This is a genomic window from Streptomyces filipinensis, from assembly GCF_014649495.1.
Lineage (GTDB): Bacteria > Actinomycetota > Actinomycetes > Streptomycetales > Streptomycetaceae > Streptomyces > Streptomyces filipinensis.
This window is the reverse complement of the sequence record NZ_BMTD01000024.1, coordinates 56077-113747: the sequence shown is the minus strand read 5'-3', so window position 1 is coordinate 113747 and position 57671 is coordinate 56077. Positions and strand designations below refer to the sequence as shown.

The 57671-nt window shown below is 70.4% G+C and carries 48 protein-coding genes and 2 pseudogenes (1 of these 50 running past the window's edge); 29 read left to right on the top strand and 21 right to left on the bottom strand.

The genetic code is table 11. From position 1 onward, the window contains the following. The first annotated feature begins 423 nt into the window (after positions 1-423). The 6 genes from IE244_RS36260 to IE244_RS36235 all read left to right on the top strand — a co-directional run bounded on the left by IE244_RS36260 (position 424) and on the right by IE244_RS36235 (position 10639). Positions 424-903 (top strand): HIT family protein, encoded by a 480-nt coding sequence (locus IE244_RS36260; protein ID WP_191877834.1) that lies wholly within the window; start codon positions 424-426, stop codon positions 901-903. 378 nt (positions 904-1281) lie between these two features. Further along, complete coding sequence (locus IE244_RS36255) at positions 1282-1944, top strand: peptidylprolyl isomerase (protein WP_229854639.1); 663 nt, start codon at positions 1282-1284, stop codon at positions 1942-1944. Positions 1945-2589: 645 nt separating this feature from the next. Then, complete coding sequence (locus IE244_RS36250; protein ID WP_191877832.1) at positions 2590-2937, top strand: CU044_2847 family protein; 348 nt, start codon at positions 2590-2592, stop codon at positions 2935-2937. A gap of 42 nt (positions 2938-2979) precedes the next feature. Next, positions 2980-5127, top strand: a complete 2148-nt coding sequence (locus IE244_RS36245) for a VMAP-C domain-containing protein (protein ID WP_191877831.1) — start codon at positions 2980-2982, stop codon at positions 5125-5127. Next, positions 5124-6098 (top strand): AAA family ATPase, encoded by a 975-nt coding sequence (locus IE244_RS36240; protein ID WP_191877830.1) that lies wholly within the window; start codon positions 5124-5126, stop codon positions 6096-6098. Before IE244_RS36245 ends, IE244_RS36240 begins: the two co-directional genes overlap by 4 nt. 2 nt (positions 6099-6100) lie before the next feature. Beyond that, positions 6101-10639: an SAV_2336 N-terminal domain-related protein gene (locus IE244_RS36235; RefSeq protein ID WP_191877829.1), complete on the top strand. Its 4539-nt coding sequence runs from the start codon at positions 6101-6103 to the stop codon at positions 10637-10639. 235 nt (positions 10640-10874) lie between these two features. Here IE244_RS36235 and IE244_RS36230 read toward each other — a convergent pair whose 3' ends face one another. After that, positions 10875-12197 carry an erythromycin esterase family protein gene (locus IE244_RS36230; RefSeq protein WP_191877828.1) on the bottom strand — a complete coding sequence of 441 codons (1323 nt, stop codon included), beginning with the start codon at positions 12195-12197 and terminating at the stop codon, positions 10875-10877. A gap of 282 nt (positions 12198-12479) precedes the next feature. Further along, a complete protein-coding gene (locus IE244_RS36225; RefSeq protein ID WP_191877827.1) occupies positions 12480-13103 on the bottom strand; it encodes a TetR/AcrR family transcriptional regulator in 624 nt (207 codons plus the stop codon). A 189-nt stretch (positions 13104-13292) separates the two neighbouring features. Here IE244_RS36225 and IE244_RS36220 point away from each other — a divergent pair, with 189 nt between their 5' ends. The 6 genes from IE244_RS36220 (at position 13293) to IE244_RS36195 (ending at position 20030) form a co-directional block, all read left to right on the top strand. After that, positions 13293-15497 (top strand): MMPL family transporter, encoded by a 2205-nt coding sequence (locus IE244_RS36220; RefSeq protein WP_229854636.1) that lies wholly within the window; start codon positions 13293-13295, stop codon positions 15495-15497. Positions 15498-15529: 32 nt separating this feature from the next. Then, positions 15530-16252, top strand: coding sequence for a DUF2993 domain-containing protein (locus IE244_RS36215; RefSeq protein WP_191877825.1), 723 nt, complete (start codon positions 15530-15532; stop codon positions 16250-16252). A gap of 222 nt (positions 16253-16474) precedes the next feature. After that, entirely contained in the window at positions 16475-16843 is a 369-nt protein-coding gene (locus tag IE244_RS36210) for a nuclear transport factor 2 family protein (protein ID WP_191877824.1), read from the top strand. A 485-nt stretch (positions 16844-17328) separates the two neighbouring features. Then, complete coding sequence (locus tag IE244_RS36205; RefSeq protein WP_191877823.1) at positions 17329-17802, top strand: carboxymuconolactone decarboxylase family protein; 474 nt, start codon at positions 17329-17331, stop codon at positions 17800-17802. Between the two features lie 170 nt (positions 17803-17972). Beyond that, positions 17973-18896, top strand: a complete 924-nt coding sequence (locus tag IE244_RS36200) for an RNA polymerase sigma-70 factor (RefSeq protein ID WP_191877822.1) — start codon at positions 17973-17975, stop codon at positions 18894-18896. Positions 18897-19085: 189 nt separating this feature from the next. Next, positions 19086-20030 carry an NADP-dependent oxidoreductase gene (locus IE244_RS36195; RefSeq protein ID WP_191877844.1) on the top strand — a complete coding sequence of 315 codons (945 nt, stop codon included), beginning with the start codon at positions 19086-19088 and terminating at the stop codon, positions 20028-20030. 298 nt (positions 20031-20328) lie between these two features. On the opposite strand, the gene IE244_RS36190 is transcribed toward IE244_RS36195, so the two are convergent. Then, positions 20329-20964, bottom strand: a complete 636-nt coding sequence (locus IE244_RS36190; RefSeq protein ID WP_191877821.1) for a helix-turn-helix domain-containing protein — start codon at positions 20962-20964, stop codon at positions 20329-20331. 126 nt (positions 20965-21090) lie between these two features. On the opposite strand from IE244_RS36190, the gene IE244_RS36185 reads away from it, so the two are divergent. Continuing rightward, on the top strand, positions 21091-22479 hold the full coding sequence (locus IE244_RS36185) for an MFS transporter (RefSeq protein ID WP_191877820.1): 1389 nt from the start codon (positions 21091-21093) through the stop codon (positions 22477-22479). A 556-nt stretch (positions 22480-23035) separates the two neighbouring features. Then, complete coding sequence (locus tag IE244_RS36180; RefSeq protein WP_191877819.1) at positions 23036-23869, top strand: PIG-L family deacetylase; 834 nt, start codon at positions 23036-23038, stop codon at positions 23867-23869. Positions 23870-24241: 372 nt separating this feature from the next. On the opposite strand, the gene IE244_RS36175 is transcribed toward IE244_RS36180, so the two are convergent. The 3 genes from IE244_RS36175 to IE244_RS36165 form a co-directional block, all read right to left on the bottom strand. Next, complete coding sequence (locus tag IE244_RS36175) at positions 24242-25057, bottom strand: class I SAM-dependent methyltransferase (protein ID WP_191877843.1); 816 nt, start codon at positions 25055-25057, stop codon at positions 24242-24244. Between the two features lie 187 nt (positions 25058-25244). Continuing rightward, the gene (locus IE244_RS36170; protein ID WP_191877818.1) at positions 25245-26396 is read right to left on the bottom strand and encodes an ARPP-2 domain-containing protein; all 1152 of its coding nucleotides are present in this window, start codon (positions 26394-26396) and stop codon (positions 25245-25247) included. Beyond that, entirely contained in the window at positions 26393-27832 is a 1440-nt protein-coding gene (locus IE244_RS36165) for a hypothetical protein (RefSeq protein ID WP_191877842.1), read from the bottom strand. Before IE244_RS36165 ends, IE244_RS36170 begins: the two co-directional genes overlap by 4 nt. A 648-nt stretch (positions 27833-28480) precedes the next feature. Here IE244_RS36165 and IE244_RS36160 point away from each other — a divergent pair. Beyond that, on the top strand, positions 28481-28753 hold the full coding sequence (locus IE244_RS36160) for a hypothetical protein (protein WP_191877817.1): 273 nt from the start codon (positions 28481-28483) through the stop codon (positions 28751-28753). 54 nt (positions 28754-28807) lie between these two features. On the opposite strand, the gene IE244_RS36155 is transcribed toward IE244_RS36160, so the two are convergent. The 3 genes from IE244_RS36155 to IE244_RS36145 form a co-directional block, all read right to left on the bottom strand. Then, positions 28808-29152: an ArsR/SmtB family transcription factor gene (locus IE244_RS36155; RefSeq protein ID WP_191877816.1), complete on the bottom strand. Its 345-nt coding sequence runs from the start codon at positions 29150-29152 to the stop codon at positions 28808-28810. Further along, positions 29149-29607: an SRPBCC domain-containing protein gene (locus IE244_RS36150; protein WP_191877815.1), complete on the bottom strand. Its 459-nt coding sequence runs from the start codon at positions 29605-29607 to the stop codon at positions 29149-29151. Before IE244_RS36150 ends, IE244_RS36155 begins: the two co-directional genes overlap by 4 nt. Before the next feature lie 309 nt (positions 29608-29916). Beyond that, positions 29917-30660, bottom strand: a complete 744-nt coding sequence (locus IE244_RS36145) for an SDR family oxidoreductase (protein WP_191877814.1) — start codon at positions 30658-30660, stop codon at positions 29917-29919. Between the two features lie 91 nt (positions 30661-30751). Here IE244_RS36145 and IE244_RS36140 point away from each other — a divergent pair, with 91 nt between their 5' ends. Beyond that, on the top strand, positions 30752-31594 hold the full coding sequence (locus IE244_RS36140; protein WP_229854634.1) for a helix-turn-helix transcriptional regulator: 843 nt from the start codon (positions 30752-30754) through the stop codon (positions 31592-31594). A gap of 445 nt (positions 31595-32039) precedes the next feature. Then, on the top strand, positions 32040-33053 hold the full coding sequence (locus tag IE244_RS36135; RefSeq protein WP_191877812.1) for a hypothetical protein: 1014 nt from the start codon (positions 32040-32042) through the stop codon (positions 33051-33053). 190 nt (positions 33054-33243) lie between these two features. Here the strand turns inward: IE244_RS36135 and IE244_RS36130 are convergent, their stop codons facing one another. Further along, a complete protein-coding gene (locus IE244_RS36130; RefSeq protein WP_191877811.1) occupies positions 33244-33981 on the bottom strand; it encodes a VOC family protein in 738 nt (245 codons plus the stop codon). A gap of 448 nt (positions 33982-34429) precedes the next feature. On the opposite strand from IE244_RS36130, the gene IE244_RS36125 reads away from it, so the two are divergent. Further along, positions 34430-35029 (top strand): hypothetical protein, encoded by a 600-nt coding sequence (locus IE244_RS36125; protein WP_191877810.1) that lies wholly within the window; start codon positions 34430-34432, stop codon positions 35027-35029. Positions 35030-35464: 435 nt separating this feature from the next. Continuing rightward, the gene (locus IE244_RS36120) at positions 35465-36658 is read left to right on the top strand and encodes a hypothetical protein (protein ID WP_191877809.1); all 1194 of its coding nucleotides are present in this window, start codon (positions 35465-35467) and stop codon (positions 36656-36658) included. A gap of 58 nt (positions 36659-36716) precedes the next feature. Here the strand turns inward: IE244_RS36120 and IE244_RS36115 are convergent, their stop codons facing one another. Next, entirely contained in the window at positions 36717-37184 is a 468-nt protein-coding gene (locus IE244_RS36115) for a GNAT family N-acetyltransferase (RefSeq protein ID WP_191877808.1), read from the bottom strand. A 51-nt stretch (positions 37185-37235) separates the two neighbouring features. On the opposite strand from IE244_RS36115, the pseudogene IE244_RS36110 reads away from it, so the two are divergent. The 3 genes and pseudogenes from IE244_RS36110 to IE244_RS36100 all read left to right on the top strand — a co-directional run. Then, positions 37236-37707, top strand: a pseudogene (locus tag IE244_RS36110) (helix-turn-helix domain-containing protein); the annotation flags it as partial. Positions 37708-37993: 286 nt separating this feature from the next. Next, a complete protein-coding gene (arr, locus tag IE244_RS36105) occupies positions 37994-38422 on the top strand; it encodes an NAD(+)--rifampin ADP-ribosyltransferase (protein ID WP_191877807.1) in 429 nt (142 codons plus the stop codon). Between the two features lie 271 nt (positions 38423-38693). After that, a complete protein-coding gene (locus tag IE244_RS36100; protein ID WP_191877806.1) occupies positions 38694-39605 on the top strand; it encodes an ADP-ribosylglycohydrolase family protein in 912 nt (303 codons plus the stop codon). 111 nt (positions 39606-39716) lie between these two features. Here IE244_RS36100 and IE244_RS43285 read toward each other — a convergent pair whose 3' ends face one another. Further along, a complete protein-coding gene (locus IE244_RS43285; RefSeq protein ID WP_373305811.1) occupies positions 39717-39932 on the bottom strand; it encodes a hypothetical protein in 216 nt (71 codons plus the stop codon). Positions 39933-40072: 140 nt separating this feature from the next. After that, positions 40073-40969 (bottom strand): alpha/beta fold hydrolase, encoded by an 897-nt coding sequence (locus IE244_RS36095; RefSeq protein WP_191877805.1) that lies wholly within the window; start codon positions 40967-40969, stop codon positions 40073-40075. A 101-nt stretch (positions 40970-41070) separates the two neighbouring features. Between IE244_RS36095 and IE244_RS36090 the strand changes: the two genes are divergently transcribed. Then, entirely contained in the window at positions 41071-41481 is a 411-nt protein-coding gene (locus IE244_RS36090; RefSeq protein ID WP_191877804.1) for a winged helix-turn-helix transcriptional regulator, read from the top strand. A 610-nt stretch (positions 41482-42091) separates the two neighbouring features. On the opposite strand, the gene IE244_RS36085 is transcribed toward IE244_RS36090, so the two are convergent. After that, positions 42092-42643 carry an SMI1/KNR4 family protein gene (locus IE244_RS36085; protein WP_191877803.1) on the bottom strand — a complete coding sequence of 184 codons (552 nt, stop codon included), beginning with the start codon at positions 42641-42643 and terminating at the stop codon, positions 42092-42094. Positions 42644-42884: 241 nt separating this feature from the next. On the opposite strand from IE244_RS36085, the gene IE244_RS36080 reads away from it, so the two are divergent. Beyond that, on the top strand, positions 42885-43256 hold the full coding sequence (locus IE244_RS36080) for a peptidase inhibitor family I36 protein (protein WP_308436309.1): 372 nt from the start codon (positions 42885-42887) through the stop codon (positions 43254-43256). A gap of 58 nt (positions 43257-43314) precedes the next feature. Here the strand turns inward: IE244_RS36080 and IE244_RS36075 are convergent, their stop codons facing one another. The 3 genes from IE244_RS36075 to IE244_RS36065 form a co-directional block, all read right to left on the bottom strand. Further along, the gene (locus tag IE244_RS36075; RefSeq protein ID WP_191877801.1) at positions 43315-44226 is read right to left on the bottom strand and encodes a GlxA family transcriptional regulator; all 912 of its coding nucleotides are present in this window, start codon (positions 44224-44226) and stop codon (positions 43315-43317) included. 10 nt (positions 44227-44236) lie between these two features. Next, the gene (locus tag IE244_RS36070; RefSeq protein ID WP_191877800.1) at positions 44237-44836 is read right to left on the bottom strand and encodes an isochorismatase family protein; all 600 of its coding nucleotides are present in this window, start codon (positions 44834-44836) and stop codon (positions 44237-44239) included. A gap of 194 nt (positions 44837-45030) precedes the next feature. Next, a complete protein-coding gene (locus tag IE244_RS36065) occupies positions 45031-45504 on the bottom strand; it encodes a hypothetical protein (protein WP_191877799.1) in 474 nt (157 codons plus the stop codon). Positions 45505-46051: 547 nt separating this feature from the next. Between IE244_RS36065 and IE244_RS36060 the strand changes: the two genes are divergently transcribed. Together IE244_RS36060 and IE244_RS43280 are read left to right on the top strand one after the other, a co-directional pair. Continuing rightward, a complete protein-coding gene (locus tag IE244_RS36060) occupies positions 46052-50116 on the top strand; it encodes a hypothetical protein (protein ID WP_191877798.1) in 4065 nt (1354 codons plus the stop codon). A gap of 148 nt (positions 50117-50264) precedes the next feature. Further along, a pseudogene (locus IE244_RS43280) lies at positions 50265-50477 on the top strand (pYEATS domain-containing protein); the annotation flags it as partial. Positions 50478-50567: 90 nt separating this feature from the next. On the opposite strand, the gene IE244_RS36055 reads toward IE244_RS43280, so the two are convergent. Next, positions 50568-51014 (bottom strand): MarR family winged helix-turn-helix transcriptional regulator, encoded by a 447-nt coding sequence (locus IE244_RS36055; protein ID WP_191877797.1) that lies wholly within the window; start codon positions 51012-51014, stop codon positions 50568-50570. Positions 51015-51091: 77 nt separating this feature from the next. Here IE244_RS36055 and IE244_RS36050 point away from each other — a divergent pair, with 77 nt between their 5' ends. Together IE244_RS36050 and IE244_RS36045 are read left to right on the top strand one after the other, a co-directional pair. Next, the gene (locus IE244_RS36050; RefSeq protein ID WP_191877796.1) at positions 51092-51544 is read left to right on the top strand and encodes a hypothetical protein; all 453 of its coding nucleotides are present in this window, start codon (positions 51092-51094) and stop codon (positions 51542-51544) included. Continuing rightward, positions 51541-53127, top strand: a complete 1587-nt coding sequence (locus IE244_RS36045; protein ID WP_191877795.1) for a multicopper oxidase family protein — start codon at positions 51541-51543, stop codon at positions 53125-53127. Before IE244_RS36050 ends, IE244_RS36045 begins: the two co-directional genes overlap by 4 nt. Positions 53128-53375: 248 nt before the next feature. On the opposite strand, the gene IE244_RS36040 is transcribed toward IE244_RS36045, so the two are convergent. Both IE244_RS36040 and IE244_RS36035 read right to left on the bottom strand, forming a co-directional pair. Continuing rightward, positions 53376-53969 carry a hypothetical protein gene (locus IE244_RS36040; protein WP_191877794.1) on the bottom strand — a complete coding sequence of 198 codons (594 nt, stop codon included), beginning with the start codon at positions 53967-53969 and terminating at the stop codon, positions 53376-53378. Positions 53970-54063: 94 nt separating this feature from the next. Continuing rightward, positions 54064-54210, bottom strand: coding sequence for a hypothetical protein (locus IE244_RS36035; protein ID WP_191877793.1), 147 nt, complete (start codon positions 54208-54210; stop codon positions 54064-54066). A 483-nt stretch (positions 54211-54693) separates the two neighbouring features. Here IE244_RS36035 and IE244_RS36030 point away from each other — a divergent pair, with 483 nt between their 5' ends. Continuing rightward, complete coding sequence (locus IE244_RS36030; RefSeq protein WP_229854631.1) at positions 54694-56343, top strand: immunity 49 family protein; 1650 nt, start codon at positions 54694-54696, stop codon at positions 56341-56343. A gap of 178 nt (positions 56344-56521) precedes the next feature. Here IE244_RS36030 and IE244_RS36025 read toward each other — a convergent pair whose 3' ends face one another. Then, on the bottom strand, positions 56522-57671 hold the final stretch of the coding sequence (locus IE244_RS36025) for a tetratricopeptide repeat protein (protein ID WP_191877791.1). It continues 1463 nt past the right edge of the window; only the last 1150 of its 2613 coding nucleotides appear in the window; the start codon falls outside the window, past its right edge; its stop codon occupies positions 56522-56524.

The window sequence follows — 57671 nt, the reverse complement described above, 5'->3', positions numbered from 1 at the left end:
CGATGTTGCTTTCTAGACACTCGGAGGTGTCCTTCGCATTCGTGGCACTGCCGGGCGGCGGCGTAGCCGAAGGCCCATTTGTCGGCCTGGGTACGGCGCGGGGGCGGGTTCTTCCTCGGTCGCGGGTTCGATCCCGAGGATGTGCTCGTACAGCCATTGCTGGGCGCCTGTGAGCTTGTCCGGCATCGCCAGAGACCTCCTCATCGCCGTCATGGATCAGGCCACCGCATCCTGCCGGGCCTTCGTCGCTGACCCAGTGGCTGAGCCGGTTGAAATGAGCGGCTCAGAGGTCGAAGCGCAAGCTGAGGGTGATTCTCGAGAACGGTCGAGGCCGTTCTTCGCTCGCCTGGTTGGTCCTTGAAGCGAGTGGGGAGGGTGGGGAGCGACGAGCAGGGTTTGATCACCTGTGGGTAGGCTCGGGTTATGACGGGTGACTGGCGGCAGGACCGGATCGGGGCTGCTCTGCGGGGTGAGAATCCGACTGTTCTGCGGCGGCTTGAGGCTGGCTTCGCGGTGATCGGCGACGTTCAGTTCCTGCCTGGGTACTCGGTTCTCCTTGTGGACGAGCCGGGTGTTCAACGGTTGTCTGACCTGCCGAGGGGCAAGCGGTTGTCGTTCCTGTCCGGCATGGACCGACTTGGCGAAGCGGTCGAGCGGGCCTGCAGGCGGCTGGACCCCGGTTTCCGCCGGGTCAATCTGGAGATCCTCGGCAATACGGACCCGTTCTTGCATGCCCATGTCTGGCCGCGGTTCGAGTGGGAGCCGGCCGAGGTGGTGAGCAAGCCGGTGTGGCTGTATCCGCGTGACCGGTGGAGTGATGAGCGGTTCAGGCTCGGCCCGCAGCACGATGCGCTGCGAGATGCGATCGGCAGCGAACTGGACCGACTGCATTCGATGGCCTGATGGAGTGGGCCCGCCGACCCCGCCGAGGCGCACTTCGGGCCGTTTCGGCAGTTCACCCTCGCCAACTCCAACGAGTACCAGCAGCACGAACCCTCCGAGCTGCGGGCCGCGCTCACCGACCACCGGCACGGCACCCGGCACCCCAAGGCCGTCCACCCGGCCGGAGGCACTCTGCAGGGCTGAGCCCGCCGACCGTTCAGGGCCCGGCCCTTCACCCGCGCCCTGTCCCACGACCTGTTCCGTGCCCTCGGCTTGCGAAGGCGTCCGCCCGCCCAAGTTGACGGTGCCCGGAGCAGGGGTTTCACCCGGACGGCGGAGCGGGCAGGATGAGGCGTCCATGACATGCCCGTCCGGTGTTGTCCCGAAGGGAACCGCCTAGTGCTCCGTAAGCCAAGCGCCCTGCTCGCCGTCTCCGCCCTGCTCCTCCTCGGCACCGCGACGCAGGCCGCGGCCGACACCCCGACCCCTGCCGCGCCGTCGGTTGCCTGCACCTACACACCGGCCGTTCCCGCAGACAACTTCAAGGGGATCCCGGTCTTCGACCCGGTGAAGGCCGCCAAGCCGTACAGCGCGACGCTGCGCACCGGCCAGGGCGCGATCACCTTCCGGGCACTGACCGACAAGGCTCCCTGCACCACGTACTCCTTCAAGTTCCTCGCCCAGCGCCACTACTTCGACCGCTCGCACTGCCACCGGCTCACCACCGCGCGCATCTACGTGCTCCAGTGCGGCGACCCGACCGGCACTGGGAGCGGCGGACCCGGTTACTCCTTCCCCGATGAGAACTTGACCGGGGCGACCTATCCTGCCGGGACGGTGGCGATGGCCAACGCCGGGCCCAACACCAACGGAAGCCAGTTCTTCTTCGTCTGGAAGGACACCAAACTCTCGCCCGCCTACACGCCGTTCGGCAAAGTCACCGCGGGTCTCGACGTGCTCCAGAAGATCGCAGCGGGCGGCGAGGACGACCAGAACGGGCCGGGAGACGGCTTTCCGACGCTGCCGGTGAACATCAAGCGCGTACAGATCAAGGGCAGGTAGTACGACCCCGACCCCGGCCTTGCCGGAAGCTTCGTCCCTCCCGGTCATGGTCGGTGTCGAGGACGTGTGTCCCCACGGTGGCTGGTCCAGGCTCGGCAGGCGGAGACCAGCCCCCGTCCGGCGGCCCATGGGGGGTATGGACGCCCTTGCCTAATGGACCAGGTCTGCAGAAACACCTGTCAAGCGAAGCACCCCTCGTTCCCCGCCGGCGCGGGCGTAGCCGGCGGCGGCGAGTAGCCGCACGGCGAGACTGATCCGTGGGCAGGGTTGACGCCACAGCAGGCCTGGCGCGACGAGCAGCGGAGACTCACACGTCGGACTGGCGGGGAAAGGCACGAGCAGCAAGGCAGACAAAGCGCACTCCTCACGACACATCCGGGTCTGGCACGGCATCGCACAGAGCGTGAACACCCACCACGCACACACCTCGACGTGCCACGGCCAACCGTGCACGAGCTCGTCAGGCCGCCCGTGCCCGCTCGCCCCCTCGTGCCTGGTCGACGCCCGGTGCTGCCCAGCCGCACATCCGGTGCTCAGCGGCAGGCCCGGCGCCTGCCCAGCCGTACCTCCGGTGGCCGCCGTGCGTCCGGTCGCAGTACCGTAAACTCCGTTACCCGGACAGCAGTTGGTCGACAGAATGGCTCCATGCCCGACTACATCGAACTCAGCCTCGCCGGGGCGGACGTGCGTCTGGAACTCGCCGACGTCGGGGAGCCCCTCGCGGACGGCGACGGCTGGACACCGGTGGCCAGCGGCGGCGCCAGGGTGACGGCGATGGCCGCCGACGCCCTGAAGGCGACCCTGCGGCCGCTCGGCCCGGTCCTGCAGCACGTGCACGACTCGGTCATGGGCGCCGAGAACCCGCCGCAGGACGTCTCCGTGGAGTTCGGGGTGCAGATCGGGCAGGACCTGAAGCTCGGGATCGTCGGCGGAAGCGGTCAGGCCACCATGAAGATCACGGCGACCTGGCGGCTCGGCAGCGGATCGAACTGACCGATGACGTGGTTCCGACAAGGCGGTTCCCCCAGACCCGTCGTGTCCGTGCTGCGGCAGGGCGCCGGGGACGCGGAGCAGCCGGGTGGCGGCAAGGAGGCGGGCGCCGCGGTGCTGCTGTCTCCCCGACAGGTCCTCACCTGCGCGCACGTGATCAACGACGCCCTCGGCGTGCGGCCCCTGAGCGCCGACCGCCCCGCCGCCGAAGGGCTGGACGTCGTCTTCCACACCCTCGGCACCCCCCGACGGACCGTCGCCCGGGTGACGGTGTGGGTGCCGCCCCGGCGCATGCCGTCGGGGGTCTGGCACGGTGACCTGTGCGTCCTGGAACTGACGGAACCCGCGCCCGAGCAGACCCGGCCCGCGGTGTGGCGGGAGATGACCGAGGGCCAGGCGGTCCGCGCCTTCGGCCCCGACGGCAAGGCCGGCGGCTTCGCCGACACCGAGGTCAAGCTGGCCGACGAGGGCATCTACTACCTCGACGGCGCGCTGTCCGGCGCGGCCATCGCCCCCGGCTTCAGCGGCGGACCGCTGTGGCACCGGCACGATCCTGCCGTGGTCGGACTGGTCGTCGCGCACCGCGAGACACACGGCCCGCTCACCGGCCAGCAGGTGGTGCGGCGCAGTTGGGCGCTGCCGTGGCAGACCATCCGCGCCGAACTGCTCGCCGCGGGCGCCGGCGACCTGATCGAGCGGTGCCCCGCACGCGACCCCCTGGCCGCGGACCCCGCCCGGGAGGCACTGGGCCACGCCCTGTGGGAACTCCTCGGCGATCCGCTGACCCGGGCCGACCACGCCAGAAGACTCTCGGACCAGTTGGGCTACCTCCCACCCGCGGACGCGTCGGCACCCGGCGTGGAGGAGCTGGCGGACCTGCTCATCACGGCGGACCGCGCCCTGGCCACCCTGACCGAGTCCCTGGCCTCCGCCCACCCCGGCAGCGGGCGTCCACACGCGCTGGACCGGCTGCTCGCGGCGGGCCGGCTGTCCGACACCGCCCGGCTGCTCTCCGTCGGCGAGCACCGGACGCTGACCGGAAAACTCAAGCAGGTCGCCGCGTACGATCCCGCCCTGCTGCCCCGCGCGGCCCGCGAGGCCCTGCGCTACACCCCGCTGCCCGCCGCGCTGCGCGGTGCGCGCCTGTCACCGGAAGACGTCGAGGCGGCACTGGGCGAGCTGGAGGCACTGCCCGACGGCGATCTGCCGGACGGCGGCCCCTCGGTGCCCGCGCTGCTCAAGCTGGTCGAGTTCACGGCGGCGGCACTGCCCGATCCGCCCCGCGAGGAGTTGCGCACGTGGAGCGGACGGGTGTCCCGTCGGCTCGGTGTCCACCAGGCCGCCCTGGCCCAGCGCAGAGCCGACGCGGCCGCCTGGGCGGGTCGGCAGCCGGCCGCCGTCACCCGTATCGTCGCGCAGATCAGCACCTTCGCCTCGGACCCGCAGGGGCAGTACCGGTGCCGGCTGTGGCAGGTGCGCGAGGACGGAACGCCGGTCCCCGTGTTCACCGAGGAGTCGGGACCCGCCACCACGGACCGCATCGGGCGGCTCATCCGACAGGCGGCGGAGCGCGCCGAGCTGGAGAGCGGCCAGGAGGTCAAGGACGTGGACATCCTCGTCGACAGGGAGGGGCTGCATCTGCCGGTCGACGAGTGGGACGCCGGGAACGCGATCGAGTGGCTGCCGGGCGAACCGCTCGGAGTCGGCCACCGGGTGGCGCTGCGCTGCCCCGACATCACCGGCCACAACCCCAAGCACGCGCAGATGCTGCGCGCCCGCTGGTCGGACGCCGACGCGGCCGAACTCCTCGTCGTGGACGAGGAGACGGCCGACCCCAAGCAGCTCTACAGCCTGCTGCGGACGTCCCACGAGCGCACCGGCCAGGTCGTGCTGCACGGCCCGGCCGTGACCCGCAAGATCCTGCTGGAGATCTGCCTGGCCTGCGGCGTCCCCGTGATCATCTGGGACCGGGCGGCCCGGTCGCACGCGGACGCCCGTGACCTCGACGAAATCGCCCCGCACGGACCGCTGTTGCAGCTTCCGGAGCGGGTGCGGACCTTCCGGGGCAGGATCTGGGCGGACCCCGAACACCACCGGGCGCGTCCGTCCCTGGTGTGGGAACCGGAGGAACCCTTGCCGCTGCCGAGCCGCCACCGTCTCATGGACCCAGCTGAAGGAGCGCAGACGCGATGACCGATACCGGCGGCGTGCGGGGAACTCCGGTACCCGGCGACGAGGAGTGGCGGCTGTTCCGGGGGGACGGCGAGGAACGGGAGGTCGCCCTCCCGCCGGCTCCGCCCTGGCGGCGCTTCCCCCGCACCACCCGGGCCACCGAGCGCCCGTACCTCATCGGCGGGAGGGAGGCGGACGTCGTCAGCGCCGCCCTGCACCTGCGACGGCCGCTGCTCGTTACCGGGCACCCGGGCACCGGCAAGTCCTCGCTGGCGTACGCCATCGCTCACGAGCTGCGCCTCGGTACGGTCCTGACCTGGTCCGTCAACAGCCGCAGTACCGTGCAGGACGCGCTGTACCAGTACGACGCGGTCGGCCGGCTGCGCGAGAGCAACCTCGCGCGCGAGGACGACGAACCCGGCCTGGGCATCGGCTCCTACGTGCGGCTCGGACCGCTGGGCACCGCGCTGCTGCCCACGGCCCAGCCGCGGGTGCTGCTCGTCGACGAGCTGGACAAGGGGGACCTGGACCTGCCCAACGACCTGCTGACCGTCTTCGAGGAGGGCGAGTTCGAGATCCCGGAACTGGCCAGGCTCCCCGACAGCCAGACCACCGTCGCCGTGATGACCTTCGACGCGGGAGCCCGGGCCGTTCTGGCGCGCGGCCTGGTGCGCTGCGAGGAGTTCCCCGTCGTCGTCATCACCAGCAACGGCGAGCGCGAGTTCCCGCCCGCGTTCCTGCGCCGCTGCATCCGCCTGGACCTGCCCGACCCCGACGAGGACAAACTGCGGGCCATCGTGGCGGCCCACCTCGGCGAGGCCGAGGTGGCGGGCATGGACGAGCTGATGGCCGCGTTCCTGAACCGGCGCGCCCGAGGCGAACTCGCCACGGACCAGCTGCTGAACGCGGTCTTCCTGCGCATGGGCGGAGTGAGCCTGGACGCCGACGGACTCCTCGACGCCGTGCTGCACCGGCTCGGCGGCACCGTGTAGCCATGATGCCCGAAGCGCTCCTGAAGGTACTGGCGGACGGCGGGATCCCGGTGTCCGCCGAGGAACTGCTCGACATCCTGTGGCTGGCCCGGCACATGCCCCCCGGCGGCGCGGCGCCGCTGGCCCGCGCGGCCGGGCGGACGGACGACACCGCACGCCCTGGAGCCGAGGGGCGGTCCGACGCAGAAGGTTCGCGGGACCCGGGCCGACGGCACCCCACGGCCCCCCGGCCGTCGACCTCCGTGAACCGGCCCGCGGAGAACACCGCGGCGGACCGGTCGGCCCGCACCTCCACACGGCCGCGCGGCCCGGACGGGTCCGGCGGCGCACTGCACGCGGCCGACGGCGCCGGGCACCAGCAGACCTCTCCCGCGCTTCCGCTCCGCATCCCGGAGGGCAAGGTGCTGACGCGGGAGGAACTGCCGTTGAGCCGGGCCCTGCGGCCTCTCAAACGCAGCCGCCCCGATCCGCGCGCCTGGGAACTGGACGAGCGGGCGACCGTGACGGCCGTGGCGGAGACCGGACTCCTGGACCCCGTCCTGCGCCCGGCCCGCACCCGATGGCTCGATCTGGTGATGCTGGTCGACGACGGCGTGTCCATGCTGCTGTGGCGCCGTCTGGTCACCGAGGTACGGCAGCTCCTCGAACGCAGCGGAGCCTTCCGCACCGTGCGCGTGCACGGTCTCGACACCCGCAGCCGGCGCGCCCCGCGGATCTCCGCGCGCCCCTACCTCGGCGACGACCACGGCGCCACGCCCACCGTGAACGCCACCGACGCCGCCGCCGGCAGCACGCTGCTGCTGGTGATGAGCGACGGCGTCGGAACGGCCTGGCAGGACGGGCGGATGCACGCCGTCCTCGCGCGCCTGGCCCGGCACGGCCCGACCGCCGTGATGCACACCCTGCCGGAACCGCTGCGCGAGAACTCGGGCATCCACGGCCGGCTGTGGCAGGTGACCACCCGGCGCGCGGGAGCCGCCAACCACACGTGGCAGATCCGCGATCCGGTCCTGCCGCCGGAACTGGCCCCGTTCGACGGACTGCCCGTCCCCGTCCTGGAACCGTCGGCGTCCGTGGTCGAGGCCTGGGCCCGGCTCATCGGCTCCACCGGTGCCAGCGAGCGACTGCGCCTCCTCGCCCCCCTACCGCCCGCCCTGCCCGCCGCGCCCTGGCCGGACCCCCAGGACGTCGGCCACGACGTGCTGCGCTTCCGCGCGGCGGCCACCCCCGAGGCCTACCGTCTCGCCGCCCACGTGGCAGCCGTCGCACCGGTGACCGTGCCGGTCATGCGGCTGATCCAGGACGTACTCGGGGACCACGTCGACACCAGCCACCTGGCGGAGGTCTTCCTCGGCGGCCTGATGCGCCGCACGGACACAGGCGGTGACCGCACCCACCCGGAACAGCGCGTCTTCGACTTCCCCGAGGACACCCGGCGCATCTTGCTGAGCACCGCACCGGCGAGTGAACTGCTGCGGACCAGCCGGGCGCTCGGCGCCCGTCTCACCGAACTGGGGGGTGGGGCACCCGACTTCGCCGCCTGGCTGGCACACGAGCACGGCCCCGGCCAGGTCAGCGCGACGGGACAGCCGTTCACGGTCGCCGACGAGCGCCTGCTGCGGCGCCTCGGCCTGTCCACCGCCCCGGCGCCCACGTCCCCTCTGCCGCCGTCTGCGGAAAGCGGCAGGGCCGACGTCCGCGGACTCGTCGACCGGCCGGGCTCGCCATGGCAGAACCTGCGGGAGGACGACCCGGCACGGCTGGGCCCGTACACCCCGTTCGCTCGCGGCAGCACCGTCCACGGGCACGTCGTGCAGTACCTGGCACGGTCCCCTCGACACGCACCGGACCCCGACCGCCTCGCGCTGCTGCGGGTCCCCCGCAGCGGGGACCGCACCGTCGACAGGGAGCTGGCCCGCACCGAGGCGACGGCACTGGTACGCCTGATCGGTCTCAGCGCGCCCAGGCTCTGGCGGCTGGAACTGGACGACGTGCCGTGGCTGGCGGTCGACCCCCACGTGCGGATCGCGAGCGGTCAGCCGCCCGAGACCCTGAAGGAACGGATCGCGATCGGGCAACCGGCCCAGACTCTCGAAGCGCTGCTGCGTGACGGGCTCCTCAGCGAGACGCAGTTCGCCCCGACGGGTGCCAAACTGGCCGCCGGAGTGGCCCGCGCGCACAGCAAACGGATCGTCCACGGCGCACTGACCCCGGACCGCGTGCTCGTCACCGAGAAGGAAGTGCTCATCACGGACTGGGCGACCGCCACGATCGACGGCGTCCCGAGCCGGCAGCACCCGGCGCCCGGCCTGGACGACGCCTACCTCGCACCCGAGCTGGAAGCCTCAGGCCTCACCCGGCCCACGGAAGCGTCCGACGTCTTCGCACTCGGCGTCCTGCTGCTCACCATGCGGCCGGGCTTCGCGGATGACGACGTGCAACGCGTCCTACGGCGGTGCGTGGACCCGGATCCGCGTGCACGGCCTTCCGCCGCACACGTCTCCCGGGTCCTCCGAGCCCACGCGAACGCATCCGCCCCGCGCTTCTCCGACGGGCGCCCCGGATATCCGCCCGGGCCGGAGACCACCGCTCCCCGGACCCTGCTGATCAGCTACGCCGGTGTCGACCGCCCCTGGGCCGAGTGGATCGTCTGGCACCTGAAGGCGGTGGGGCACGACGCCGTCCTGGACGTGGCCGAGGTTTCCCCGGAGGACGCGTTCGCGCGGCACCTGCACAGCGCCGCGCGGAGCGCCGACGCCGTGATCATGCTGCTGTCCAAGGCCTATGCCGCACCGGGACGGGGCGGACTCGGTACCGGCTTCTTCCTGAGCGGGTACCGCGTCATCCCGCTGGCCGTGGAGGACTTGGCTGCCGAAGACCTGCCAAAGTCCCTGCGGGGCGTGCCGCGCCGCGACCTCTTCGGTCTTGACGAACCGGCCGCGCGGGCCGCCCTGCTGGACGCGGTCCACAGCGCGGTGGCCGGACCGGGTGCACCTTTCCCGTCCCCCCTGCCGCCCCCGTCTTTCCGACGCCCCCCTCTGCCCACCCACCTGTCGGCGCCCGGCACCTGGAACGTCGGGCGCCGCGATCCGGACTTCACCGGACGGGAGGCCGTACTCGCGTACCTGCGTGATGTCTTCACGTCGGAGGACCGGGGCGCCGTGCAGGTGCTGCACGGCCAGGTCGGCGTCGGCAAGACCGACATCGCGGTCGAGTACGCCCACCGTTTCGCCGGCCTCTACCACGTGGTCTGGTGGATCGACGCCGAGGACCACGAGCGGATCCCCCGCCAGTACGCGGAACTGGGCTTCCACCTCGGTATCCGGATGACCCGCAGGGTGGTCGCCGACAGGATGCCGGCGCTGTTCGAGCATCTCCGGACGCGTGACGACTGGCTGATCGTTCTCGACGGCGTGGAGGACCCGGAGGCGGCCGACCGATACGTTCCTGACGGGCCCGGCCACGTCCTGATCACATCGAGGAACCCCGCGTGGGCGGAGCACGCCCGTCCGACTCGCGTGGAGGGGTTCACACGCCTCGAAGCAGTGGAGTTCCTCACCGAGCGGCTGGGAGTGACCTCTGGGGAGGCCTACCTGCGCGCCGAAGAACTGGGAGACCACCCCCTCGCTCTCGCCCGAGCCGTCGAAGCCCACAGGACAGGTGTGCCCGACTACCATGACCTGCCTCCTGTCTCACAGGCCGTCACCCGCCTGGGCCAGGAAGACCTCGTCGCCATGGACCTCCTGCGCATGACGGCGCACCTCGGCCCCGAGCCCATCCCCGTGACCTGGGTGCCGGGTCTCCTTCAGCAGTACGCGCTCCCCGCGTTCCCGCTGGATTCGCCGCCGCCCGACGCAACCCTTCGGCAGCTGGCTCGTCGGGGCCTGGCGGACGTGGAGGACGACACCTTCCGGGTCCACCGGCTCACCCAGGCGCTGCTCCGCGCCCGGACCGACGAGGAAGCGGTGTCGCGCAAGGTCGCCGCCTTTCTCGCCGCCGTCGACATCGGCCGGCCCGACGTCCCCGACGCGTGGCGCATGTGGTCCCTGTTCACCGCGCACCTGACCACCGGCCACCTCAGGGCGGCCGAGCGGCCGGAACTCCGCCCGCGACTGCTGCAAGCCGTCGACTACCTGATGGCGAGCGGACAGCACCAGCCGGCACACGACCTGATCGTCTCACTGCGGCAGACCTGGTCCCGCACGCCGGGAGCCGAGCACCCCGACTCCCTCCGCCTGTCCAACGCCCTCGCCGTCACACTCAACTATCTGGGCAGGCACCAGGAGGCGTACGGCGTCCACGAGGAAAACGTGGCCCGGTCCCGGCGGGTCCGCGGCGACGACGACCCCGACACGCTCGCCGCGGTCCACAACCTCGCGCTCTGCCTGCACCGACTGCAGCGCGTGCCGGAAGCCGTCCCCCTGCTCCAGGACGCACACCGGCGCGCCGTACGCGAGCTGGACCCCGCGCACCCGGTGACCGAACGCCTCACCAAGACCCTCACCGCCCTGCTGAGACTCGTAGGTGAGGGCGATTCGTGAAGTCGGCTCTGTCCGAAGCTCTGTGAAACCCCAGGTCAGCGCGTAGAGGCAGGAACCCCCGCGGTGTAGGACCCGTCAAGAAAGGCACCCAGACGCCAGGGCAGTCGGCTGTTCCTCCCGAGGGGGCATCGGCAGGGAGAGTCCGGCGGTGACGGCGGGGAGGTCCTGGCGCAGGAAGCCGACGTAGCCCTTCATCGGCTTCGGTGCGTCCTTCTCGGCCTGCCGGATCCATTCCTCAAGGGGACGGCCGGGGCACGTTCTGCTCGCCGAAGTCCGCCGTGAGCGTGGTGCGGGGCACGCTGGCCGCCGCGTCGTAGGCGTCCAGGGCGGGAACGGGAAGAAAGCCGTCGTCCATGCGGATGCGGGTGGGCTCCGGCAGGTCGTGGCGCCGGGCGTGCGCGCGCAGTGCGCGGAGGTCCACCAGTGCTGGTGCCTCCGGCACCGCCGAGAACAGGGCCTCAAGGCTGTCGGGGGTCGCCGCCGGGGCGTCGGCTGCGGACTGGCGCATCCCGGCGGGATGCGCCGGATCGGGTACGTTCCGCACGGTCCGGCCGCCGCCGCTGGTCAGTGCCACGGACACGTAGTCCGTGCCGAGTTCCCGGGCGAGGGCGTGCCCCATGGGGATACGCGGAAGCGGGCTGCCCTCGGGGCTCGTGGTGCGCTGAATGTGGGCGTTGTGCGCGGTGACCACGATGCGGGTGCCGGGTGCGGACCGGTCGAGCAGCTCCAGCACACTGTCGGCCAGGTAGCGGTCGCGGGCGGCGAGATCGGCGGCGTCCGGTGCGCCACTGAGCAGTTCGGACATCGCGCGCTGCATCTGGTCGGTGCGCCAGGCTGCCCAGACGTCCGAGAGTGCGCGGTCGTAGGCGTGGTGGCCGCCGCGCTGGATGTAGATCTCGCGCATGGCCGTGACGCGGTTGAGCAGCCGGCCGAGCGTTGCCGAGAGCCGGTCCTGCGGCTCGGGGCCGAGGGCGACGCGGGCGTGGGCGGAGACGAGGCCCGAGCCGCCCGCGAGCGGCTCCGCCAGTTCCAGGGCGGTCCGGGCGTAGCGCACTGCGCCGGGATCGACTTCACCCAGATACCTGGCGACCGGCTCCAGGGCGGGCGCCAGGGAGCCGCCGGCTGCCGGGATGTCGAGTCCGGCGAAGCGGACCGGGTGCGGTGCCGTGGCGTTGTGGGAGCGCAGCCATCGCAAGGTGTCGCGGCCCTCTGCGGACTGGCCGGGGTAGCCGTCCGCACGGGGCGTGAGCAACGTGTCGAGGTCGCCGTCGCCACCCTGAACCCAGGCATCGACCGCCCGGCCGGAGGCAGCCCCGAACTCCACGGCGTAGACGGTGAATCCGCATTCCCGGACGAGGAAGCGCAGTATCCGTTCACGGAGCAGTCCGAACTCACGTATCTGGTGGGAGTTCTCGCCGAGAGCGACCACTCGCGCGTCGCCGACGAGTCGGTGCAGCATCGCCAGGTCGTCGAACGGGGCATCGGGATCGTCAGCGGTGAGACGGACCGCGTTGCGGGTCGTCCATTCAGCGAGGGTGAGTGGATGACTGGTGCCCATGATCGCGACCTTAGCAGCCTGCTCTCACGCGAGCGGAACAGGGCGTAAGTCGTCTGTGGCGGCTGGCTGTTCGCGCCCCCGCCGTCATGTGGTGCGAGGGCCGGGCCGGCTGACGAGTGGTGGTGAAGGAACTGGTCGCCGTGTCCGCCGCCGAGCCGACACCCGGTTCCGAAGTCCGTACGACGAGGGAGCCGGGCGACGAACGTGCCGCGAACTGCACCGTGGACAGGCGGACGATGCGCCGTGCCGGTCCCGCCCCGGCCACCAGCCCCTGGCTCGCTGTCAGGGGCGTTCGTGAGAGGCGATCCCGCGCAGTATGCCGAAGGCACGCGGCAGGGGCGCTGGGCCCGTGTCCGTGAGGCCGGACGCCCGGCGCGCCCTGCGGGTGCGTAGCACGGCACGCACCGCGGACAGGGCGGCGCACGCGATCACCGCGGCCGTCAGGTCGGCGTCCGGTGTGTCCGGTGGCAGTCTGCGCTCCACCAGGACGGTGAGGCGCTCCTCGAAGTCGGAGAAGGCCTGGACGAGCCGGGCCGTGACGACGTTCTCGATGTCCTGGACCGGATGGCTGAGGGCGGTCAGAGTGGAGGCGGCGAACGGCTCGGCCGCCTCCAGCAGGGCGTTGCACACCGCGTCCAGGGGCTCCTCGTGTGCCGGACGCCGGGCCAGAGCGTTCTCTACGTAGGCGAAGATCTCGACGCCGTCCGGCAGCAGCAGCGCCTCCTTGCTCTCGAAGTAGCGGAAGAAGGTGCGCACGGAGACGTTGGCGTATGCGGCGATGTCGGCAACCGTGGTGGCCTCGAAGCCACGTTGCCCGAACAGGCGCGCGGCCCCTTCCAGCAGGCGGCGCCGCGTCTCCTCTTTCTTGCGTTCGCGCAGTCCGGCGGGGGCGATCTCACTCGGCATGTCCGAAGCCTCCCGCCATGGTGGCGTGACTGTCAATTGACACACGTGCCATTCCCCCCGGCCGTCGCGCCTGGTGCGTATGCCCTCCCAGGTGCGTCGCACCTGCGAATGGCACGACTGCCAATTGTCATCAGTGCCACTTTGTCTCTAGAGTTCGTGTCACTCGTGACACTTTCCTTGGAGGCCACAGTGGCCCGACCTCTGCAGCACCCACCCACGCCGACCGGAGCGCACACCGCCGCGCGTCCGGCGACGGACTTCGCCGCGGCCCGCCGCGGACTCGGCCGCATCGGCGGCTTCTGCGCCCGCCACCCGGCAGCGGTGATCGCCGCCTGGCTGCTGGTCCTCGTCGGCGCCCTGGCCGGACGGCACCTCGCCGCGCCCACCTTCAGCGACCAGGTCAGCCTGCCCGGCACCGCCTCCCACACCGGCTCCGACCTCCTCGCCACCTCGATGCCGCAGGCGGGCAGGCCGGGCGGCAAGATCGTGTTCCACACCGGGTCCGGCACCCTGGCCGACCAGCGATCCGCGCTCGACCGGACCCTGGCCGACCTGCGCGATCTGCCGCACGTCACCGCCGTCTCCACGCCCGTCACCAGCACTGACGGACGTACCGCGTACATCACCGTCTCCTTCGACGAGCAGCTGAAGAACCTCGGCCACGACTACACCGGGCAACTGGACAAGGCGACCGGGCCCGCCCGCGCGGCGGGACTCGGCGTCGCCTACGGCGGCGATCTGGATCAGGTGGTCCGTGCACCGGCCGACGACAAGCTGAGCGAGGGCGTAGGCGTCGTCACCGCCCTGGTCATCCTGCTGCTGGCCTTCGGCAGCGTCCTCGCCGCCCTGCTGCCGCTGATCACCGCGCTCATCAGCGTCGGCGTCGGCCTCGGCATCGTGGGCATCGTCGCCGCCACACTCTCCTTCGCGACCTCGGCCACCACCCTCGCCGGCATGATCGGCCTGGGCGTCGGCATCGACTACGCCCTGTTTCTGACGACGCGCTTCCGCCAGGACCTCATCGACGGGCGCGACCCGGTCGACGCCGCGGCCCGCACCGCGCACACCAGCGGACGTGCCGTCCTCATCGCCGCCCTGACCGTGGCCGTCGCCATGCTCAGTCTCTACGCCTGTGGGCTGACCTTCATCGGCAAGATCGGCCTCGCGGCCACCCTCGCCGTCGTCGTCACCGCCGCTGCCGCCCTCACCCTCGTACCGGCAGCCCTGGGACTGGTCGGCGGGCGCATCGACCGGCTCCGGCTGCGCCGCCCGGTCGCGGAGGGCACGGCGGCCGGCGACGGCCGAAACCGCTACGCGAACCGCGTCGCCCGGTCCCCGTGGATGTTCCTCGCCGCGGGCGTCGCCATCCTCGGCGTGTGCTCCCTGCCCTTGCTCTCGATGCGCCTCGGACACGTCGACGCCGGCGCCGACCGACCCGGCAGCAGCACCCGAACCGCGTACGACTGGATCGCGCACGCCGACGGGCAGGGCTTCGGGGCGGGGGCGAACGGCCCGATCGTCGCCGTCGTCGACGTGAGCGGTGCGAAGGCGTCCGTCGACCGGATCACGGACGACGTGACCACGGCCCTGAGGACCACCCACGGCGTGGCCGCCTTCACCCCCGTCAAGGCGAGCGCCGACGGGAGGGTCCTCGTGACCACGCTCACCCCGACCACCGGCCCCCAGGACGCCGCGACCGGCGACCTGCTCGACACCCTCTCCGAGCAGGCACTGCCGAAGGCCCTCCACGACACCGGCGCCGAGGCCTACCTCACCGGAACCGTGGCCGGCCAGGCCGACTTCCGGGACACGGTCGGCACACGGCTTCCCATCGTCATCGGCATCGTCCTGGTCCTCGCCTTCCTGCTGCTCATGACGGTCTTCCGCAGCCTCGTGATCCCGCTCAAGGCCGTCGTGCTGAACCTCTGCACCACGGCCGCGTCCTACGGCGTGCTCGTCGCGGTCTTCCAGTGGGGCTGGGGCGACGCACTGCTCGGGCTCTCGGAGCCGGTACCCATCGAGTCGTACGTGCCGATGATGATGTTCGCCATCGTCTTCGGGCTGTCCATGGACTACGAGATCTTCCTGCTGTCCCGGATCGCCGAGGCCTGGCACCGCACCGGTGACAACCGGCTCGCCGTGGGGGAGGGGCTGTCGGCGACGGCGCGCGTGATCTCCGCGGCGGCCTTCATCATGACCGCGGTGTTCCTGTCCTTCACCGCCTCACCGACCGTGGTCGTGAAGATGCTCGCCCTGGGGCTGGCGATCAGCGTGATCATCGACGCCACGGTGGTCCGCCTGATCCTCGTGCCGTCCGCCATGTTCCTCATCGGCCGGGCGAACTGGTGGATACCTCGTCGGCTCGACCGGGTCCTCCCGCGCCTGCACGCCTGACCGCCCCCCGACCGATCCGGAGCAGTGACCACATGACATCGAACCGCCGCGGGAGGATCCGCGTCATCCTGGTCGCGACCGCCGCGACCCTGGCCCTCCTCACCTGCGCGACCGACCTGCTGGTCGAGCACCGGACCGAGGAGCGGGTCGTCGCCCAAGCCTCGCGCCGGCTGAAGCCGCAGGGCCCGGTGCACGCCGATCTCACCAGCCCGCTCGCGGGCCTGCGTACCCTCGGCGGGGAGGTCGGAGACGTCGAGGTGAGCGCGAAGGGCGTACACCGTCAGCACGCCGTACTGGATGTGACCGCCCGTCTGAAAGACGTCACGACGAACGGCGACAGCGCCGGCGGGACGGGGACCGCCACCTTGGGATACGACCAGGTGACCCGGCGCCTGGGCGCGCTGGGCAAGGGCCTGACAGCCGGCGGCCAGAACGGCGACCTGGTCCTCACCGGGAGCGTCGGCCGCCTGGGACTGCCGGTCACCGTGCGGGCGATCCTGTCCACGACCGCGCACGCCTTCACCATCACTCCGACCACGGTGAGCGTCCTCGGCCGCAGCGTGGCCATCGACGACCTGGCCGGCCTGCCGGCCACCTCCGGGCTCCGCGACGAGCTGAGGCCCAGGACCGTGGCCGTCACCGAACTGCCCCACGGCGTCGCGCTCACATCGGCGCACGCCGCCGGCGACGGCCTCGTCCTCGGCTTCTCCATCGCCGCCGGGCCGACGCCGAGCGCGGGCGGGGCAGCCGTCTGAACGTCCGAGCGGCAGGTGGCCGGAGGGACTTCAGGACTCCGTACAAGAAGGAGGGCTGGTTGCTGGGTGGGCCGGCGCCGTCATTACCTGGGCGGTAATCGTCCGGTCGGCGCAGACGCGGCAGAGTGGAGTCATCGGGCTCCGGACCGGCGCACTCCGGCCCGGAGCCTGATGCAACTTCCCTGACCCTCAACCCACTTCACCACCAGAGGAGCTTCTGGCATGTCGATGTACGCCGCCGCTGTCGCCCGCTACTTCGAGGCGTGGAATGCCACGGATGCGGACGCGCTCACCAAAACGGTTGCCGCGGCATGGTCCGAGGACGGCACCTACACCGACCCGCTGGCCGACGTGCGCGGCCACAAGGAGATCGCCGCGGTCATCCGGGGCGCGCACGAGCAGTTCCCCGGCTTTGAGTTCAGGCTGGCCGGTGACGTGGACGGCAACCATCACATCGCCCGCTTCAGCTGGGAGCTGGTGTCCACCGCCGACGGCTCCGCGCCGGTCGCCGGCTCAGATGTGATCACTCTGGCTGAGGACGGCCGGATCGCCTCCGTCCTCGGCTTCCTCGACCGGCTCCCTGAGGCCTGAACCCTCGGAAGACGCTCCGGATCCTGGCCGACCCCTCCGCGTCGGTCCGCAGCATGCCCACGGCAGGCGGCAGCGTCTGATCTCCCACGGCAGCCCCCGAGCCCGCGTTCACAGCCGCCCGTCTTAGCAAGACCTGCGCGGGATCCGCGGACACCGCGCTCGGGGCCTCTTCGTCACCACGACGACCCCGACCCTGGCCCGCTCCTCACCGCGATCACCGTGGACCGGCTGGGGGCGCCGGTCCGCGCCCGCGTGGCCTTCACCCAGCCGTCACCGTCCGTCAAAGGGTCGGACTCGGGAACCAACAGTCCGTGGGGTGTGGGATGCGGCCTGGTAGGAATCCTGTCGTCCAACTGCCAGTGGTCACTGCTGCTTCCACCGAACCCGATCCGCGTAGAGACATGGCTCACACCCTGGCATGTCACAGGAGCGGGGGCCGTCTCGTCTCGGGGGTGAAGGCATCGACAAGCGTGGAGGAGCACACGATGGACGCGCGACTGGACTACTTCGCCAGCCCGACCGCCGGCAAGGCCCTCAAGTACTTCATGTCAGCCGGCCGGGAACTGAAGGAATCGCCGCTGCCGGCCGCGACGCAGGAGCTGGTGGCGTTGCGCGTGAGCCAGATCAACGGCTGCGCGGTCTGCATCGACATGCACACCAAGGAAGCCGCTGCTGCCGGCGAGAGCCCGGTGCGGCTCAACCTGATCGCGGCCTGGCGGGAAGCAACGGTCTTCACCGAGGCCGAGCGCGCCGCACTCGCACTGGCGGAGCAGGGGACCCGGGTCGCGGACTCGGCCGTCGGAGTCAGCGACGAAGTGTGGGCGCGTGCCGCCCAGCACTACGACGAGGAGCAGCTCACGGCCCTCGTGCTGTTCGTCTCGTTCATGAACGCGGTGAACCGGCTGAACGTCATCACCCAGCAGCCGGCCGGCGATTACCAGGTCGGCCAGTTCCACTGATCGCCGCCGTATCCTGTCCGGTCCGGCACGCCGGGCCAGGGCGGCGTGACCAAGGTGGGCGGGGCGGTCGAGGTGCGAGCGTCGCCTGCTCCGCCCCTGTCAGATGATCTTCAGAGGGTGCCTCGCCGGCGCGGGTCCGGCCAGGGCACAGACCGCAAGGGGGAGTCGGCGTGGGCAAGGTCGAGGAGTTCGAGGAGCTGCGGCCGCTGCTGTTCTCGATCGCGTACCGGATCCTGGGCAGCGTGGTCGAGGCGGAGGACGCGGTGCAGGAAACGTGGCTCCGCTACGACGCCTCGACGACCCAGCCCGCGTCGATCAAGGCGTTCCTGTCAACCACGGTGTCCCGGATCGCGATCGATGTGCTGCGCTCCGCCCGGGTGCGGCGGGAGGAGTACGTCGGACCGTGGCTGCCCGAGCCCCTGCTGGACGATCCGTACGAGGACCCGGCCCGCGCAGCGGAGTTGGCCGACTCGGTGTCGATGGCGGCGCTGCTGCTCCTGGAGCGGCTCAGTCCGCTGGAGCGGTCGGTGTTCGTGCTGCGGGAGGTCTTCGCCTTCGGCTTCGACGAGATCGCCGCCGCGGCGGGGCGCTCGGAGGCGGCGTGCCGGCAGCTGCTCGTGCGGGCGCGCCGCCACATGAACGAGGGACGGCCCCGGTTCGAAGCGGACGACCAGGAGCGGCAGGAGCTGGCGAGGCGGTTCTTCGAGGCGCTGGCACAGGGTGACGTGGACGGGCTGCAGAGCCTGCTGTCCGCCGACGTCCAGCTCGTCGGGGACGGCGGTGGCAAGGCCCCACAGCTGGCCAGGGCCGTCGTCGGCGCCCAGAACGTGGCCAGGCTGCTCGCCACCGTCTATCCGCTGATGGCCCGGGTCGACATCTCGTTCGAACCGCGCGAGGTCAACGGCCAGCCAGGCGCGCTCTTCCGCGACCGCGACGGCAAGGTCCTTCACATCCTCGCCCTCGATGTCCTCGACGGGCAGATCCAGACGATCCGCTCGGTCATCAACCCCGACAAGCTCGGCCACCTCGGCCCGGTCGCCGACGCCTGGGCTGTCGACCAGGAAGTGAAGCGGGCCCGTAAGCGGACGAAGTGACCTCCCGACCGGCTTGACAGAGGCGCGCTGTCAGGGCTGACCCGGATGCGCCGGATGCAAGCCGCGGCCGTTGCCGCCACCCGGGTCCTTGGGCCTCGGCATGACGCGTCCGGGAGAACCGGCCAAAGCAACAAGAATTCCATACAGAAGGAGCATGTCGTCGTGGCCCAGACCACCATCGCCCGCACCATGCGTGCTGTCTTTCAGGGCGCCGCCGGTAGAGCCCCCGAGGTCCTGAAGGTCATCGAGACCAAGCGCCCGGAGCCGGGCTGGGGCGAGATCCTGGTCCGGGTGCATGCGGCGGGTGTGAATCCGGCCGACTGGAAGATCCGGGAGCGGGGCGTGTTCGCCGACGGTACGCGGCTTCCCTTCATCCTGGGATTCGACGTCTCCGGGGTGGTCGAGGAGACCGGACCCGGTGTGACTCTCTTCCAGCCGGGCGACGAGGTCCTCGGAATGCCATGCTTCCCGCACCCGGCCGGCGCCTACGCCGAATATGTCACCGCCCCGGCCCGCCAGTTCGCTCCCCGTCCTCAGGGCCTGACCCACATAGAGTCGGGGGCCCTGCCCCTGGCGGCGCTCACCGCCTGGCAGGCTCTCGTCGACACCGCAGACGTACGGCCCGGCCAGCGCGTCCTCATCCACGCTGCCGCGGGTGGCGTCGGCCACCTGGCCGTCCAGATCGCCAAGGCCCGAGGCGCCCACGTGATCGGCACAGCCAGCGCCGCCAAGCACGACCTGCTGCGCTCCCTCGGCGCGGACGAACTGATCGACCACCGCACCCGGAACTTCGCCGAGACCGTACGCAACACCGACGTCGTGCTGGACATGATCGGCGGCGCCAACTGGGCCCGCTCCCTGTGTACCCTGCGCCCAGGTGGAAGGCTGGTCTCGATGCTGCCGCTGGACGACACCTTCCCCTACAAGGAGGCCGAGGCGGCCGGGGTGCGAGCGGAGTTCATGCTCGTGGAGCCCGACCGGCAGGGCCTGGGCGAGATCACCAAGCTGGTCGAGGACGGCCGCCTGCGGGTGATCGTCGACGCGGTCTTCCGGCTGGAGGACGCCGCCGTCGCCCACACGCTGGGCGAGGCCGGCCGCACCACCGGAAAGATCGTCCTCTCCGTCACGCCGTGACCGGCCATTCTGTGCCAGCTCCACGCGCGGACTTCAGCACCGGCAGTTCCGTCTGTTCACGCCGTCAGCGCCGCCTCCACCGTCAGCTTGCCCGCGAGCAGGCGTTCAGCGCGGACCCTCGGCTGCCGTCCGGTACCACTGGTCGCGCGATGCGGGCCTGCGCAGCGCGCCGTAGAGCTCCGCGAGGCCGTACGCCGCCTGTGGGTCCCCGGCCGGCGCGGCGGGCTCGATACACCGGTCCAGGTGGCGGTCGTCCCCGTCCTCGGCGGCTTCGGCGGCGTCGAGCCCCTGTTGCGGGTCATGCCGTGGTCGACGGTGGGTTTGGGGCGATCGGCGGGGTCGGGTCGGTTGTGGAAGGTCCGGCGCGGACGACGGCTTGGTCTCCTCGCGGACCGAACAGGTGCAGGATCTCCACGGCGCTCGTGTCCGCGGGGCCGAACCAGTGGGGCTCGCTGGTGTCGAACTCGGCCACCTCGCCGGGCCGCAGCGTGAAGTCCTGCGCCCCGAGGATGAGACGCAGCCGACCGGCGAGGACGTAGAGCCATTCGTAGCCCTCGTGGGTGACCAGTTCCGGCTGGCGGGGTGCCAGTACCTGCTTGAAGACCTGCACGCGGCCCGGGTACTGCGTCAGGGGTACGAGGACGCTCCCGCGCTCCTTGTGCAGGGGCCGCAGGTGCACCCGAGGGTCACCGCTGGCCGGCGCCGCCACCAGCTGGTCGAGTGCGACGCGGTGAGCCCGTGCCAGCGGGATCAGCAGGTCGAGAGTCGGGCGCCGATGGCCCGATTCCACCCGGGACAGCGTGCTGACCGAGATCCCGGTCGTGGTCGCGAGTGCCTGGAGCGTGAGGCCCCGTTCCCGGCGCAGCCTGCGCAGCCGGGGCCCGATGCCATCGAGGATCTGCTCCAGCTCCGCGTCCCCGGATCCTGTGTTCATGGATCCATTTTTGCAGTGTTCGCACAATCGATGGGCTTCGGCCGTCGCCCGGACCGAGCCTTGCCGGGCACTGTCCCCGGAGATCAGAGGTAGACCGTGACCGCGACGACACACCCTGTCCAACCCATGCTGAGTACACGCAGACGCTGGACGGTACTGGCCGTCTGCTGCCTGAGCATGTTCCTGGTGGGCCTGGACACCACCATCGTCAATGTGGGGCTGCCGGCCATCGGGCGCGGTCTGGATGTCGACACGCGCGGTCTCGAATGGGTCGTGGACGCCTACACCCTCGTCCTGGCCAGTCTCCTGATCTCCTCCGGCGCACTGGCGGATCGCTTCGGACGCCGCCGGGTGTTCCAGTGTGGGCTGACCGTCTTCGGCGCGGCCTCACTGGTCTGCGCGCTCGCCCCGTCGGCGGGCGTACTCATCGCGGCCCGTGCCCTGCAGGGCGTCGGCGCCTCGATGCTCAGCCCCGTGGCGCTCGCGATCGTGGTGAACACGATGCCGGACCCGAAGGAACGGGCGCAGGCGATCGGGATCTGGGCGTCAGTGTTCGGACTGAGCATGGCCGCCGGACCCGTCACGGGCGGCGCGCTGCTCGGAGGGCTCGACTGGCGGGCGCTGTTCTGGGTCAACGCACCCGTCATCGCGGCCGCTCTGCTTCTCAGTGCGGTGTTCGTGCCGGAGTCCCGGGCACAGCGGGCCCGGCGGCTCGACCTGCCCGGCCAGGTCCTGCTGACCATGGTCCTCGCAGTCGTGGTCGGCGTCCTGATCGAAGGGCCGCGCATCGGCTGGACGTCGCCTGCCGCGCTGGCGGGATACGCGTGGGCTGCCGTGGCGACCGTGGGATTCGTGTGGGTCGAGTCCCGCCGACGTGAGCCGCTGATGGACCTGCGGCTCTTCGGGCGCCCGGTCTTCAGCGGTGCCGTCGTGGGCGCTGTGGCGGTCTTCGTCGCCCTGAACATGACACTACTGCTGAACACCCTCTACCTGCAGCACACCCGGGAATGGACGCCACTGGCCGCCGGCGTGGCCACCTTGCCCTTGGCCGTCGGAGCGACCGTCTGCGCCCCCTTGTCCGGCCGCATGGTCGGCCGCACGGGACCGCGGCTGCCGCTGCTCCTCGCTGGCGGTTTCATCACGGTCGGCGGGCTCTGCCTGGTCCGGCTCACCCCGCACACGAGCGTGCTCCTGCTTCTGGCGGCATATGCGCTCATCGGTATCGGGTTCGGCTTCGCCAACGCCCCCATCACCAACACCGCGGTCAACGGCCTGCCACCCGCCCGTGCCGGCGTGGCCGGGGCGATCACCTCCACCGCACGGCAACTCGGCTCCGCCCTCGGCATCGCTCTCGCCGGTGGGCTGGTCTCGGCCACCAGCCCTACGGGGCTCGCCCACGCGTCCCACCCGGGCTGGATCCTGGTCGCCACCTGTGGAGTACTGCTCTTCCTCATCGCCCGCGTATCACGGCCGAAGGAGGCCACCATGGGGCACACCTCCCCACAGAGGCGGTGAGCGGCGCGGCTCACCGCAACGCACTGTTGTCCCTTGAAGGGGGCATCCCCCTCCGAACGTGGCGGAAACGCATACCTGCGCCCACCCATCGGCGGATTCAACCACCCTGACTGGCTTTTGAGAACAGGCCCCCGGTAGCTCAACCATGTGGCGGCGCCACCACCATCATGGCCTCGTACAGCCAGGCCGTTGCCCCGCTTCAGGCTTCCGTCATGGGTCACAGGGGGAGGCCGCGGACCCTCTGTCAGGGGTCGCGATCCGCGCATCAGCCTGCCGCGGCCCGGCCGGTGCAGCACACAGGCGCTCTCGCGAAGGCCAGGGCCCAGGTGTTCCGGCGCGCGGGCGGGAACAACCGGTCCGGCCGACGCTGTTGCACCGGCCAGGAGACCGGCACCACGCGGGTACGCAACACAGGCCAATAGGCCGTCCCGACGTGATCCGAGGGCCCTCGGGTCCGCGGTACGCCCGGTCATCCGACATCCGACAGTGGGGGGCGAGCACTCGTAGCCCCGTCGCGGACTCGGACCAAGGCCCTTTCACACAGGAGGACTGATTCATGAATGACCGGCCCTTGACGCTCATGGCGGTGCACGCCCACCCCGACGATGAGGCCACCGGAACAGGAGGTGTCCTGGCGCGGTACGCGGCGGAGGGCATCCGCACGGTCCTCGTGACGTGTACCGACGGGGGTTGCGGCGACGGACCGGGTGGTGTCAAGCCGGGCGATCCCGGACACGATCCGGCGGCCGTTGCCTTGATGCGGCGTCAAGAACTGGAGGCGAGCTGCGAAGTCCTGAAGGTCAGTCACCTGGAGACGCTGGACTACGCAGACTCCGGGATGATGGGCTGGCCAACCAATGACGCCCCCGGCTCCTTCTGGCAGACACCCGTGGAGGAGGGCGCTGCACGACTTGCGGAACTCTTGCGTCGCTACCAGCCCGATGTGGTCGTCACCTATGACGAGAACGGCTTCTATGGCCACCCCGACCACATCCAGGCCAACCGCATCACGATGGCGGCGCTGGCCATGACCGAGCAGACACCGAAGGTGTACTGGACGACGGCGCCCCGCTCGATGATGCAGCGGTTCGGGGAGGTCATGCGCGAGTTCGGTGGGGACTGGCAGGAGCCGGATCCCGCTGAGGCCGCCGCTGTGGCCGAGATCGGCCTTCCCGACGAGGAGATCACCACCTGGGTGGACACCACGGCGTTCAGCGGCCAGAAGTTCGATGCGCTGGCCGCGCACGCCAGCCAGGGCGAGAACATCTTCTTCCTCAGGATGGGCCTGGAGAGGTTCACCGGTTTGATGGGCGTCGAGACCTTCGTCCGCGTCCAGGACACCACCGGCGCGGCCGTACCCGAGAACGACCTCTTCGCCGGACTGCGCTGATCCGCCCACCCGCCGGGGCAGAAAGCTCATGGTCCGTACGGCCAGATCGGGTGTGCCCGCACGCCCGAAGGACTGTTCCCATGGGTTCCGCCCCGGCGGGTGGATCCGGCCTGCGCCAGCTAGCCGGGGAGCATCCGACACCACGTCGTCGAATCCCAACTCCAGCCGCAGCTGGGTCCATTGGTCCGTAACCCACCGCCGCAGTGGCCAGCTCGCTTCCCGAGAAGCCGCACGGGACTGATCGTCCTCACGGACAGCGTCAGTGGTCGTAGGCGGTCAGTGCGCACATGACCCGCCGGCCGCACACGAAGCTGACTCCACCCATCAGGCCGGCCCCCTTGGAATCGATCATTCAGGGAACCGGGAGGCGCTCTATCGGCGGACCGCCGAGATCAGTCCGCCGGGCCGCTCCTCGCGCTGCGGCGGGGTGCTGATCGGGCGGCCGTAGGCGGCAGCGCACTCGCGCAGGGTGTGGCTGTCGGCCTCCCAGCCGTGCCCGGCCAGCCAGCCCACCGGGTCGTCGGGCATCTCCGAGACCCACATGGACGCCGCCGATCCCGGCACGGCGTCCGCGCCGAAGCGCTCGATCACACCGCGCGAGCCCAACGTCAGCCCCATCCGACTGCCTGCCGCCGACTGCGCGCTGATCCGGGCCAGCAGCAGCTCCACCGCGTCCTCGGGCAGGTAGATCAGCAGTCCTTCGGCGATCCACACGGTCGGCACGGCCGGGTCGTGCCCTGCGGCGGCCAGGGCGCCTGGCCAGTCCTCACGCAGATCCACCGCGACGGTGATCCGCTCGCAGCGTGCGACGGCCCGCTCCTGGCGCAGCACCGAAGCCTTGAAGTCCAGTGGCGCGGCGGTGTCGACCTCGAACAGCCGGGTGCCCTCGGGCCAGTCCATCCGGAAGGCCCGGCTGTCCATGCCGGCGCCGAGCAGCACGACCTGCCGGACCCCGGACGCGGAGGCCCGCTGCAACAGGTCGTCGAGGAACTTCGTCCTGATGACGATGGAGAACGACACGGCCAGTCGGCGGCGTCGCGCCGCCTCGTCATCGGGCAGCGGCGGCGAGGAAGGCCACAGGCCGCCGGCGGTGGCGAAGGCCTGTGCCAGTGGGTCGCGGAAGAGCGCGTTCTCCCGCTCGGTCTCCAGCGCCCGCACCCTGGCCACCCCCACCGCGGTGGCCCACACTCCCGACGGCTGCACCCGCTCCTGCTCATCAGTCACCACGCCAGCCTAGATGAGTCGTCCACCAGCTCGTCAGCGGTCCCAGATCAGAAACAGGTACTGCCGCTGTACCGCGCGAGATGGTCACCGTCGAGGCCCTGCCGCAGTAAATCGGGCAGTCACTGCGGCAGAACAGCTGAACGCTCCGCCTTCATCCGGTCCGAGTTCGTCCTCGCTTGCGGTATCCGTCCAAGACGTCCTGGCGGAGCAGATAACCGAAGCCAGCAGATTCCAGACGCAGCCCCAGCTGGGCCTCAGTGATGCCAAGTTCGGCAGCGGTGTCCGCCAGGTGCCAGTCGCTGGCGGCAAGCTTGCGGAGAAGGTGACCGCGGCGGACCTGCGTCTCCGACAGGCGAAACGTCTTGAGGTAGGTGATCCTGCCCCTGTCGTCGGTGATGGCCTCGCCGATGTGGTTCTCCTGCTTGGGACGGAACGCCGGCAAGAAGCGGGAGAGCGTGAAGCGTCCCATCCGGTAGACCGTCTGCCAGGTGTACGCCTGCTCCAGCAGGCCCGCCAGCATGGTCGTGTCATGAAAATGCGTCCAGGCGTGCTCCTGTTCGGCAACTGCCGTGCGCAGGTCGGCCAGGGAGCGGATGCGCGCGTCAGGGATGCGAGCCCGGAAATCCTGCACCGGCGGCATCAGCGTCGCGTAGTGGTGGATCAGTTCGCCGTACAGGTCCTGCACGAGTGTGGGGTGGAGTGCGCGGTAGTCGTCGGGATGCGAGACGGTGAACGCGGCCGCGAGTGCGTCGGCGACGTAGACCAACACGCCGCACTGGCCGGGGTGGATCTCGAAGATGCGCAGCGCGTCGGTCAGCCCCCGTACTTCGGCGCCCACATAGGCTTCCTCGACGCGCGGGGAGAGCCCTTGGCGGATTGCACGCTGCGACCACTCCGTCCAGGCGAGCGAGGGGCCACCGAAGTGCAGTGCCAAGTAGCCTTCCAGCGCCAGGTGCATGGGGAGGAACCGTAGCCGGTCCTTGGCCTGGCGGCGGGCCATTCCGCGGTGGAAGCGCAGGCCCATTGTGGCGGTAGGAGCCGAGTTGCCGTCGACGGAAAGCTGGGTGCCGTAGGCGGCCGCCGGCGTGCCGTCACCAGTCCACGTGGCGACGAATCCGTGCGGGATGTAGGAGACATAGGCATCGCGCGGGCCGACCTCGACCAGCCCCGCCCCCTCACCGTAGAGCTGCGAGCGCAAACGCAGATCGTCGACAGGTTCGTCACGCACGAGCGGCACCAGACGGACGGCACCCCAAACCTGTGCGGGACGGGTGGTCAGGCCGGTCAGGTCCAGTGTGGTCATCGCGCCCGCTCCTGGTTCCGGCCGCCCATCATGCGGGCCGCGCGGGTGTCCATGTAGGTGATCAATTCGGCCAGGCCGGTCCGGCCCTCCGCGAACTGGGCGAGCTCCACCAGTGCGGGAAGGTCCTCGGCGTCGCGGACACCCGCGGTGGGCACCGTCGGGGACAGCCGGCGCACGTCGAAATCGGCCGCGTCGTAGACGGGGTTGAGATGCACGATGCTGGTGCGACGCCCGGGGTCGAGCCGGGTCCGCCAGATGCGCAGCACCTCGGCGGCCAGGCCGGGAGGAGCGTTGTCCCATCCATCGGAGACGATCACCAGCCTGGACGGTGTGGTGTCCAGCGCGTCGAGGATCCGCCTACCCACCGGCGTCGGGCCGTGCGGACGGGTCAGCAGCGCGTCAGTCCGCCCGGACGTCCACAGCCCGGTGTAGTTGCCGGCAAGGGCCGCGAGCAGATAGTGGCAGGCCAGGGCCACCGCCAGCGGCCGACGACGCTTGTGAACCGAACCGAAGGTGGAAAAGCTGTCGTCCAGGACGGCGGTGACCCTGCCCCAGCTCCCCTGGTGGGATCCAGCCACCCGGCCGGCGGCCGATTCCAGGGCGTGGGTCAGCTCGGCACGTCGGCGCAGGCGGTCCTTGACCGGCAGTGAAAGCACATAGGTCGCCAACCGGGTCAGCGGCATCCTGGCCAGGTCCGCCTGTACTCCCGTGGTCCCGGTCTTGTGCGCGGACTCCTGCAGCCGCAAGGTCTCCAGGCGGGTCATGCGTGGGGCTATGCGCTCCAGGAAGACGTCCCGGGGGATGCCGTGCTTGGCGGCGAAGCCCTCGGCAGCCGTATAGGGCAGCTCATACAGGGCGGCCTGCTCGTAGTGCGCGCGGCGCCACGTCTCCAAGAGAGGCGTCGCGTAGTGCTCGCGGGTCAGCGGCGCGAACACGAACGCCCCCAGTTCTTCGGTGGCGGGGGCCAGGTGCGCGTGGCGAAGGGCCCGCTTGAGTCCGCTGCGGTACTTCACGGCGTCGAACGCCAGGTCGGGGCGGGCGGCAAGCCAGTCGCGCATGATCGCGCGGGTCCGGCGGTTGTTCACCCCGGCCCGGCGCAGGGCATCGAACAGCCCGTACACGCGTTGGGGTGGCAGCGTCGCCAAACGACACGCGATCAGTCGGCCCTCGCTGCGTCGCTGGCCGGCAGTGGCCTCCCCGGTGGTTTCCAGCAGCCGTCGGATGATGAGGGCTGCGTTGTGGTCGTTGATGTCGAGCGCGAGGACCCCGGCGTACAGGTCACGGTAGTTCCCCAGCATGTACGCATGGAGGAAGTCCAGGGACAGCCGCTGCTCGCCCGCGTCGCTGTGAAATTCACGCTGGCCGGTGGACGTGATCGCCGCGTTGACAAAGAGCAGCACATCATCGGCCGCAATGAGGTCCCCGTACGAATCCATCCGATTCTTCCCCCATAGACGTGGACGCCGGCCGGGGAATGGGGGCACGAGCTGCGAATCATTGCTTTAGAGGCAGGTTCCGGAAGTCGCACCGGAGTCCCGCGGCCGGCCCCAGGACCGTAACAGAGCAGGCCACAAGCCTTCTACTGACTTCCTTTCCGTGCTGGCCGGGGCGCTCTCCGGACGCCGCCCGTGCGCGATGACGGGGCACGGCAACCGGCTCCCCGAGGTCGGCCGGCCCGTTCAGCATGGCGGTGATCTGCTCGGGAGAGTGCCCGAGCCAGTCCTTGGGCTTTGAAGCCCACCATCAGCGAGTACCTGTGGATGGATGCGACGCGCGGCGACGACGAGGACGCCGCCCGGCATCTCGATGAGCAGCTGAAGGTGCTGCTCCGGGCGACCGGGTTGCCTCTCGCTGTCCGCACGCGATGACGCCGACCCAGACCCCATGCCCAGGCCCCCGGGTCACAGGGAAGCCGGTCGGCGCCTGGCCGCACAGGGCGTCCCAGTCCGTCGGGTGGAGGACCTCTCCTGGGCGCACATGGTCCGCGGCGAGGTGCACTGCGCGAGCAATGTGCTGCGGGAGGTCCCCTGAGGGGGCCCGGAGCAGGGCCCCGACTGATCCCGCTCCTCCAAGCCGGACTGACCGTGCGGGGCAAGCGCGTCCGGCCCCGGCGCCGCCCCGACGTGGTGCTGGGCGACCGCGGCTACGACCGTGACAGGTACCGCCAGCTGATCTGGGACCTCGACGTGAAGCCGCTGATCGCCCGCCGGGGCGCCGAACACGGCTCCGGCCTGGGCGCCCAACGCTGGGTCATGGCAAGCGAGTTCGCCCACCCGCACTGGTTCCGCCGCCTGCGGATCCGCTGGAGATACGCGATGACATCCACGAAACCCTCCGCGCCCTGGGATGCGCACTGATCTACTGGAGAAGACTCCGCTCTGCGATGAGCCCTTGAGGCGGCACTGCGCCGTTCAGGGTCCAGTGGACCCCTCCGCCAGATCCTTGATTGCGTTGAGGCGGCGCTCCCACTGGGTGGCGAGGGTGTCCATCCACCGCGTTGTCCGCCTCAGCGGCCGCAGGTCGGCTTCGTAGCGGACCTCGCGTCCGGCCCGGTGGGCGCGTACCAGTCCGGCGCGGCCGAGGACTGCCAAGTGTTTGGCGACCGCCTGGCGGGTGACAGGGAGGCTTGCCGCCAGGGACGTCGAGGTCGCGCCGCCGTCGCGGGCAAGGACGGCCAGGACCTCTCGGCGGATCGGGTCGGCGAGGGCGACCAGCACATCATCGGGGGCTTGTTCGCCCTCTGTGGTGCGGGTCATGCTGTGCTCTGTTCGCAGTCCGCGCGCAGTTGGTCGAGCTTGCCGGGCCAGTTCAGGCTGTTGGCGCGGTGCCGGTCGATGGCCGCGTCGGTGGGCAGCCCGAGGTGCGCGAAGCCGCTTTCGACCAGGGTGAGCCGGGTGCCTCCCGTGGAGGCGTCTTCGGTCAGGGTGAACTCGACCAGAGTGGCGTTGGTGTCGTCCGGCTCCTCGCCGGCGGCGCCTTGGGACCACCGCCAGGACAGCGCGCGCGGCGGCTCGACCGTCTGGATACGGGCGGGAATGACGCCGTGGATGCCGTGGTCGAAGACCAGGAGACCGCCGGGGCGAAGGTCGATCTTGACCGGCTCTCCATTGCCGAACCAGCGGCCGAGGAAAGCGGGTTCGCTCAGCACGGACCAGACCCGTTCCCTTGGGGCATTGATCAGGATGGCGCGTTCGATCGTGTTGGGGATCACTGCAACCTCATCTCATCCGGATGCGCTACCCAAAGGTTGCACAACCAAAGGCCCATGTGCAACCGATTGGTTGCACCTGGGCAAGTGGTGCCGCTCGCGTCCCGCCAAGATTCGAGCACCCGCTGCTCATTCCGTTAGGAGGTCTCCCTGGTCGGCCGCCTGCCACGGTATTCGGCCCGGATCCAGCTCGGCCTGGCCGACGGGGGAGTTACCCGGCGTCCCGTTGCCCCAAGCCACCCGCACCGGCGCCCAAGCCGGCCTCGTCACAAGACCCCAACCCGCAGGCACGCAACGCAACAGCCATTGGCCCTAGACCTCCTTCGAAGGCTGGATGATCAGGCGTGGCAGGTTCACGTTGCGCGGGCGGCTCACGACGTACGAGACCAGCTCGGCGACCTCGCTGACCGGGACTGCCGGGAGGGTGGTGCGGAGGTCGTTCACCATTGACTGCAGTTCGGTCGGGAAGCTGTCGGCGAGTTCGGTGCCGCCGATCATGCCGGGCTCCAGGTCGGTGACGCGGATCCCTTCGCCGGCCAGTTCGGCGCGCAGCGTGCGCGTCAGGTGGCTGACGGCCGCCTTCGAGGCGCCGTACGTCGCCATGCCGGGGTTGATGCGCTCGCCGGCGATGGACGACACGTTGATCAGGTCGGTCGTGCGGGTCGCGGCTGACCTGCGAAGGGCCGGGAGGAACGCATGCGTGACGTTGATGACGCCGGTCAGGTTGACGTCGACGGTACGGCGCCAGTCGTCGAGCGGGCCGTCCGCGAACGGGACGACTCGCATCAGGCCGGCGTTGTTCACCAGCAGGTCGAGATCGCCGAAGCGGTCGTGCACTTCGGTCGCCGCCGCGGCCACGGACTCTTCCGAAGTGACATCAGCCGGTACGACGAGCGCCGTACCGCCGGTCTCGGTGATCTGCGCGGCGACCTTCTCGAGGCGGTCGCGGCGACGGGCGAGGAGCGCGACGGAGGCGCCGTCGGCGGCGAGACGGGTGGCGATGGCCGCGCCGATTCCGCTGGCGGCGCCGGTGACGAGTGCGATGCGGTTTGTCATGGCAACAGCCTCGGCCGGACGACGCGTGCGCGGAAGATCCGCTGCGACCATAGGTCCGGCAGTACCACCCAGTGCTTGGGATACTGGTCGGGTGAGCGCGTTGGGAGAATTCCTACAGAGCCGGCGGGCACGGGTACAGCCCGATGAGGTCGGGCTGCAGCCGGGTCGGGATCGGCGCGTCAGCGGACTGCGCCGCGAGGAGGTCGCGTTGCTGGCCGACGTGAGTGTCGACTACTACATCCGGCTAGAGCAGGGCCGCGCCGGGAACCCGTCGACCGCGGTGCTGGCAGCCGTCGCGGACGCGCTGCGCCTGGACCGGACCGAGCGGGCCCATCTACGGCAGCTGGCCTGCCCGGCGCCGCCCGCAGTACCGCCGAAGACCGCCGTACGCCCGCAACTCAAGGCAATGATCGACGCGATGCACGAGCTCCCGGCGATCGTCGTCGACCGGCTGAGCAATATCCTCGCGTGGAACGCCGCCGCGTTGGAGGCCGTCGCCGACTTCGAGGGCTCCGCCCACCGGAACCTGGCCCGCCTGTACTTCCTCGATCCGACGTCCCGCGCGTACTACACCGACTGGGAAGCCGTCGCGCAAGACGCGGTCGCCCTGCTGCGAAGGGCTTCGGCCGAGTACGCCGACGACACGGAACTGGCCGCGCTGGTCGACGAACTCCGCACCGTCAGCGCCGAGTTCGACCGGTTCTGGGACTCCCACGACGTCCAGGACCGATCTCACTGCGCCAAAGTCCTCAACCACCCCACGGCCGGCCAACTCACGTTCACCCTGGAGTCCCTGCAGCTCCCCGACGAGGACGGCCAGTACGTCATCATCTACACACCCGCAGACCCGACCACCGAGACCTGGCTGACCACCCGGGCAGCCTTCAGGTTCGCACCCCGCGATGGGCAGGTCGCTCCACCACTGCCTCGGTAGACCTCCGGCGATCAGGGGGAACCCACCACACGAGATGAAGCGGCGGCTGGTGCGTGTATCTCCTCCGCCCACCCAGCAGGCGCTCTGCCGACGGCCGCGGGTCACTCAGGCTGGTGGCGGCGCTCCGGGCGTCGCGCTCGGTGGGCAGCAGACCACGCTGGCGGGGGAGCGCCGCACCAGCGGTGGAGTTGGTCGCGGGTCAGCGATCAAGTACGCGAAGGCCGAGATGACGGCACGGCACGCACGGCGTACGGTGGAAATGCGCCGGTGCGCACCCGCCCCGAGTCAGGGCACCCAAGAGCTGCGTCATGAACTCGCTGCCGGCGCCGTGCGTGCTGTCTCATTCCCGAGGTTCCACGAGCAGGGGACGGAGACCTCGTCGGCTGCTGCTTTCGATCTCATCATCGGCCCCCGTGCACGGAACACGGCGAGGAAGGAGTCGGCCATGGTCTGGGGACTGCGCGAGGCTGTGGGCCTTACCGACGAGGGCACCCAGTGTCCCAATAACGCATCAGACCAGCAGCAGGTCGCCGAACTGCTGGACGCTGTCGGCCTGCCCGCCGGCGGGACATCATTGGACGAGCTCCCGCCGATCGGGGAGGGCGAGGCCTCGGAGCAGCTCTGCACGGCAATCCAGGACTTTCAGTCTGTCCAGGGCCTGACCGCCGACGCGCGGGTGGACGTGGGCGGGGCCACCTGGACCCGCCTGATGGAGCTCGTCCAGCCGGGCAGCGCCCCCGCCGGACAAGCCGTCCCGCTGCTGCTCACCGTGTCCGACTACGAGGTCACCGAACTGCCACAGAGCGTCGCGCCCTGGCCGTCCCTGGTGTACACGCTGCGGGGAAAGGTCGCGGAATGGGACGGCGCCGGCATTCACATGGAGCTCTGGGTGAACGGCCCGCTGAAGGTCGCCTGGACCAAGGAGGCCTACGACATCGGCTGCGAAGTCTCCCCCGACTTCAAGGCCTTGGACGAGGCGGTCGCCTCCGGCAGCGCCCGGACCATCGGCGGCGTCGCCCTGGACCAACTGTGCACCCGACTACGGTCGGAGTCACGGGGCGCGATCGGGAACCTGTTCGCGGCCGTCAGTTTCAGCGGGGGCCCGGACGGAACCCCCAGGATCGGGGGGACCATCGGCGACGAAACGGCCTTCCTCCGGGTCGATTTCGACCCGGTCGAGCGGGCCGTCATTTACACCGCCAGTGTTCACGTCTTCAAGTCGCAGACCGTCACGCAGGGCGAGGCACAGGTGTCCGGCGACCTCCAGGTACAGCTGAGGATCACCACCGCCGCCGAACAGGACTACGAAGCCAGCGTCGCGGCGGCCATGGCTGTGCTGGCCATCGCGGCGGTGGTCCTGGGCCCCGTGGCGGAGTGGGCAGGGAGCACGGCGGTATCCGGCCTGGGGGAGGGCGTTCAGCAAATCCTCACCCGTGTCCCCGTCAGGGCGCTCCCATAGCCGCAAGGGGTTGTGAGTGGTCATTCAGCCGGTCGGTCGGTTGAGAAGGCCGCTTCGCTCAGGGCTCTAGCGGACAGCACTGCCGAATTGCCAACGGTGATCGCGACGGGAAGGCGCGGCGAGGGCAGCACGCGCTTACGCCCCGCGGTACCTGCCACTGGCCCGAAACCGGCCGGACCGTTGCTTAAGGTCATCGAGGGCTGAGGAGGCAGAACTCGTTGCCTTCCGGGTCGGCCAGAACCGTCCAGGAGATTGCGGACCGATCGATATCAGGGTCGGTGGCGCCCAGGGCGCGCAGTCGGGCTGCCTCGGCGGCCAGGTCGTCACCGGGGTAGGGGCACACGTCGAGGTGGACGCGGTTCCACACGCTCTTGGTGTCGGGGGTGCGGAGGAATTCCAGGTAAGGGCCCACGCCTTGGGCGGAGCGCATGGTCGCGTGGTCCTCGGTGACCTCATGCAGCGTCCAGTCCATCGCCTCGTTCCAGAACCGGGCCATCCCTCGTGGGTCGGTGCAGTCGACCACCACCGCGGCGATCGGCCCGGTGCCCTGGTAGATCGGGCGGGGCTCCAGGACACAGAACTCGTTGCCCTCCGGGTCGGCCATGACCGTCCAGGGGACGTCGCCCTGACCCACGTCGGCGAGCGTCGCGCCGAGCTCCTTCAGACGTGCGACCAACTCCGCCTGATGCGCGGTGGAAGTGGTGGCCAGATCAAGGTGCACCCGGTTCTTCACCGTTTTGGGCTCCGGCCGGGCGACGATGTCGATGCAGACGGCCACGGGGTCGGGGTAGGCGAAGCCCACGGGTTCGAGGTTGGTCACGCCGGGTCCCTCGCTGTCGACACCCCAACCGAGTGCCTCCGCCCAGAACCGGCCGAGCGCGGCGTCGTCCTGGGCCTTCATATTGATCTGCACAAGTCGTGTCGCCATGCCGCAGATACTAGAACCTGCCACCGGTCCGGGCCGCCGGCCGGTTCGTGGACGTGCTGTCAGACCTCACCTCAAAGACGTTCGCGGCCTGGTTCACCAAGCCCACAAGAGCTCCCGCAGATCGCTCAACCCCTCCCGGGCGACCCCGCCTGTCTCGACCCGGGCGTGTTGGACTCCGTCTGCGCCCGTGGCCAGGCCCAGCAGAGGGACGGTACGCGACTGAGTGACTCAAGGCCACGACCATGCTGGAGACCCTGCACCGTCTGACGTCTGACGGGACATCCGCCGCCGGCCACGGCGCCCTCGCTCATCGGATGTGCACCCCCCGCTCCGCCGCGCGGCGGAGCCCTATCGGCCTGAGGTGTGATGTGTCGGTACGGCCGCGGTCGGCATCGTGGTGATCGGCCGGGAAACCCCGCCCGCAACATCCCTTCCAGTGGAGGAAGTCATGCAACGCATGCGCCTGAGCCGCCCTCTCGCCGTCGCTGCCGCCGCCCTCGCCGTGAGCGCGGCGACCACGCTGACCCTGGGGGGTACGGGCGAGGCCACCGCGGCCGAGACCGTTTTGCAAACCGGTGCTCAAACCGTCCTGCACACCGTCGACGAGCCCATGCTCAAGGGATCCGCCAAGCTCAAGCGCGGTGCGGGCGACAATGCCTACTTCTCCGTCGACGCCCACGGATTCGCCGGCAAGGCGCGTGGCACCTTCTACGTCAGCCACCACGTTGGCCCGGAGTGGGGCGGTAACTTCAAGGGCCATGTCGACTGCCTGCTGACCGGCGGCCCGGTCGCCGTCGTCACCGGCGTCGTGTCCGAGTCGCACTTCAAGGACGCATCGGGCATGCCACATGTCGGTGACCTGAAGGGCAAGCGGTTCGGCTTCACCGTGCTGGACGACGGCAAGAAGGACCGGCTGGGCTACAGCTGGGCCATAGACGGCTTGCCCAAGAAGAGCGTCGGCAAATGTGAGAGCAGCGCGCCGTTCGAGACGCTGGAGAAGGGCGACTACACGGTTCACCACTGGATGCCGCCGCGCGGCAAACACTGAGCCGCTGATCCGGCGGACGTACGACGTCGCCCTGCCGCGCCCGCCGAACAGCCTGCTCGATCGCTGCCCCGCTCCGCGGCCTGGGCCCCGAGGCCGGCCGCCGCGCGCACGGCGCAGGGAAGCGACACGGCTTCTGGAAGCTTCCCTGACGACGACCTGGCCCCTGGGCAAGTCCCATCGCCCCAGTTCAGTGGCACTTCTCGCTTCTCTCATCACGACCTGGACAGCCCAGCCCTCCGTGAAGGAAGGAAGTCAGCGTCACGTGTCCAGGCGGCGGTCACGAGAGCCCCACCTGTGGCCGACCGCCCACTGTTTGGCCGATCGCAACTGCTGTACAAGTGAAGGCTGTGCAGCATCCGGTGGGCCCGTGCCTGGGGAAAGCACAGCGGTCTGCCGAACCGTCCTCGTTTCGATCGATCGTTTCAGGGGGGCATCATGCGCATACGTTTACGTGCCTGGATCCTGGCGGGCGCGGGCCTGCTCGCCGTGGGCGCCGGTCCCGCGTACGGGGCTGACACGTCGTCGGCCGCGTCGGGGGCGGGGTCCGTGAAGTACACCGTGCGGGACCTCGGAACCCTGGGCGGCACCCGCAGCGAGGCGACCGCCATCGACGGCAACACGGTCGTCGGGAGCTCACGGACGAGCGGCGACGCCGCCGAACACGCCTTCGCCTACGACCTGTGCAGACATACCATGACCGATCTCGGCACACTGGGGGACTCCAGCAAGGCCACCGGCGTGGAGGGGGATTACGTCGTCGGGGAGTCAGACCTCTCCACCGACGGCCCGACCCATGGATTCGCCTACAACCTCCGAACCCGCCGGCTCGTCGACATCGGCACCCTCGGCGGCAGCAGCACCAACATCACCGGCCTCAGCGGTGACACCGTGGTGGGGACGTCGTCGCTGACCGGCGACGCGGTCACCCACGCGTTCGCGTACAGCCTGCGCACCCGGGCCATGACCGATCTCGGCAGCCTTGCCGGCTCCTCGGGCGACAGCACCTCGGCGGCCGTCAGCGGGGCGATCGTCGTGGGCAGCTCCTCCCTGCCGAGCACGCCTGCCACGACAAGGCACGGGTTCGCGTACGACCTGCGTACCCGGACGATGACCGATCTCGGCACCCTCGGCGGAAACTCCAGCACAGCCAACGACATCAGTGGTTCGACCGTGGTCGGTCAGTCTCGAACAGCCGCAAACGGCCTCACCGGTTACGCCTACGACCTCCGCACCGGCATCCGCACGGACCTGGGGACCCACTTCCTGACCGCGCAGCTGATCAGCGGGAGCACTGTGGTCGGCGGCGACGGCTTGCTCTCCAGCTCGTACGACCTCGTCACGCACACGAGTGCCATGATCGGCTCCGGGCGCGGTGTCACCGAGGTCAAGCAGATCGCGGGCAACGTCATGGTCGGTGACAACTTCGCCCCCAACTCCTTCGCCTTCGTCGCCCGCGTCGACAACGGCGACTTCACTTACCTGGCCTCCCTCGGCGGCCTCAACTCCTCCGCGACGCAGGTCAACCGCCACGGCGTCATCGCACGCAGCGCAGCCCTTCCGCCCGCTGACCCGGTCACCGCCAACGGCCCGATCCACGCCGCCGTCTGGGTGCCGCACACGGTGGGGTAGGGGAGTGAAGCCGCGCGGGTGAAGGCCTGCGGCTGCGGTAGGCGCTGGTTCGTCAGGGCTATGTGACGTTGAGCGGCAGATCCCGGTGGAAGACGGCCATGGCCCGGCCGGGGCCGTTGTAATCATCGACGATCTTCGTGTCGAAGCCGAGACTGCGATGGAAGGCGATCGAGCCGGTGTTCTCGACTGACGTGATCGCCTTCAACTGCAGTGCACCATGACGTGCCGCTGCTTCAGCGAACGCCGCATACAGACGGCGCCCGAGACCGGCGCCACGGGCGTCGTCCCGCGTGGCGATCAGGTGTACGTACCCGGTGCCGTCCGGGGTGACGAACCCGAAGATGTACCCACGGATTCCGTCCTCGGCCCGGGCAACCAGGCAAGTGGAACCGAACTCCTGCACCAGTGCCAGAAGGTGCAGCGACCGAAGATCGCGTTCGCCCCAGTAACGGGGGTGATCAGTCAGGAGCTGGTGAAAGTCGGCCACCCCGGCCGGTGCGATGTGTATCCCCATGATGACGATCATGGCAGGCCCCTTGGTCGTCACAGGCGAAGGGCCCCACGAGTTGGGCAAGTTGTGACGCAAGCCTGGGCCCGTGCGGTCTGTTCCCACCCTGCCCTGTCCGGGGTCTCCCGCGCACATTTCGGCGAGTTGCGCGAAGAACTCGCCCCCAAGTGGCAGGCCGCCCGTGAGTCGGCCTTGCGTGAGCGGCGGGGCGGGGACCGAAGGCGGGCCGTTGGTGCCTGGCCCAAGCAGCGCCTGGTCTTCGTCGACCGGATCCTGGTCACGCTGGTGCACCTGCGGCTGGGGCTGCCGCACGCCGCTCTGGCGCAGTTGTACGGCGTGGACCGCTCCACCGTCCCCGACCGGCCGGGGCTGCGGCTGCGGACACTGGAGGACGTGTTCGCCTATGCCGAGGCAGAAGGTGGGGACCTGAGGATCGGGGGGACCGAGGTGCAGGACCGTCGCCCGCGCGGGTCGCCCCGGCCGCAAGACATTCGTCTCCGGCAAGAAGAAGCAGAACACGGTCAAGACCACCACCTTCAGCGACGCGTGAATTGCTGACATGTGCGGCTGCCTGCCTGCAGTCGGGTGTGGGAATGCTCTCGGCCGGCCTGGAACAGGTGGGCTGCGGGCGGGGCGCCGCGGAGAAGTTTGCTCAGTGGCGGGGTGAACAAACCGCTTTGGCTGTGGCGGCCGGGCGCCGCCGCCACCGAGGCGGACCTCAACCCCTGCCGGCAGCCCTGCCTCCGACGCTTCGTCATCGAGCACATGTCGCGCCGGTAGCCGTTGTGGTTCTCTGGTACCCCAAGCCCAGGCCGAAGGAGTAGCCCATGGCCAGCGCCCCTGTCCCCTTCCAGGTGTACAAGGCGGGAACGTACCTGCACGGTACGAAGGCAGACCTTGTTCCGGGGGATCTGTTGAGCTCCGGCCACGCATCCAACTTCGAGGAAGGGCGCACGTCCCGCCACGTCTACGTTTCCGAGACCCTGGACACCGCCGCCTGGGGCGCCGAGCTCGCAGCCGGTGACGGGCCAGGTCGGATCTACGTAGTGGAGCCAACCGGCGATCTGGAAGACGATCCCAACGTCACCGACAGGAAGTTCCCGGGCAATCCCACCCGCTCCTACCGCACACGCGAGCCGGTGCGCATCGTCTCGGAGCTCAAGGACTGGGTCGGGCACTCTCCCGAGCAGATCACGGCCATGGTGAACGGACTGGCCGACCTTCGCCGCCGCGGCATCGCCACGATCCTGGACTGACCGAGGCCGCCGCCACGACCGCGGACCGAGTCCAACATACGAGGCAAACCGCATCACGGGAGACCCTCCACCGGGCCGAGCGCCAGCGGATTCCGTCGGAGTGGTCCCGGCCCCCTGGTCCGGAGATACCGTTGGGGGACACGCCAGTTCCGCGCCCACGGAGCCTTCGATCTTCGCGACCGCGCTGCGCACCGTCGTAGTCGTCGCCTGCATCGAGATCTAGCTAGGAAATCGGAGCGCAGGAGCGCCACCGCGCTGCGATACTGCCCCGATGATCACCGTGCCTACTGCTGTGCTGGATTCGTTGTACGGCCTCGCGTTCGGCGACGCCTTCGGAGACCGTTGGTTCGGAATCCTGCGCCGGGACGGTTCGGCAGCCCTGGAAGCGCGGACGCTGCCGACGGAACCGCTGTGGCGGTGGAGTGACGACACCGCCCAAGCGCTCGTTCTCGTCCGGGAACTCGCCGAGAGCGGCGGCACCATCGACCAGGACCGCCTCGCCATACGCTTCGCGGCGGCCTATGCCGAGGACACGCACCGCGGCTACGGAGCCTCGATGCATGACGTGCTCCGCCGGATCGGCGCGGGCGAACCCTGGCAGGAGGTGGTCGCCGGACAGTTCGGCGGCCAAGGCTCCTGGGGCAACGGCGCAGCCATGCGCGCCGCCCCGCTCGGCGCCTGGCACGCCGCCGACCTCGACGCGGTCGCTGAGCAGGCCGCCCGCCAGGGTGCTGTCTCGCACCACCACCCGGAGGCGGTCGCGGCGGCGGTGGCGGTCGCCCTCGCCGCGGCGCTGGCGACCCGCAGCCGGGGCGGGCACACCCCGGCCAGGCCGGACTTCCTCCACGCGGTCGCCGAACGACTCCCCGCCAGCGACGTCCGGTCAGGAGTGCGGGTCGCGGCCCGGATGCCGGAGCGCACCTCGGTCCGGCACGCCGCGGAGGTCCTGGGCTCGGGCTACCGGATGTCGGGGCCCGACACCGTCCCCTACGCCCTGTGGTGCGCGGCGGGGCACCTCGACGACCTGCACGAGGGCCTGTGGTTCACGGTCGCCGGGCGCGGCGATATCGACACCACCTGCGCCATCGCGGGCGGGGTGATCGCGGCGCGCACGGGCGTCGCTGCCCTCCCCGCCGCATGGCACGCGGCCTGTGAACCGCTGCCCCCGGTCCTGACGGACTAGGCTCTGTGTCTCCGATCATGATCGGAGACACAGATGCTAGTAGGCCTCCGCTAGGTGAAGCGGCTGCTTCGGTCGGACGCTCGACCGCCTTGCCCGCGGGGCGGAGGCGCGTCAGCCACCACGGACGGCGGCCTCATGCGCCAGCCGGCCAGCGCGCGTGGCGGGCCCCGGCGCAGCCCGGACGTGGTCCTCGCCGATCGTGTCTACGACCACGACAAGTACCGCCGTCTGGTCCGGGACCTCGGCGTGCAGCCGCTGATCGCCCGCCGTCGCACCCGCCGGGAGATCCGCGACGACATCCGCGAAGCCTTCCCACCCCTTGGACACGCACTCATCTGCCGGCGGCGCCTGTTCTCACTCCGAGGAGGACTGGAGGGCGGAGTCGCATTCGGCTTCTTGGGCGGCCAGGACACCGGCAACAGAACGGGCACAGGACCCGGTGATCACGGAGTTGCGGCGCTCTGGGATCACTGGGGAGACCTGTGCCCGCGCTTCCACCATGGCTGACCGAACCGCTCTGGGGCGGAGAGGAAGGGAGCAAGGAGCGCGAATAGCGCGTCGGGGCGGTCGAGGGGGATGATGTGGCCGCAGTCCTGGAGGTGGTGTCCTACCAGGTCATCGGCGATGGGACGGAGTTGGCGTTCGAGCCCGCTACCGACGGGGTGAGAGCCGACGGCCATGGTGGGCATGGTCAGCCGAGTCGTCGCGACTGCGTCCTGGATCTGCTGCGCGCTGGTGGGCAGGGCCCGGTAATAGGAGAACGCGCAGCTCAGGGCCTCACTCCCGGTGTACGCGTGGACGAAGGCCGCACGGATGTCGTCGGGTACTCCTCGCCCGAGCGTCCCCGAGTCGAGGAACCAGTCGACGTACGGGGCCTCGTTGCCGGCCAGGACGGTCTCGGCGAGGCCAGGCACGGCGTGGAAGCCGAACCACCACGGGGCACCGCCCGCGACGACGTCCTCTGCTCCGGGCAGGCGGCCGAGCAGTGCCTCCATCACGACCAGGCGCCGGACGAGGCCGGGACGGCGCAGCGCGAGCAGGACGGCGGGGGCGGTGCCCGCGTCGATGCCGACCACCGCTGCCGAGGGCTCACCGAGTGCGTCGAGCAGCCCTTCGGCGTCGGCGGCGAGGGTGCCTGCGTCGTAACCCTCGACGGCGCGTGTACTGGCACCGAAGCCTCGAAGGTCCGGGGCGATGACCCGGTACTGCCCGGCCAGTCGGCCCATGATGCCGCTCCAGAGTTGCCAGGTGTGCGGGAAGCCGTGCAGCAGGAGAACCGCAGGTCCGTCCCCGGCGATCGCGACGTTGAGCTGGACGCCGTTCGTCGCGATGCGACGGAGTTGGTGTGCGGTGGTGGCGGGCATGACGGCTCCTCCCGGATGGTTACCATTGGTGACCACAGAACGATAGGTAACTGTCCGACCGCTTCCTAGACGGCACTTTCAAGGAAGGTGGTGAGCCCCAGGTGACCACCCGAGGAGCCCGGGCCGCTGGTCGCGGGGTGCGCGGCGATCTGTTCGATCCCCGGTGCCCGACGCGGCAGTTGCTGGACCGCATCGGTACGAAGTGGACGTCCATGGCCGTCAAGACGCTCGCCGATGCCGCACCGGACGAGGTGCGCTTCGCGGAGCTGAGACGCCGGATGCCCGGCGTGTCGCAGAAGATGCTGTCCGTGACGCTGCGCAGCCTGACCCGCGACGGGCTGGTGTCGCGCCGGGTCGAACCGACCGTGCCGCCGCGGGTCTTCTACCGACTCACCGGACTCGGGCTGTCCCTGGAAGCCGCGCTTGCGGGGCTTCGGACCTGGGCGGAGGAGCACATGGCCGAGATCGACCGCGCCAACGAAGCCGCCGCCCAGGAGGCCGATGAGGGGTAGGCAGGCCGGTTCCGCGCTCAGTGCCGGTGGCGGGGGTACTCGAAGTAGCCGGCGTCGCCGCCCTGACACCACGTCGCCTTGTCAGGTCGACGCCAGAGGAGGACGTCGGCGCGACCACCCGTGGGAACGGCACCCACAACTCGTCCTGGAAGGTTCGCAGCCCAGGACCCTTGAGCAGCCTGGATACGACCTCGGCCGGGTTGCGATCGGCCGAGGGGTCCTGCCGCCGTGGGCGTCGTCGTCCCGCCGAGCGCTAACGCGACACCGACCGCGACTGGGCTGACCCGGGCCACCTTCGACCGGGAACCGGGCTCAGAGCCCGCCGACGGATGGGTCTGGCACCAACCCGAGCGCGCAGTCGAGGGCCGGGCCTGGGGCGGCAATCTGGAGATCCTCTCCTGGCTGCTTCTCGGTCACGCCGCTCCCACCCGGCGGCGGGGCCACCGTGTCCCTGCAGAGCGTGGCGGCCGGCAAATGCGTCGACGGCAGCAACCACGGCCTGCGTGACCTCGGCTGCCGGTACCCGACCGGCCCTGCCCTCCCCGCACCAGCCGGTGTCGCCTAACGCTTGAGCGGCACCTCATCGGGTCTCGCTACGTACGGCTCGTGTCTACGGGCTCTCCAGCCAACCGGTGTACCACGTGCGAAATCCGGGACTCACCGGCACGAAGCCGCCCCAGTCCGGATCGATCTGCCAGACCTCGCCGGCCCGCGGCCCCTGCAGGACCAGCCGGATGAACATGCCGCAGCCCTGTTCCGCCAGCATGAGTGTGCCCCGGGTCAGCGCATCGGCCGGTGCGCCGATCCGGCCGGGCAGAGGCTCGGTGAGGGGGAACGGCTCGGCGAGTCGGCCCGGCAGTCGGTCTTCCTCCCACTCGCCGTCCACGGCCCACCCCTCGCCGGCCTCCGGGCGGGGAACGGTCAACGGCATCAGCCCGTGGCACGGACCGGCTGGGCCATTGCCCACCTCGGCGACGAAGGTCCGGTACTCCATCGGCAGAGCGATGTCGTGGGATTCCTCGAACGCCCTGATCTCCGCCTCCGGCAGCCGCGGCGCCAGCTCGTACCGGTGCGTGTCCGCCCCGAAGCGCCGCCGCTCCGGGTCCTTCGATGCCATCTCGCGTATCCGTGTGCGTACGCCGTCCTCGTCCCAGCTCTCCATCCAGCGACCGTAACAATCACGTCCATGCCGCTTGCCGCCGTACTCTCGCGTGACCAGGCCGCCACTGGCGGGCGTCGCCAGTTGTCGCCTCTGACCAGGGCACTTAAGCTCCAGTGACACGAATGCGGCACCGAAGTCCGACCGGTAGCTCCCTCCGCTGCTGACGCGTCGGGGCAGTCCGCGTGGGCATGCGTGTCTCCGCTCCGGTCCGACCGTTGAACCGATCATGAGGACTCGACGCATGACCGCCGCCCTGGTGGCCTTGGCCGCGGCCGTCTTCCTGCTGCCTACGTCCGCCCAAGCCGCTACCCAGGCGGCCCAGGCGCGCCGCGTCGGGGACTGCGCGGCAGGGGAGCTCTGCCTCTGGAAGCAGACCGGCTTCAAGGGCGGGAAGCAGGTGTACGACCTGGCGCACGTCGACATGGAGAGCTGCACCGCGCTGCCACCGGGCACCGAAGCCCGGTCTCTCGTCAACCGGACGGGGCGGCCGGTCACCGCGTACCGGTCTGGCGTGTGCCAGGAGACAGCCGAGTTCGACACGTATCCCGGCGGTGGAACCTGGGTTCCCCAAATCCCCTACCCGGTACGGGCATTCAAGGTGTGGGAGAGCTGACGCGCGGCGCCTCGACGTCCCCGGCACGAACAGCGGCGCTCCCGGTCGCTGCCAGGATTCAGTGCTCACGTGCTCGCAGGCGGCGCAGCATACGGGTGTCCGCGAAGCCGACCGCGCGGGCGGCGGCATCGACCGTGGCGCCGTGGCTGATGAGGTGCTCGGCGCGTTCGAGCCGGAGGGTCTGCTGATAGCGCAGCGGGGTGAGGCCGCCGGTGGCGCGGGTGAAGAGGCGGGTGAGGGTGCGTTCGCTCACCCCCGCGGCCGCGGCCAGGTCGGACAGGGGCAACGGCTGGTCGAAGCGGGCGTCGAGCAGGTCCTGGGCGTGGTGCACGGTGTCGTCGAGGTGGGATCGGTACCGGAGCATCGCGCTGGCCTGCGGTTCATGGCCGTTGCGCCGCGTGTAGACGACCATGTCCCGGGCCACCTGGGCGGCGAAGGCGGGGCCGTGCCGGGTGGCGACCAGGTGCAGCGCCAGGTCGATGCCACTGGCGATGCCGGCCGAGGTGACCACCCGGTCGTCGGCGGTGTAGAGGACATCGCGAACGACCGTCGCCCTGGGGTAGCGGCGGGCGAGCTCGTCCTGCACATCGTGGTGGGTGGTGCAGCGGCGGCCGTCGAGCAGGCCGGCGCGGCCGAGTGCCTCGGCGCCGGCGCAGACGCTCGCAACGGTCCCGCCCCTGGCGTGGTGGTCCCGGAGAGACCGCAGGCAGGCCGCGCCGATGGCAGGACTGCCGGCCAGGGTCGGCGCTCGCCAGCCGGGCACCACGACCAGGTCCTCGGGGCCGAGCTCGGGCCAGTCGAGCCGGGCCACCAGTGGCAGGCCCTGAGCGGTGGAGACCAGCGGCTGCTCCGCGATGTAACTGAGTGTGTAGGGGTGCCCGAAATCGGCGGCCGTGGAAAAGACCTGCGCGGGACCTGCCAGGTCCAGCAGATGGACTCCGGGCACCAGGAGGAAGGCGATGTGGTTCACGATCCGGTCATCATGCCCGAGGCCCGGCCGCGGCCTCCAGCTCCCCGACAGTGGCGATGGTGGCAAAGCGTCCGGCAAGGGCGTACTCGGTGCGCCTGACGATCTCTTCGGCGCTCAGGGTACGGGGATCGGACAGCAGTTCGGCGACGCTCTGGTCGGCGGGAGCGTCAGGGTGCGGGATGGGGTGGGTCGCGGTGGCGTCGATGACGAAGGTGACCAGGTAGCCGAAGTCGCCGGCGACGCGGGTGGTGGTCTCGACACACTGCTCGGTTCGGATGCCGCAGACCGTGAGCTCGCGGATGCCGCGCTCTGTGAGGAGTTGCTGCAGGTTGGTGGTGGTGAAAGCGTTGTGCGAAGTCTTGTGGAGCAGCGGTTCCCCGTCCTGGCGCTGCAGCTCCTCCATCAGCCGGACGTGCCCGAGGGCGGGGTCGAAGACATCGCCGCTGCCGGGCTCGGAATGCAGCACCCACACCACCAGGTCCCCGGCCTGGCGGGCGAGCCGGACCAGTCGGTCCACCTGGTCGGCGATCTTCGGGTTGGAGATGGTCTCCCACAGCGGGCGGGCACGGAAGGATTCCTGGACGTCGATGACGATCAGTGCTCGGGTCATGCCCCCACCCTGACCGGCGGGGCCGAAGTGGCGACAGGCCTCATCGGGTCCGGGTACGGACCGATCAGGTCACAGCCGGAGCCGTGACCACTCACTGCGTACTCGCCACCGCGCCCTCTCCGCCGTCACTGTCAGCGGCATCTCACCGTCGACGGCAGCGAGCTGCCATGCCGATGTGGCGGGTGCCTGCCGTGTCACCGTTCATCGACGGATGCCTGCCGGGCAAGGAACTCCTCGAACGCCGCCTTCTGCTTCGGGTCCATGAAGCCTTGGCGGACGTTGCGGGCCGATTCCTGGAGCCAGTACGCCTCGTCGGGGTCCAGCAGCTCGGCGACCACCACACCTTTGCGAGCAACCGCCGTGCGCCCTCCGTCGCGACGACGAAAGAGCGTGAACGGGCCGAATTCCGCTGGATGGGCCAGTTCCGGCTCCTCGGCCGCAGCCCGGCTCTCGTCCCCAGTGTCACTCTTCGGGTAGGCGGTGGGGGCCCAGTGTTCCCAGAGCGCCAGTGTGGCGGCGGGCACCAGCACCGCGCGTTCCGCTTCTTCTCGCCCCTCCCACATGAACGTGACAGTGACGGGTTCGCCGACCGCCTCTGCTAATCCGAGCACTCTCTCTATCTCGTCGTTGATCGGGTAACTCGCCACTACATCGATCTGAATGCCCATGGTGCTTGAGACTACTGACCGCTTCCTGTATTCCAGACCCACTTCACTGACTGCGCGCCTGTCCGAGGCAGTACTGCGACGGGAAGCAACCGCTCCGCACGGCGACCCCGCCGTGTGGTCGGGCGTCAGGGGTCGGCTGGTGGGGCAGAGGCAGTGCCCGCCGTCGAACCGCGGCTCCTGGTCATGGTTCCGCCGTCTGCGCGCGAAGGCCCATACGGCCGTCTTGGGGCTTCGGTGGGTGCTGCTGCTGTGATGCCGCTTGAGGAGTTCGGTGAAGGACAAGCGGGGTGTCGGCCGCGGGGACGGTCGGCTGCCCGGGGCGCGGAGGTACGGCCGGCCCGTGGACCGTGACCTACGACCGGCGTTAGGCAGGCTCGGCTGTCCTGCCCGACAGCCGCGGGAATCGACCGACGAGGATCCCGGTCCGGGCCGGCGCGCCCCTTCGGCCGGTCTGCCGGCTGCGACGGTCAGGCCTGTTGAGCGGCATTGTCAGTGACACCGCGTAACGTGTGATCATCGAACCAGCAATGCGGGGGAAGGCCGGCGCATGGGCAAGCGTGTGGAAAAGGGCGGCTACACCGCGGAACTGACGGATGATCTGGAGGTCGTCTACCGCAATCCGCAGGGGCGGAGGCTCAAGAAGTTCCCCGATGCGATCGCGGGTGCTCCAGGGCTCGTAGCCCTGCTGGGCGCACGGACGCATCTGCGGAGGCACCGTGAGGCGTGCCGTCTGCAGGCGGGTGAGTGGGCGTCGGACGGGGTCCGTGTGCCGCGTGCCCTGGCCGACGCGGACCCGCTGTGGCGGGAGGCTCTGGAGGCCGAGTCCGTCGAGCTGACCGACGCGTTGGGTGACGGTGGCCTGTGGGCCCGTACGTACACCGGGTTCGACGGCCGCACTCTGACCCAGGTGTTTCCCGAACAGCTCATCCCGTACCGCGACCGATTGATGCGCGGGCAGCACTGGCATCCGGACGGCTGCTTCTCCACCGGCATACCGGCCCCCTCCGACGGCGCCCTTCCCTTCCCTGAGCGGGTCATCGCCGCCCACCCCGGCTTCGAGGAGCCGGCGACCGAGAAGCTCCTGCTCCTGCAGGAACGCACGCAGCAGTGGAGGTTCGCCTACAAGGCGGACGTCGACAGTGTTCTCCACGGGATGGAGGAGTCGTTTCCCGCGCTGCTGATCACGCTCCTCGACGAGATGGCCGACCTCGCCCTGCGGCAGGGCGAGCATGCGACGGCCGCCGCCTGGTTCGGGCGTGCCCGCACCGCCGAGCGGGTGCAGGCGCGCAAGGTCGACAAGGAGTGGTTGCTGGGCCGGTACCTCACATACGCCGAGGGCAAGGCTCTCTCCACCACGGTCCTGCGGGCCTGGGCTCGCGAGCTGGCCGTCAAGGGAGAGGCGACCGAGGCGGACCTCTCGCGGTTCCGTCAGGTGGTGGTCCGCCGTGTCCGGGCGTCGTCCGAGGTGTATCCGCAGCTGGCCGTCGACGTGCGCAAGCTCGCCAAGGCCGCCGGTCTCGAACCGGAGCCGGAACTGGCCACACTGCTTGGGGAGATGTTCGCGGTCGGCGGTGTCTCACTGTCGGACGACAAGTTCTGGACCGACTGCCTCAAGGGCCGGGCCATGGACCTGCTGGGCAGGCACGCGCCGGAGGCCGCTCGCCAGGTACTGAGGCTGCGTCCGCGGCGTTTCGGCGACAGCTCCCGGGTGTGGCGGGAGCTGCTGGAACGCACCGGTGCGCTGGCGCTGCTCACCGGCGAGGTCCCGGGGCTGCCCGTCGGCGAGGCCGCCGCCTGGCTGTCCGCGTGCGTCCTGTCGAACAGCGACAGGAACGGCCCCTGGCCCGTCATGTACGAGATCGCCGAGCGGATCGCGCCGAAGCTGGCTGCCGACGGTGTGCCCGTGCAGTTCCGTTACCGGCGAATCGGCGAGTCTGCCGACGGTAGGACCCCCCTCGACCTGATCGACCTGCTTCTGGAGCACGCGGCCCCGGTCGTCGACCCTCCGGAGCTGCTCGGCCCGTCGCAGCTGTCCTGCATCCAGCTCAGCCACCGGCCGAAGCTGGAGCACCTGCAGGCGGACGAGCGCTTCGCCCGGGAGCTGCGGGCACGGGTGCGAGCCGACCTGGAGATGACCACCAAGGACCTGGCGTCCAACAGCTGGTACCAGCCGCACGAGACCAAGGGCTGGCAGCGGATCCCCGAGCTGTTCGACAACCCGATCGGGCACGAGGAGATCCGGGCCTGGTTCGGCCGCGAGCGGGCGAAGCTGCGCACGGGCGTCGACTTCGAGGAACTGGTCCTGCTGCTCGGCCGGCTCGTGCACGTGGGCGTGGCGGTGGACCTCCTCCTCAAGGACGCGGAGGCGGCGGCCGAGTTCGCGGCGGTGGACGTCGTACCGCTGCTGATGGCGCAGTTGCCCGACACCGTCTCGCGTGCACAGGCCGAGGAGCTGCTGGGGAGGCTTCAGCCCTACTACGTCGAGCGGGAGGGCGTCCGGGGACCCAATCGCGGACCGATCCTGGAAGCGCTGCCGCAACTGGGCGAGCCGATGCACAGCCGGGCCGCCCGCTCCCTGGTCATGGCCGTCAACTGCCGTGCGGGTCTGGAGCGGTTGGTCGGCTGTCTCACCCCAGGCGAGGGTGATGTGCCACCGACCACCGACGCGGGGTCGCAGGAGCCGGAGGACAAGGTGAGCCGTCAGATGATGGCGCTCGCGAAGGAGGGCACGGCCGTTTGGGGTGGTGACCTGGGGCGGGCCACCACCACGTTCGAACGCGTGCCACGCAACGGCCGGTTCCGGCGCACGCACGCGTGCGCCGCGGCACTCGCCCTGTGCGCCGTCTCCTCGCCACCGGGCGGCTCGGCGGCCCGGTCGCTGATGATGTACGCCGCCCACCCCTTCGTCACCGGTGAGCCGGGCCACTGGCGGATCGTCCACTGCGAGGTTCCCGAGGACCGTACCGACATCAACGCCCCGCTTCCCGGGACCGTCTTCCGGACGGACACGTCCGTTGCCTACGTCCTGGCCAGTGGAGGCAGAGACCCCCGGCGCACACTGTGGGAGTACACCCTGGACGGCGCCTACCCCGAGGACGGCCCACTGGCTCTCGCAGGCGTGAAGCTCACGTGTGCCCATGTGCTGGAGCCCGTGCGGACGGGCGCATGGTTCACGCGCTTCGCCGAGCTGTACCGCAAGCACGGACCGGCACCGGCCCGCCCGGAGCTCGCACGAGCCTTCGCGGAGCGCCTGGGCCTCTCCCAGGCGGAGGCCACGGCGCTGCTGACCGCACACGTCCCGTGCGCACCGCACCAGCTGGACGAGGAGGACGGCTACCTCTCCGGCCACCACTCCGCCGACCTGGAGTCCTGGAAGGTCCGGCGCAAGGAGGCGGAACAAGCGGTTGCCGCACTGGCCGACGCGTTCGCCCCCCGGTTCTTCACGACGTTCTACGACAAGCTCCTTCCCGACGACCCCGAGCAGCTGTGGGCCACGGGGCCCGATGTGGACCGGGCCGCCGAGTGGTGGCTGGAGGAACTGGGCAGCCCGCTGCCCGTACCCACCGCGCTCCTGCCCCTCGCCGCCAAGGAGACACTCCCGCCCCAGGGCGAGGCGGCCATGACTCGGCAGTCCTGCGGGGAAAACCGGCGCTGGTGGCCCCACCTGCGGCTGCCCGCCCTCCTCGGCCGACTCGCCACCGGGGCGGACTGCCTGGCTTCCCACCGCGCGGGCCTGGCGGGCGAACCGCACCTGCTCGCCCTGCCGAGAATCGCCGCCTGGCTCGCCTACCGCACCCCGGCCGGCGACCCGTCGCGCTCCGCGGCCGGCGCGGCGATATCCCGGCTGCGCGAGGAGCTGTCCTCGGCCCCCGGTCCGCTCAGGCTCTTCTCACTGCAGAGCAACTACCTGATGGGCCCGCCCCCCTCGACGGAGGCGCTCACCGCTCATCCGGCGGTCACGGAGGTGGCCGACGCGGCGTACGACATGCGTCATCTGTGTGTGGACCCTGACGCGCTCAAGGGGCCCGATGATCCTCTGCTGGAGGCCTTGGACACCTACCTCGACTCCGTACTGCCCTCTCAGTGGCTGCCCAGCCCTTCGGGACTGCCCGCCGTCGCGGATCTGCGGCTGCTGCTGAGCGACGACTTCGCCGCGCTCGGAGCGCACTTGCTCACCGACGGCGAGCGCCCCCCGGGCTGGGAACAGGACCCCGCGCGGTCCGTGCCGCATCTTGTGGAGGGCTGCGCCGAGGCCTTCGGGCTGGGGAAGGACGCCGCGTCGCTTTACCTGATGCTGCTGGCGCTGCCGGACCCGTCGGACCGCAACGTCAAGACGTGGACCGGCTGGAAGCCCGGCCGCTACAAGAAAGCGGAGGCCGAGCTGCACGCGTCGGGTCGCGTGCTGCGTGCCCTCCGGTCACGTGCGGGCCGCTCCCTCTTCCTGCCGGGCGCCTGGCAGGAACGGAAGCCGCCCCGCCTCCCGATCGAGGCGTCGAAGCTCGGCCTGCTGCCCCTGGCCAGGGAGCACCGGTCGACATCACACCTGACCGCGGTGCCCTCCGCCCCGCTGCCGGTGCTGTTCACGCGGGCTTGGGAGGGCGTAGCCCCGTAGGGGCACAGGAGGATGTCGTGCCGGTGATTCCCCACCCACATGTACCCCCGAAGCCCGTCCTGTTCCACGGTGAAGGCGGCCCTGGAAGGGAACCGGCAGCTCACAGAAGGGAATCAGCGTCTGCGTCGGCCGCTCGCTCACGCGCTCGGTGGACAGCGCGCACCGCGAAGGTGCACTCGACCGCAACGGCTACAGGTACTTCCGGCTTCGCATCGCCCTTGAGGGCGACAGCGACTCCGATCTCGACCGTGTCACCAGGGGTGTCTATCACCTGCACCCAACATTCCGGGACCCCGACCGTGTCGTCACGAATCGCGCGACCGGCTTCGGGCTCACCACGGCGGCCTGGGGGATGTTCAACCTGACAGCGGAGTGGTGGCCTCGGCGGCGTCGCGCGCCAGCCGCGGCCCCGGCAAGCTCCTGGTCGAAGGAACCAGCGACCACACCTGCCTCAGGTCGGTTCGTCGGCGGGCGCGTAGGCGAAGCGCACGACCATCGAGTGGAACAACTCCCGCTCCTCGGGTGTGAAGCACGTGGTCATCCGCTCGTCCGTGCGCGTGACCGCCGCCGTGACCTGGTCGAGCATCGCCCGGCCCGCGTCCGTCACCACGATTGCGTGGGCCCGGCGGTCGGTCGGGTGCGCCTCGCGGCGCACCAGGCCGCGTGCCTCGAGCACGTCCAGCGTGCGGACCATCGTGGACTTGTCCACGCCCATGCTGTCCACGAGTTGGCGCTGCGTGTGCATCCCGAGCAGGCCGACGTGCAGGAGGATCCCGGCGTGGTGGTTCTCCAGGTCCAGCGGCTCCAGCTCCTGCGCGAAGAGGCGCGCCGCCCGGAGATGGGCGTGGCGAAGGGCCAGGCCCAGGGCTGGCCGCTGCGGGGCGGGGGTCTCGTTCATCGGTTTCAGTATAGGGGTGCGCAAGACGATCTCATGTGAGACTGTCTCATCAGACACGAAAGTACTGGGGGATACACATGTCGCTCCAACCTGCCCGTCCGCGTTGGCCGATGGGCACGCTGCGGGTCACCGCAGCGCTCGTCGCACTGCTCGCGCTGGCGCAGCCGTTCCTGGCCGGGGGGTTCCTGCAAGGGACCTACCCCCTGCTCGACGCCCACATGAAGGCCGCGATGATCCTCTCGACGGCCGTCCTGCTGACCGTCATCGCCGCGCTGCTGGTCTGGCGGCTCGGCGGAGGGCCGAGCGTGTTCGCCCTGCGGTACGCGATCCTGCTCGTGCTGTGTGTGGCGCAGATCAGCCTCGGGTTCAGCCGCGTTCTGATCCTGCACATCCCGCTCGGTGTCGGCATCTTCGTGATGGCCGAGAAGTTCGTCACCGACGTCTTCCGCCTCAAGCCGGGGGCCGAGGCCGCCGCTGCGGCCGCCACCGAATCGGCTGAGCCCACCGAGCTGGCTGAGGCCCAGGCATGAGCGGCACGAACCCCTGGAGCCGGCGCAAGTTCCTCGGAGTGGGCGCCGTGGGCGCCCTGGGGGCCGGGGCCGTCGCGGTCGGCCTGCCCACGCTCGGTGGGCTGATCCCCGGTGGGCAGCCCGGCCTGTTGCTGCGCAGCCGGGTGCCCCTGCCCAAGCGCTACGCGGTGCAGCTGCCGATCCCGTCCGTGCTCCAGCCGACCCGCACCGACGGCACCACCGACTACTACAAGATCACCGCCCGTCCGGGCCTGGCCCACCTGGTGCCCGGTCACGACACCGAGGTCTGGGGCTACCAGGGCATGTTCCCCGGCCCGACGATCGAGTCGCGCTCAGGCCGCCGGACGGTGGTCACTCACCGCAACGAGCTGCCGCACCCGACCGTCGTGCACCTGCACGGCGGCCACACGCCGCACGAGAGCGACGGCTACCCGATGGACCAGACCGCCCCGCTCGGTGGCGGCACCGGCGGGCCCGGTGCGAGCTCCATGGCCGGGATGGCGGGTATGGACCCGGCGGCGGTCCAGCGCGAGCGCGTCTACGACTACCCGATGAACCAGCGGGCCGCGACGCTCTGGTACCACGACCACACGATGGGCTTCACCGGCCCGCACGTGTACCGGGGGCTGGCCGGCTTCCATCTGGTCCGCGACGACGAGGAGGCCTCGCTCGGTCTGCCGCACGGCCCGCGGGAGCTGCCGCTGATGATCGCGGACCGCTCGTTCGCCGCCGACGGCTCCTTCGCCTGCCCCGCGCTGGACGCGAGCGAGGTCAAGCCTGGCGTCCAGGCCGCCTACATGAACGGCGTGCTGGGCGACGTCATCCTGGTCAACGGCGCGCCCTGGCCGGTCGCGCCGGTGGACCGCGCCCGCTACCGGCTGCGCATCCTCAACGCCTCCAACGCGCGCCGCTACCGGCTGGAGCTCGACCCGCAACCGCCGGGCGGCGGGGGACTGCTGCAGATCGGCTCCGACGGCGGCCTGCTGGAGCGCCCGGTCGCGCACGACGCGATCGAGCTGGCCCCGGCCGAACGCTTCGACCTCGTGGTCGACTTCGCCCGCTACCCGGTCGGCAGCAGCGTCCGGCTGGTCAACCGGCTCGGCAGCGGCGGGACGGCCGAGGTCATGCGCTTCGACATCAGCAGCGCCTCGGTGAGTGACGACTCCCGGGCGCCAGGCGGCACGCTGGCCAAGGTCGAGAAGCTGGACCCGGCCAAGGCCGTGGCAGCCCGGACCTTCGTATTCCAGAAGTCGCAGGACAACTGGACGATCAACGGCCAGGACTACAAGCCCGGTCGCTCCCTGGCCATGCCGAAGCTCGGCCAGGTGGAGATCTGGCGGTTCGTCACCGACTTCCACCACCCCGTCCACCTACACCTGGACCCGTTCCAGGTGGTCAGCCGCAACGCGGCCGCTCCCGGGGCGTTCGACGCGGGCTGGAAGGACACCGTCGACGTGCTGCCCGCGCAGGGTGTCGAGGTCGCGGTCCGTTTCACCGACTACGCGGGCCGGTTCCTGCTGCACTGCCACAACCTCGAACACGAGGACATGGCGATGATGGCGGAGTTCACCACCGCGCAGTGACGTCGCACCACTGGGACAGGGGCATGCGCGACATCACTCGCCGCGTGCCCCTGCAGCAGAAGCGTGACCAGAGCGCCAGCCGCGAGAAGCGAGGCTCCAGCGGAGGCCGGCCGCCGAGGTTCGACACGGCCGGCCATCGCGAGCGCCACGCCGTGGAGTTAGCACATGCAGTCGGCGGCACCACTCGGCACCGGGAACGCCGGATGATCCGGCCGGAGCGTGAACTCCGGCCGGGCTGACGGCCGTCGTCAGACGCTCCAGATCTCCTTCATCGTCTCGACTTCGCCCTTGGCGTTCAGCGTGACGTCGTAGATGTTGCCGAAGCAGCCGTAGGGCGCCTTCACCTTGGGGTAGTCCTTGGTGGGAGCCCCGATTTCCTCGGCCAGGCAGCGGTCGATGTGCAGCGACAGCTGCTCATGGTCGACCTGCTTCCACTTGCCGGGGCCGGCAGCCAGGGCCAGATATGCCTTGACGCCCTCGGGAAGGACGTAGTGCTTGGTCTGAGCCCCCTTCTCGGCGCCGTAGATCCAGTCGTTCGGCGTGCAGTGCGGCTTGGCCTCCGCGGCCTCGAAGCCGCTGGAGTCACGCATCAGCTCGACCTTCAACTTCGTGTGTCCTGCGGGCAGGGTCGGGGGCTTGCCGCAGTCCCCGCCCTTTCCGTCACCATCGACGTCATCGGTCGGGTCGCTGTTACCAGGCTTGCCGGTGTCCGATGCCTTGGACGCCGTAGCCGACGGCGCGCTCGACGGCGAGGCGCTGCTGCCGGAACCTCCGGTCGCGCCCGCGGCGTCGGAGTCGTCCGGATCGCAGGCGGCGACGCCGCTGAGGGCAGCCAGAAGCACAACCGTGCTGAGAACACGGCGAGTTGATGTCATTCTTCCATTCCCCCGAATGAGAGAGCTCGGTGATGTGATCATGATTGATCGACGGAGCTTTCTACACCACGGAGTCGTTGAAAGGCCAATTGGCGGGGCCCGCGAGGAGCGCCTGCGAGGACTTCGCCCGCCGCGACCAGCGCACCAGCGCCGCCCGCTCGTCCTCGGACAACACCGGCTGGGCCATCGGCCGCCCCGTCTTCGCCATCGAGCCAGCCCGCTGCTTCGACGAATTCCCCACGCAGGGCCCTGGTCGGAGCCCAGCCCGGTGTCCGGGTGGCAGAGCCGGGCACCCTGACACCTGCTGGCGGTGCGTCACCACCGCCTGCTCGCTGGGACTTCCTACGAGGGCAGTCGGATCGGCCGCAGGCTGCCAGGCGAACTCCGCCGACTCGACCTGCTCCGCGGTCAGGTGCAAAACCCACAGATTGGTCCCCAGCCACATGCAGTTGGGGCGCCGCCGCCCACGCACCCGCCACCACTCTCTCGACACGGGGCTGGTTCGTGCTGCGTGCACAGCAGCCGCTGGCTTGTCAGATCCTTCGCCTAGGCTGTCGCGGAGATTCGATCAAGGAGCAGGGTAGTGCGGATAGAGCGTCACCAGGTTGGCGGCCCCGTCGTGTCGGCGGCACGTGAGGACTTCACGAACCGCATCGGGCGCCAGGTGCGGTCCATGTCGAGGGGCGGCCGGATGGCCACCTACGAATGGCAGTCGATCGCAGACGAGTTCCTCGACTACCTGGGCGCCCTCTCCGTCGAGACACCCGACCTCGACACCCCGGAGGCCAAGGCCGCCCTCAAGGACGCATCCGAAGCCGCGGCCGGCGCTGTCGCCTACGCGGCGTACCACCCGCACTGCAGCTTCCAGGTCTTCCTGGAGTACGTGAACTTCGGCATGAGCTACGGCCCCGGTGAGGATGCTCCCGAGGAGAGCGTCACGCCCGGGGAGTGGATCGACGCGCTCTGCCTGGCGGTCCTCAGGGACAAAGCCAAGTGGCACGGCGAGGCCTTCCACTTCGCCCGGCAGAAGTTCGCCGAGAGGGCGCAGGGGACGCCCATCGGCGAGCTCGCCACCGGACTGACGGCCGTGGTCCTGGACGACACCGGCGACGACGAGGAGTACCCGCCGAGCGCGCAGGCCAAGCTCACAGCCGTCGACGCGGCCCTGGACCGCCTCCGAACCCGCGCCCGGGAGACCGGCGAGCCGCTTCTGGACCGGCCGGGCAGTGCGGCGCTGCTCACGCTGCGCGCCCTGACCGCCGAGGACCGGGAAGCCTTCGATGCCGCACTGGCCGACCTCCTGGCCAGGCACACCACCCTGCACAGCCCCGCGGCCTCCCCGAGCAGCCTTCTCCCGCTTGTCCCCATCGCCCTCGCCGCGCTCGCGTACCGAACCCTGGGCTGGGCGCCTGCCGTCCACACCGACTACCTCCCGCACGCGCTGGTCACCGGCTTCGAGACCCGAGGCCCGCGGGTCGCGGGGTTCGGCCGGGACCGGCGGCCGGACGCGGTGGCCGCGCTCGCCGCGGGCCCGCTGGTGGTCGAGCGGCCGGTCTGCGAGCGGACGGTGAACCCGCGGATCGAGGCCATGTACGAGGAACACATCCAGGAGGCGTTCACGCCCGACGGCGAAGAACCCCTGGATGTCGGGCTGCTGGGCAGCGTCATGGGCGATCAGGCGCGCCTGTTCAAGTGGCGTGCGGGGAGCTCCGGCGGCGTCACGGACGCGCAGCTCGCGAACCTTCGCCTCGCGTCCCAGACGGGGGCGGCCCTCTTCCGCATCGCCCTCGCGGAACCGGGCACCGAAGCCGAGGTGAAGGTCGACGGCCGCACACTGCGCTACCCGGCCGAGCGGGGCGAGGAAGCCGCCGCCGGGAACTGGCAGACGGCCACCGCCTTCGCCCTCATCACCGGCGCACGCGAGGACCTCACCCCGCTGGTCCTCACCGGACCCGCCTTCGCCCGCCCGGACCGCTCCGCCTTCAGCGCGTACCGCGAAGCCCTTCACGCCTACCTCAAGGGCGTTGATCCCGAGCCGGCCGCGCAGCGGGCGCTGCGACAAGCCGAGAAAGCCAAGGACTGGGGCTTCGCCATGCCGCCGGCCGTGCTGCTGTCACAACTCGTGGAGGGCGACGAGGAGAGCTTCAACCTGGCCCTGGCCGACGCGCTCGAAGCCCACCGTGACTACTACCAGGTCGCCGACCGCGCCGACGATCCAGATGCTTCCGTCAACCTCGACATCCTCGCGCTGGCCTGCCACGCCCGTCGCCGCGGCTGGGCCATCCGCGTCGAATCCCCCTACCTTCCACAGAGTCTTCTGCGGGCCGCTGAACCCTTCTAGGAGCTGGCCTGGCAGCCCGGAGAGCAACGGACCGCTTGTCTGCGAGCCGTCGATGCGTGACCGCATGGTCCACGAGTCACGGCTTGAGCTGACACGTCTGCTCTACGCCGACTGCGACCAGGACGTGAGGGCGATCTGCGCTCAGCCGTTTCTTCTCTCCACCAGCGTTCTTGCCAGGTCACCAGTCCTGCCGCGTGTTCACGCGGTTCTGGAGTTGCGCGGTCAACCCGTGGCCCTCGCCCAACACACGTTGGGCGTCGGCCAGGGCCTCCCTGTAGTACGTCAGAGCGCTGTCGAAGTCGCCGGCTCTCCGATAGGCGCCACCGAGGGTGCCCCGGGAGGTGATCGAATGCGGATGATCGCGGCCCAGGACGTGGATGCGATCCCGAAGGACCGTGTGCAGGACGGGGATCGCCGTGGCCAGGTCGCCGGCTTCCGCGAGGGCGCAGGCGAGGTTGTTGCGCGCCATCAGCGTGTCGGGATGGTTCGAGCCCAGGACCCTTGTGCGGTCGCGAACGACTTCCTCGTACAGGGCTATGGCCCTATCCGTGGCGCCGACCGCGTCGTAGCAGCCGGCGAGAATGTTGAGGGAGGTCAGAATGTCCGGGTGGTCGGTGCTCAGGACACGCCGCCGGTCGGCGAGGACCGCTTCGGCCAGCGGGATCGCCCGCTCCCCGTCGCCGGCGACCTGATAGATGAGGGCGAGGTCGCTGCGAGAGGTCAACGTGTCCGGGTGGTCCGGCCCCAGCACCCGTGCGCGGTCGTCGGCCGTTCTCTCGTACAGCTCCGTCGCCCGTTCGAGGTCGCCCAGTGACCTGTAGGCGGACGCCAGGTTGTTGCCGGTGCTGAGGGTCTGCGGGTGGTCCGGGCCGAGCACCCGTTTCATGTCCTCGATGAGTTCGGTGTACAGCGAGATCGCCTGGTCCGGTCGGCCTGCCGCGCCACGCGCGTACGCGAGGTTGTGGCGCGCGGTCAGCGTGTTCGGGTGATCTCGGCCCCGAACGCCCTCGTGATCGGCCAGGACCTCGGTGTACAGCGGGATCGCCAGGTCCGGTCGGCCCGCCGAATCGAAGGCGTGGGCCAGGTTGTTGCGCGCCATCAGGGTGCAGGGGTGGTTGCGGCCGAACACTCGCTCAGAGTCGTCAAGCGCCTGGCCGAGCTGCTCGATCGCCAGGTCGAGCCTGCCCGCTGCCTCGTAGGCGCTGGCGAGGCGGACCCGGGACGTGTGGGTCTCCGGGTGGTCCGGGCCCAGCACGTCTCGGCGATCGGCGAAGGCCGTCTCGAACAGCGGGATCGCGCGCGCCAGGTCCCCGGACTCCTCGTAGGCC

Excerpts from the sequence above, each read along its gene's own strand:
- IE244_RS36260 (WP_191877834.1), top strand. The coding sequence starts at position 424 with ATGACGGGTGACTGGCGGCAGGACCGGATCGGGGCTGCTCTGCGGGGT.
- IE244_RS36250 (WP_191877832.1), top strand. The coding sequence starts at position 2,590 with ATGCCCGACTACATCGAACTCAGCCTCGCCGGGGCGGACGTGCGTCTG.
- IE244_RS36240 (WP_191877830.1), top strand. The coding sequence starts at position 5,124 with ATGACCGATACCGGCGGCGTGCGGGGAACTCCGGTACCCGGCGACGAG.
- IE244_RS36235 (WP_191877829.1), top strand. The coding sequence starts at position 6,101 with ATGATGCCCGAAGCGCTCCTGAAGGTACTGGCGGACGGCGGGATCCCG.
- IE244_RS36230 (WP_191877828.1), bottom strand. The coding sequence starts at position 12,197 with ATGGGCACCAGTCATCCACTCACCCTCGCTGAATGGACGACCCGCAAC.
- IE244_RS36225 (WP_191877827.1), bottom strand. The coding sequence starts at position 13,103 with ATGCCGAGTGAGATCGCCCCCGCCGGACTGCGCGAACGCAAGAAAGAG.
- IE244_RS36215 (WP_191877825.1), top strand. The coding sequence starts at position 15,530 with ATGACATCGAACCGCCGCGGGAGGATCCGCGTCATCCTGGTCGCGACC.
- IE244_RS36210 (WP_191877824.1), top strand. The coding sequence starts at position 16,475 with ATGTCGATGTACGCCGCCGCTGTCGCCCGCTACTTCGAGGCGTGGAAT.
- IE244_RS36205 (WP_191877823.1), top strand. The coding sequence starts at position 17,329 with ATGGACGCGCGACTGGACTACTTCGCCAGCCCGACCGCCGGCAAGGCC.
- IE244_RS36195 (WP_191877844.1), top strand. The coding sequence starts at position 19,086 with ATGCGTGCTGTCTTTCAGGGCGCCGCCGGTAGAGCCCCCGAGGTCCTG.
- IE244_RS36190 (WP_191877821.1), bottom strand. The coding sequence starts at position 20,964 with ATGAACACAGGATCCGGGGACGCGGAGCTGGAGCAGATCCTCGATGGC.
- IE244_RS36185 (WP_191877820.1), top strand. The coding sequence starts at position 21,091 with ATGCTGAGTACACGCAGACGCTGGACGGTACTGGCCGTCTGCTGCCTG.
- IE244_RS36180 (WP_191877819.1), top strand. The coding sequence starts at position 23,036 with ATGAATGACCGGCCCTTGACGCTCATGGCGGTGCACGCCCACCCCGAC.
- IE244_RS36170 (WP_191877818.1), bottom strand. The coding sequence starts at position 26,396 with ATGACCACACTGGACCTGACCGGCCTGACCACCCGTCCCGCACAGGTT.
- IE244_RS36165 (WP_191877842.1), bottom strand. The coding sequence starts at position 27,832 with ATGGATTCGTACGGGGACCTCATTGCGGCCGATGATGTGCTGCTCTTT.
- IE244_RS36155 (WP_191877816.1), bottom strand. The coding sequence starts at position 29,152 with ATGACCCGCACCACAGAGGGCGAACAAGCCCCCGATGATGTGCTGGTC.
- IE244_RS36145 (WP_191877814.1), bottom strand. The coding sequence starts at position 30,660 with ATGACAAACCGCATCGCACTCGTCACCGGCGCCGCCAGCGGAATCGGC.
- IE244_RS36135 (WP_191877812.1), top strand. The coding sequence starts at position 32,040 with ATGGTCTGGGGACTGCGCGAGGCTGTGGGCCTTACCGACGAGGGCACC.
- IE244_RS36130 (WP_191877811.1), bottom strand. The coding sequence starts at position 33,981 with ATGGCGACACGACTTGTGCAGATCAATATGAAGGCCCAGGACGACGCC.
- IE244_RS36125 (WP_191877810.1), top strand. The coding sequence starts at position 34,430 with ATGCAACGCATGCGCCTGAGCCGCCCTCTCGCCGTCGCTGCCGCCGCC.
- IE244_RS36120 (WP_191877809.1), top strand. The coding sequence starts at position 35,465 with ATGCGCATACGTTTACGTGCCTGGATCCTGGCGGGCGCGGGCCTGCTC.
- IE244_RS36115 (WP_191877808.1), bottom strand. The coding sequence starts at position 37,184 with ATGATCGTCATCATGGGGATACACATCGCACCGGCCGGGGTGGCCGAC.
- arr (WP_191877807.1), top strand. The coding sequence starts at position 37,994 with ATGGCCAGCGCCCCTGTCCCCTTCCAGGTGTACAAGGCGGGAACGTAC.
- IE244_RS36100 (WP_191877806.1), top strand. The coding sequence starts at position 38,694 with ATGATCACCGTGCCTACTGCTGTGCTGGATTCGTTGTACGGCCTCGCG.
- IE244_RS36095 (WP_191877805.1), bottom strand. The coding sequence starts at position 40,969 with ATGCCCGCCACCACCGCACACCAACTCCGTCGCATCGCGACGAACGGC.
- IE244_RS36085 (WP_191877803.1), bottom strand. The coding sequence starts at position 42,643 with ATGGAGAGCTGGGACGAGGACGGCGTACGCACACGGATACGCGAGATG.
- IE244_RS36080 (WP_308436309.1), top strand. The coding sequence starts at position 42,885 with ATGACCGCCGCCCTGGTGGCCTTGGCCGCGGCCGTCTTCCTGCTGCCT.
- IE244_RS36070 (WP_191877800.1), bottom strand. The coding sequence starts at position 44,836 with ATGACCCGAGCACTGATCGTCATCGACGTCCAGGAATCCTTCCGTGCC.
- IE244_RS36065 (WP_191877799.1), bottom strand. The coding sequence starts at position 45,504 with ATGGGCATTCAGATCGATGTAGTGGCGAGTTACCCGATCAACGACGAG.
- IE244_RS36060 (WP_191877798.1), top strand. The coding sequence starts at position 46,052 with ATGGGCAAGCGTGTGGAAAAGGGCGGCTACACCGCGGAACTGACGGAT.
- IE244_RS36055 (WP_191877797.1), bottom strand. The coding sequence starts at position 51,014 with ATGAACGAGACCCCCGCCCCGCAGCGGCCAGCCCTGGGCCTGGCCCTT.
- IE244_RS36050 (WP_191877796.1), top strand. The coding sequence starts at position 51,092 with ATGTCGCTCCAACCTGCCCGTCCGCGTTGGCCGATGGGCACGCTGCGG.
- IE244_RS36045 (WP_191877795.1), top strand. The coding sequence starts at position 51,541 with ATGAGCGGCACGAACCCCTGGAGCCGGCGCAAGTTCCTCGGAGTGGGC.
- IE244_RS36035 (WP_191877793.1), bottom strand. The coding sequence starts at position 54,210 with ATGGCGAAGACGGGGCGGCCGATGGCCCAGCCGGTGTTGTCCGAGGAC.
- IE244_RS36030 (WP_229854631.1), top strand. The coding sequence starts at position 54,694 with ATGGCCACCTACGAATGGCAGTCGATCGCAGACGAGTTCCTCGACTAC.